Below are 57,671 nucleotides of genomic sequence, written 5' to 3'. Positions count from 1 at the left end.
TTAATTCTTACTGTAATTTCATTTTCCGTATTTGCCCAGGATACTATCTATATGGATAATAATTACCAGGAATTGGATAAGAAAGAAAATGCTAAATATTTTAAAATTGTTACTCCTACTCCAGACAAAGACTATGAATTTTTAAGAACCACCTATTTCGTGGATGGAGCAAAAAAAGCTGAGCAATCTTATGATCTAAAAGATGAAAAGAAAATCTATGAAGGATTACATAAACATTATTATGAATCTGGAGAATTGTTTCATTCGATAGAATTTAAGAACGGAAAAATGCACGGAGAATTAGTTGCCTACTGGAAAAATGGGATCAAAAGGAGACATGATTATTTCAAACGAAATAAACTAAAAAAAGGTACGGTTTGGAATAAGGCTGGTGAAGAAATTGAATATTTCCACTTTGAGATTCCACCTGAATTTCCTGGAGGACAAAAAGCTCTACAAAAGTATCTAATAGAAAATATTAAAATACCTACTTATCATAATTCTATGCAGCGAGTAGTAATAAGATTTACTATTAATTGCGAAGGAAATACGACTGACATTAAAATAGTTGAAGAAGCCCCCGCTGAATATATGGTGGAAGCTTATAGAGTTGTAAAAGAAATGCCAAAATGGAAACCAGGGAAGCAATTTGGAGAGGTGGTAAATGTAAGTTATAGTCTTCCTCTCGTATTTCAGAAATAACTATCTGCTTACCAAAGCTACTTTTTCAGCAATAACATCAGCCACCGGTCTGTTTTCTATTTTACTCTCGAGCCAGGAAAGGATATCCAGGTATAAAAATGCCCTACGCTCATAGGGATGATCTTCAAAATCTTTTAATTTGGTATGCAGTTTCCTAAATTCATCTTTAATTTCAAGCGGAGAAACTTCTGGTAAATTTCTAAGAAAACGTATCATTTCTTTCTGCACCTCGTGCAAATCGTTCATTTTAATTAAAAATTTATAGGTAGATTTTACAAGGCGATCTAAGTGATAGTCCAGCCCGGCTTCGTAATGAGCCACCAAACTCAAGATACGGGCAAAACACATAAGGTCTTCCCGCATTTCAAGCGATTTATTATTAATAATCTTATTAAGAAATTCTATACATTTTTTATTGTTTCCATCTCCAAAATATAGACAGGCAATCTTATAGTAGAACACCATAATGTGATGCTCATCAATTCGGTCCTTATATTTTTTAATTCGTTTCTGGATTTTCTCTACCAATTCATCGCCATTCGCAAAGTTCCCCTGCATAAAACGTAAATTCAGCTTATTGGAGTATAGATAAAGAAAAGCCAGGGCTTTTATATTATCATCGTCAGGGATTTTGGCATCTTTCAGCATCCCTTCAAGATTCCTAAGGGTTTTCTCGAATAAATTGGTGTGATTCAGGTAAAATAACGATTCCAATAAATAGTGATTCCCTTTTAAATAGGAAACCGGGTGAATAGGCACCAAATGTTTGTGTTCGTTAAAAAGATCTATCCATTTCATAGAATAGCGGTAGCAAGCCAGAAAATCCTGGGTGATAAAACTAAACCATAAATGAGCTTTATATAGCCACAATTTTTCCCTGAAACCTATATTCTTGATTTGATATTCAGGAAGATTTTGATAAAAATAATTTCTAATACTTTCAGCCTCTTCTTGGGTTCTGGCATATCCCATTTTTAGAAAAATAGCATATAACTGTAATGACAAATTTGAAAGTTTACTGGAAATTAAATTCAGATCACTCAAATCCCTGGTTTGCTGAATAAGGCTTTCGGCACGGTTTTCTATACTTCGGGTAATATATTGCGATTCTATTATTTTCTCCAGCTCCAGAATTTCATAAGCCAGATTTTTCTCTTCATATTCCAGCGCCTGGCCTTTAATTTTATCGAGCAATTTCAAACTTTGTTTGTAAAGACCTTTTCTATAAAGGATATAAGCAAAATCAAACTGTTCCCTAATTTGCACCGGTATGCTTTGATGAGCAGGATTCAGTCTAAGACTAATAAGGATTTGTTTATATAAATGTGCTTTTACATTAGATAATTGTTGCTTACTTATTTTAGTTTTTAGAAGAATTTCTTTCTCATTGTATTTTTTCATTTTGGTCATCACCTTAAATAAATTTAAAAATTTACTATCGGTATTCACACCAATTCTTCCAACATACAATGAAAATTGACGCTTTTCTGAAGGTGAAAGCGACTTAATCAAAGAAAATAAGTTATCAGTTAAATCATTAGTCATTGTAACAGAATAGTTCGTAATAAACTGATTTACAGTAGTATTACATTATATTTTTTAGTTTAATTATCGTAATGACCTTATAGGCAAAGGTCTTGAGTGTATAGATTAACAATACTTTAGTTAAAGATAAAGTAAAAAAAATCTCTTATGAGCACAGAAAAGGTAGAAATTTTTGACACGACGTTACGAGACGGAGAGCAAGTTCCAGGTTGTAAATTAAATACGGCCCAAAAACTTAAAATTGCTGCGCGCCTTGATGAGCTGGGAGTAGATGTTATTGAAGCAGGTTTTCCTGTTTCGAGTCCCGGCGATTTTCAATCGGTTTACGAAATCTCTAAGCTGGCAAAGAATGCCGCCGTTTGTGGACTCACCCGTGCTGTTAAAAAAGATATCGAAGTTGCTGCTGAAGCTTTAAAATATGCTAAAAAACCGCGTATTCATACCGGTATTGGAACATCAGATTCACATATTAAATATAAATTCAACTCTACCAGAGAAGAAATTATTGTGCGTGGTGTAGCCGCGGTTAAACACGCAAAGAATTTTGTAGACGATGTTGAATTTTATGCTGAAGATGCCGGAAGAACAGATAATGAATTTCTTGCCCGCGTTTGTACCGAAATGATCAAAGCCGGAGCAACTGTTCTTAATATCCCTGATACTACCGGATATTGCCTTCCTGATGAATACGGAAGAAAAATAAAATATTTAAAAGACAATGTAAAGGACATCGATAAAGTTAGAATTTCCTGCCATTGCCACAACGATTTAGGCCTTGCTACGGCAAATGCTATTGCAGGTGTGCAAAATGGAGCACGCCAAATAGAGTGCACTATTAACGGGATTGGTGAGCGTGCGGGGAATACCGCTTTAGAAGAGGTCGTCATGATCTTAAGACAACACCCAACTTTAAATTTAAATACAAATATAGACCCCAAATTCCTTTTTGATACTAGTTGTATGGTTTCCCGTGAAATGGGAATGTTTGTACAGCCAAACAAAGCGATTGTAGGTGCAAATGCCTTTGCACATAGCTCTGGAATTCACCAGGACGGGGTAATTAAAAACCGTGAAACTTACGAAATTATAGATCCTGCAGAAGTTGGAGTTACTGAATCTGCAATTGTTCTTACCGCCAGAAGCGGAAGAGCAGCTTTAGCTTACAAAGCCAAGAAAATGGGCTACAATTTAACCAAGCTTCAGTTAGATGAGGTTTATGCAGAATTCCTGAATTATGCTGATGCCAGAAGATGCGTGGAAGACCATGATATTCACGAAATTATGGAAATTTCAGAAAGAAAAATAAGAGCAATAGCTTAATAATCCAACAAAAAGTTTAATACAACAAGGATTGAATTTATAAAAATGAAGAAAACTTTATTCGATAAAATTTGGGATGCACACGTGGTAGAATCTATACCCGATGGTCCCGATATTTTGTATATCGATAAACATTTAATACACGAAGTTACAAGTCCACAGGCTTTTAACGAGCTGAAAGAAAGAGATATTTCGGTATTTCGTCCAGATCAAATTGTTGCGACGGCAGATCATAATACCCCGACTCAAAATCAGCATTTACCGGTTAAAGACTTATTGTCTAGAAAACAACTTAAAGAATTAACCCAAAATTGCGAAGAAAATAATATTACGCTTTATGGGCTTGGCCATCCTTACAACGGAATTGTTCACGTAATGGCTCCTGAACTTGGGATTACCCAACCGGGAATGACGATGGTTTGTGGAGACAGCCATACCTCTACCCACGGCGCATTTGGTACTATTGCCTTTGGAATTGGAACCAGCCAGGTTTCCCAGGTTTTTGCCAGCCAGTGTGTTTTGGTTCAAAAACCTAAGAAATTACGTGTAAATGTAAACGGAAAACTCAAAAAAGGGGTTTTACCTAAAGATGTGATCCTTTATATAATAAGCAAACTTGGGACAAATTCTGGTACAGGATATTTTTGTGAATATGCCGGAAATGTATTCGAAGAAATGTCTATGGAAGGCCGAATGACGGTTTGTAATATGAGTATTGAAATGGGAGCACGAGGAGGATTAATAGCTCCGGATGAAACTACATTTGAATATGTAAAAGGAAAAGAATTTGCACCGGAAGGTGAAGATTTTCAAGCTGCCCAAGCTTATTGGGAAACTTTAAAAACTGATGAAGACGCTGAGTTTGACCAGGAATATTCATTTGATGCAGAAGATATTGAACCGATGATCACCTACGGTACAAATCCAGGGATGGGCATAAAAATCACAGGTGCAATCCCGATGGAAGGTGGAAAAAGCGATGCTAAAGCTTTGGCCTATATGGGCTTTAAACCTGGAGAATCTTTATTAGATAAACCTATAAATTGGATTTTTATTGGTAGCTGTACTAACTCTAGAATTGAAGATTTTAGACAGGCAGCAGCGTATATAAAAGGTAAACAAAAAGCTGGAAATGTAAACGCTTTAATTGTACCGGGTTCACGACAGGTAGCAGCTCAAATTGAAGCGGAAGGTTTACGAGAAGTATTTGAAAATGCAGGTTTCAAATTACGACAACCGGGATGTTCGGCTTGTTTAGCAATGAATGATGATAAAATTCCCGCAGGCGAATACTGTGTATCTACCAGTAACCGGAATTTTGAAGGAAGACAGGGACAGGGTTCCAGAACTATATTAGCAAGTCCGTTAACTGCGGCTGCAACTGCAGTTTCAGGAAAATTAACCGACTTTACAAAACACTTAAATTAAATGGAAAAGTTTATCACATTAACAGATACGGCGGTTCCTTTAGAAGTAGAAAACGTAGATACCGACCAGATTATTCCTGCAAGGTTCCTGAAAGCAACCGATAAAGCGGGGTTTGGAGAAAATCTTTTTCGGGATTGGCGTTTTGATAAAAATGATGAACCTAATCCGGAATTTGCTTTAAATAAATCTGAATATAAAGGTTCAATTTTAGTCGCCGGGGATAATTTTGGGTGCGGTTCCAGCCGGGAACACGCCGCCTGGGCTCTTAAAGCTTACGGCTTCATTGTAGTAGTCTCCAGCTATTTTGCCGATATTTTTAAAGGAAATGCACTTAATAACGGATTGCTTCCGGTTCAGGTAAGTCCGGAATTTTTGGACCAACTTTTTGCTGAAATCACCAAAGATCCTTCCGTAGAAATTATAGTTGACCTGGAAGCCCAAAGGATTAGAATTCCGAAGAAAGATATTTCAGAAAATTTTGAAATAGATCCTTATAAAAAAACCTGTATGATCAATGGGTTTGACGATATAGATTTTCTGGTAAGTAAACTGGATGCAATAAAAGAATATGAACAAAAAAGAACACAAAAATTACAAGGGACCACAGCCTTGTAGATTTGAATATGAGTAGATATCTGGAATTAAGGTCATCCTGAACTTGTTTCAGTATCTAAATTGATTAAACATATTAGAAGCTGAAACAAGTTCAGCTTGACAAGAGTTATAATTCTTAGACGGTTTAGGATTAAAAATTAACCACACATAAAGAAGAAAAATGAAATTAAAAATAGCAGTCTTGCCCGGAGACGGGATAGGCCCCGAAATTACACAGCAATCAGTTAAAGTTTTAAAAGCTGTAGCAGATCGATTCGATCACCACTTTCAATTTGAAGACGCCTTGGTAGGTGCGGCAGCAATAGATTTGCTGGACAATCCGTTACCTGAAGCTACGCTGGAATTGTGCAAGAAATCTGATGCTGTGTTATTTGGGGCAATAGGACATCCAAAATACGACAATAATCCAGATGCAAAAGTTAGACCTGAGCAAGGACTCTTGCAACTAAGAAAAGGCCTGGGACTTTTTGCCAATATTAGACCGGTAAAAGCTTACGATAAACTTATAGAACAATCACCCTTAAAAGCTGACCGCATTGCAGGCGCCGATATGGTAATTTACCGAGAACTTACCGGCGGAATTTATTTTGGTGATAAATTTACAACAGAAGATGGCCAAAGCGCTACCGATGTTTGTACCTATTCGGTAGAAGAAATTTCCAGGATGGCTCACCTGGCTTTTAAAGCGGCTGAGAAACGTTCCAAAAAATTAACTCTGGTAGACAAAGCCAATGTATTGGAAACTTCAAGATTATGGCGAAAAACTGTAACTGCAATTGGTAAAGAATATCCTGAAGTAGAACTGGATTTTCTATTTGTAGACAATGCCGCAATGCAAATGATCCTGAACCCAACCCAGTTTGATGTTATCCTTACGGAAAATATGTTTGGTGATATCCTTTCAGATGAGGCCAGCGTAATTGGTGGTAGTATTGGGTTATTAGCATCAGCATCTGTAGGAAAAGAAAATGCGATGTTTGAACCTATTCATGGTTCCTATCCGCAGGCAACTGGAAAAGGTATTGCCAACCCGGTGGCTTCCATTTTATCGGCGGCGATGCTTTTAGAGCATTTCGGTTTGGTAGAAGAAGCTGAAGCAGTAAAAAAGGCTGTAGAACTTAGTATTAAACTAAATGTTTGCACCATAGACATTAACAAAGACAACCATTATACCACAGAAAAAGTGGGTGATTTCCTTGAGGGGCTTATTAGTGAAGTTGATAATATTAGTATCAACAACGAAAACCTGAACCTTGGGCAAATGACTATTATTTAAGATTATTTTTTCTTCATTTATGTTTTGAACCCTTCGCATTTCGTGTGGTTTTGCGGGGGGTTTTTTAGTGATACCCACTTTGCAGGAGTTTAATTAAGCTTCTGAAAAGTGCTGGTAGAACTATCCCGACTTCAGTCGGGATCTTATTAATCTATAATCACATAAAAATTCAAAACTCCTAAACCTCATCCTTTTTTCTCCTAATTTCGGCTAAAGCAAGATTATCCTTACTTCCTAAATGCGAATGCCTTTTACCTTCAGCAGCTTCATAAGTTCCTTCCTGAACCTGATCCCCAATTATTTGATAAGCCTCTCTAAATGATTTCCCCTGCATCACCAAATCGTTAATGCTATCTACTGTAAAGAGGTATTTATATTTTTCATCCTTAAAATTGATATCTTTCACCTTAATTAAAGCGATAGAGTGAATAAAAATATCAAGGATCTCTTTAATATTTTCAACTGCATAAATACTGTTTTCTTTAATTAATTGATAATCCCTGTGATAACCGCTCGGTAAATTATTGGTAATTAAAATCATCTCGTTGGCTATGCTCTGTAGTTTATTGCATTTACCCCTAATCAACTCGAAAACATCGGGATTCTTTTTATGAGGCATAATGCTGGAACCGGTGGTGAGTTCATCGGGGAAAGTGATAAAATCAAAATTCTGACTCATATACAAACAAATATCCATAGAAAAACGAGCCAACGTATTTGCTACAGACGAAATATTAGAAGTCACTGTTCGTTCGCATTTTCCTCGTCCCAATTGCGCTGCCACCACATTATATTTCAAGGTTGAAAAACCTAATTCTTTAGTGGTAAATTCACGGTCTATAGGAAAAGAAGATCCATAACCTGCAGCAGAACCTAACGGATTTTGATCTACAACTTTCAACCCAGCTTCCAGCAAATAAAGATCGTCGATAAGCAATTCGGCATAAGCCGAAAACCATAAACCAAAGCTTGATGGCATTGCTACCTGTAGATGAGTATATCCAGGGAGTAGTTTTTCCTGATGTTTCTCTGCAAGACCCAAAAGAACATCTATTAGTTGTTTGGTTTTACCTGAAATTTCCTTCAAATTTTCTTTAAAATACAATTGCATCGCCACCAAAATCTGGTCGTTTCTGGAGCGAGCGGTATGTATTTTTTTTCCGGTATCGCCTAAAGTTTGAGTAAGTTCAAATTCAATTTTAGAATGTACATCTTCAAAATCTTCTTCAATCTGAAAAGTTCCATTTTCAAGCTGCTGGTGAAGTTTTGCCAGTTCATCTTCAATATTTTTCACTTCTTCAGAAGTCAAAATATCCACTTTCCCAAGCATTCTAGCATGTGCTTTTGAAGCTTTTAAATCGTATTCAGCGATATGCATATCTAACTCCCGGTCGTTTCCAACCGTAAAGTTTTCAATCTTTTTATCTATAGCTAATCCTTTATCCCAGAGTTTCATAGTGTTTATTTTAAGCTGAAAATTAATTATAAACGTCATTCTGAATTTATTTCAGAATCTAAGTTGTTCTATACCCGCAACACATTAGAAGCTGAAACAATCCCGAAGCTTCGGGACAGCCTGACGCAAATATTTTCTATCAGTCTACTTATAGTTTTTTATATTTTTAAAGCTTTAGCAAGCAATTTTATATACTTTTCAATCCCTTCTTCAATTTCCTTTACATAAATAAATTCATCTGCCGAATGCGACCTGGTGGAATCTCCCGGACCTAATTTTAGGGAAGGACAATTTAGCATTGCCTGGTCGGAAAGTGTAGGTGAACCATAGGTTTCCATTCCCAAGGAAATTCCGGCTTTTATCAACTCGTGATCTGAAGGGATAGAAGAAGAATTCAATCGAAGCGAACGGGCTTTGATCTCATCTACCGGCGCATTTTCCTGCAAAATTTGCTCAATTTCAGTATTAGAATACGCATCATTCACCCGAACATCAATTACCATATCTACATGTCCTGGCACTACGTTATGCTGACTGCCGGCATTGATTTGTGTTACCGTAAGTTTTACTTTTCCCAATGCGTCCGAGTCCTTCGGAAAATCAAATTTCTCAAACCATTTTAAAACTTCTGCGGTTTTGTAGATCGCATTATTATCATTGGGATGTGCCGCGTGAGAAGGTGTTCCTTTTACCTTCGCATCAAAAACCACGAGGCCTTTTTCAGCAATTGCTAATTGCATTAAAGTAGGTTCTCCAACAATTGCCACATCAATTTTCGGCATTTTTGATAGCATACAGGCAATCCCATTTTTCCCGTTTATTTCTTCTTCGGCAGTTCCCGCAAAAATCAGGTTATATTCCAGGTCTTTGGATTCATAAAACCAGGTAAAAGTTGCGAGTAAGGAAACCAGGCAACCTCCGGCATCATTACTACCCAATCCATATAATTTCCCGTCTTCAATTTCGGCTTTAAAAGGGTCACGGGTATAAGCTGAATTTGGCTTTACGGTATCATGATGTGAATTTAGGAGCAAGCTAGGCTTGTCTGGATCAAAATATTTGTTGGTGGCCCAAACATTATTTAAATGCCGATAAAAGGTCATTTCTTTAGTTCGAAACCAGTCTTCCAACAAGTCGGCTGTTTTATCCTCTTCCTTTGAAAATGATTGTGTTTTAATAAGATTTTTTAGTAATTCTAAAGCATCCTTTTGTAATTCGAGCTTCATTGGTTACTGATTTTAGTATAAACAGATTCATTTTTTAATAGCCTGAAATCTCCCAGAAATATATTTTCTACACCACTTTCCAACGCCTGAAAACAATTATGTAGTTTTGGCAACATCCCGTCACTAATTACTTTTTCTTCCAGTAATTCCTGATATTTTTCCCTGTCGATTTTTTTAATTACCGAGTCATCATTTTCCGCATCGGCCAGGACGCCTTTTTTCTCAAAACAGAAATAAAGTTCTGTTATATAAATTGAACTCATCGCTTTGGCAATTTCTGCAGCAACAGAATCGCCATTAGTATTTAAAAGTAATCCTTCTGTGGTACAGGAAATTGCCGAAAAAACGGGGGTGATATTTTGTTCTAAAAGTGAAGTTATAAATTCTGAATTAACCTTCTCCACATCTCCTACAAAACCAAAATCGACTTCCTTCACCGGGCGTTTCTTGGAAACGATACTCATACCGTCTGCACCACTTAAACCTATGGCGTTGTTTTGAAGTGCCTGAAGTTTGGCCACAATATTTTTATTTATGAAACCTCCATAAACCATAGTGATCACCTTAATTGAATCGGCATCGGTGATTCTTCGTCCTTCGAACATTTGGGTTTTATAACCGAGCTTTCCTGCAATTTCGGTAGCGAGGTTTCCTCCACCGTGAACCAGGATTTTGGGATCATCTAAAGCAACAAAATCGTCCAGGAATGCTGAAAACTTAGTTTCATTTTCAATAAGCTTCCCTCCTATTTTTATAACTTTTAAAACTTCGTTTTTCATAATTCCTTAATTCCGTCAATTCAAGTTAGATCAAACTACGCAATGGTTAAGCATTTTTACCTAATTCGGTTTGCTTTACCTTCTCTTCTAAAATCCTTTTTAAAACAGCTTGTGCAGCAAAAGTTCTATTTCCCGCCTGTTGAATCACTACCGAGTTTTCTGAATCAAGAACCTCATCAGCAATCACCATATTTCTTCTTACCGGCAAACAATGCATCACTTTTGCATTATTGGTTTGCATTAATCTTTCCGCGGAAAAAGTCCAGGTTTTATCCTCGGTTAATTTTCTCCCATATGTTTCATAACTGCTCCAATTTTTCACATACACAAAATCGGCATCTTTTAAAGCTTCATCCTGGTTGTGAATTACAGGAGTATTTTTAGTAATTTCAGGATTCAAATCATAGCCTTCAGGATTCGTTATCACAAAATCAACATCCATTTTTTGCATAATTTCAGCAAAAGAATTGGGTACGCTTTGCGGTAAAGTTTTTGGGTGCGGAGCCCAGCTAAGCACAACTTTAGGCCGATCTTTTTTATTTAATTCATATATGGTAATCGCATCTGTAAGTGCCTGTAATGGATGGCCCGTAGCACTTTCAAGATTCACCACGGGTACAGAAGCGTATTTTTTAAAACTATTTAAAACTGTTTCAGCTTCATCTTTTTCTTTGTTCTGTAAATCTGGAAACGCCCGTACCGCGATGATATCACAATACTGTGATAAAACCGCAGCCGCTTCTTTGATATGTTCAGCTTTATCTGAGTTCATAACCGCGCCGTCTTCAAATTCCAGTTTCCAACTATCACTACCGGCATTCATTACCATCACTTCCATTCCCAATAATTTTGCCGCTTTTTCAGTACTTAAACGCGTACGTAAACTGGGATTAAAAAATAGCATTCCAAGGGTTTTTCCTTTCCCGATTTCCAAAGTAGGAGTGCCTCTCTTTAGTTCCAGCGCTTCAGTAATTAATTGCTGTAAATCTTCTATATCTGATAATTCTGTGTAATTCTTCATTTTATTTTCTTCTTTTAAAGCGATCTAAAAGTTTTCAATCTCGTCAAGCTGTCCCGGGCAGCTTGACGATTTTTTTAGAAAGCGCTTCTTGTGCTTTTTCAGTCTAAAACAATCTTCAAAGCTTTAAATAACTCATCAAAATGTTCTTTTTTAATATTTAAGGGTGGTAAGATCCGTAGTAGTTTTTTATTTGCAGAAGCACCGGTGAAAATTTGATGTTTAAACAAAAGCTCTTTTCTAATTTGTGCGATCTCAAAATCGAATTCCAGGCCAATCATTAACCCCCGGCCTTTGATTTTTTTAATCTGGGGAATTTCAGCCGCTTTTTCTTTTACATATTCAAATAATTCAGCCGCATTCTTCAATAAATTTTCTTTCTCAATAACTTCCAAAACCGATATTCCTGCGGCACAGGCTAGATGGTTTCCACCAAAAGTGGTTCCCAACATTCCCGATTTTGCTTCAATAGTATTATCTATCAAAACACCACCAATTGGGAAACCGTTCCCCATCCCTTTGGCAATAGAAATAATATCAGGACGAATATTATGTTTTTGAAAGGCGAAAAAATCCCCTGTTCTGCCGTAACCTGATTGTACCTCGTCTGCAATCAAAACTGAATTATATTCTTTACATAATTCAGCTGTTTTTTGATAAAATTCTGAAGAAGCCTCGTCCAGACCACCAACACCCTGGATCACTTCAAAAATAACCGCGGCAACATCGCCTTTTTTTAATTCAGCTTCTACAGCTTCAGAATCTTCAAAAGCTATTTTCGTAGCCTTATGGTTTTGATTAAACGGAGCTTTAATATTTTCATTATCAGTAACTGCCACTACTCCGGAAGTTCTACCGTGAAAAGCATTTTCGAAATATATAATTCTGTCTTTTCCGGTGTGAAAAGAAGCAACTTTTAAAGCATTTTCATTTGCCTCAGCTCCCGAATTACACAAAAACAGGTTATAATCTTTTACGCCAGAAATTTTTTCCAGATTATCTGCAAGTTGCTCTTGTAATGGATTTTTAACCGAATTGGAATAAAAACCCAGTTTGCTTACTTGTTTGGAAATTGCATTTACATAAGCGGGGTGAGAATGGCCAATAGAAATTACTGCGTGACCACCATAAAGATCTAAATATTTATTTCCGTCTTTATCTAAAACATAGGTGCCCTCGCCTTTCATCGGCGTGATATCGTAAAGTGGATACACATCAAATAAGTCCATAGTTATTCGGTTGTAATTGTGTTTATTTTTTTAAATGAAGACTGGATTCCTTTTATTAAAGAAGAACTAAGGCCGTTATGCTCCATTTCGTTTAGTCCTTCAATGGTACAACCACGGGGTGTGGTCACCTTATCAATTTCTTCTTCGGGGTGTTTACCAGACTCTATAAGCAAGCTGGAAGCTCCCAAACAGGTTTGCATAGCCAGTTGCTGTGCATCCTTAGCATCAAAACCAAGTTGTACCGCTCCCTGGGTGGTAGCGCGTATAAGCCGCATCCAGAAAGCGATCCCGCTGGCACAAATTACCGTAGCGGCCTGCATTTTATTTTCGGCAATAATAATACTTGTTCCCAAACGATTAAAAATAGCCTCGGCAATAGCGATGCGTTTCTTCCCTTTTTCGTTACTGCAAAGACAGGTCATAGATTTCCCCACAGCAATAGCCGTGTTGGGCATTGAACGTACAATAAACTGTTCTTCCCCAACTATAGCTTCAATAGCCGCAATTTTAAATCCGGTAATCGTAGATATTAAGACGTGCTTTTCATGCAGATCATCTTTAATTTCTTCCAGAATTCGCTGCATTTGCGTGGGTTGTACTGCAAAAATTAGGATATCGGAATTTTTAACTGCCTCACGATTATCACTGGTGACCTTAACTTTGGCATATTCCTCGTATTCCTGAATTTCTTCAGTTTTTCTTTTGGTAAGGTACAAGGTGGTAAACGCATTGTTTACAATAAGACCTTTCGCAATGGAAAGTCCCAGGTTTCCGGCTCCTATAATAGCTATTTTCATTTTTTTTGTTTTAGTTGGTTAGGCTTACCACGAATTCACTAAAAATTTTTGTCAAACCTCACAGGTTTTAATTCCCGGTCCTAAGTGAATTAGATCCTGAAACAAGTTCAGGATGACGGCAATTTTATAATTAAAAATAACTCGCTTTTAATTTTAATCCTGAAGTCTCTTCAAAACCAAACATTAAGTTCATATTTTGAACTGCCTGCCCAGAAGCGCCTTTCAGTAAATTATCAATAATACTGGTAATCAAAATTTTATCGCCAAATTTCTGTATTTTCAGCAGACATTTATTAGTGTTTACCACTTGTTTTAAATGCAAATCTTCTTCAATAACAAACGTAAAAGCGGAATTCTTATAAGCTTCAGTATAGATTGCTTTCGCTTCCTCCAAACTGCCTTCAAATTTCGTGTAAGCCGTGGCGTGAATTCCTCTTGAAAAATTACCTCTATTCGGAATAAAATTAATTTCTGGGAGCTTATTATTCTGAAGTAGTTTTAGGCTCTGCCCTATTTCATTTAAATGCTGATGTTCAAAAGCTTTGTAACTGGAAAAATTATTGTCCCTCCAGGTAAAATGGGTAGTTGCAGAAAGTGAAGTTCCCGCTCCGGTTGCGCCGGTTACTGCATTTACATGCACTTCATCCTGCAACAATCCGGCTTTTGCAAGTGGCAAAATTGCTAAACTTATGGCCGTGGCAAAACAACCGGGATTAGCGATAAAACTTGCTTTTTTAATTTTTTCTTTATTGAATTCCGGCAGGCCGTAAATAAAAGAGTGTTCACCACTCATTCTATAATCGGTGCTTAAATCAACAATTCTAGTGTTTTCAGAAAACTGGTTTTCCGAAAGGAATTTCACCGAATTTCCGTGTCCAAGACATAGAAATACCACATCTACTTTTTTATTGATTTCTCCGCTGAACTGGAGATCGATTTCTCCCAGTAAATCCTGGTGTATTCCTGCTACAGGTTTCCCCGGTTGCGAGGTACTGTACACAAAATCCAGTTCAACTTCCGGGTGATTTATTAGTATTCTAATAAGTTCACCGGCCGTATACCCGGCACCACCAATTATTCCTGCTGTTATCATTTCTCTTCTTTTACGTGTTGGTATATCTTCCCAGCGTTTGATAGGATTTTTATAAATCCTTTGGCATCATTTGCTGTCCAGGCTTTATTTTCTTCACCATAATTTCCAAAACTGGAATTCATTAAATCGTTGTCAGATTTAATTCCGTCCAGTGTAAATCGGTATGGATGCAAGGTGACGAAAACTTCTCCGCTTACCTGCTGTTGTGAACTTTCTAAAAAAGCTTCCAAATCCCTCATTACGGGCTCCAAATACTGACCTTCGTGTAAATGTGTCCCGTACCAATTGGCCAAATAATCTTTATGCTGTAATTGCCATTTACTTAGCGTATGCTTTTCCAGTAAATGGTGAGCTTTAATAGTGATTAAGGCTGCGGAAGCTTCAAAACCAACCCTGCCTTTTATTCCTATAATCGTATCACCAACATGAATATCTCTTCCAATCGCATATTTTGAGGCGATATCTTCCAGAATTTCGATATTCTTCTCAGGGGAATTTTCTTTTCCATTAACCGCGGAAAGTTCTCCTTTTTTAAAAGTTAAACTGATTTGTTTCGCTTCTTTTTCCTGAAGTTGGGAAGGATAAGCACTTTCAGGTAAAGGTTTTTCTGAAGTAAGCGTTTCTGCTCCACCAACACTCGTGCCCCAAAGACCTTTATTCACCGAATATTTTGACTTTTCCCAATTCATTTCCACGCCATTCTGTTTCAGGTATTCAATCTCTTCATGCCGGCTGAGTTGCTTATCTCTAATTGGGGTGATAATTTCAATTTCGGGAGCCATAATTTGAAAGATCATATCAAATCTTACCTGGTCGTTTCCTGCGCCCGTACTACCGTGCGCAATATATTTAGCATCAATACTTTTTGCGTAATTCACAATCTCTATGGCCTGTACAATTCGTTCTGCACTTACCGAAAGGGGATAGGTATTGTTCTTTAGCACATTTCCGAAAATTAAATATTTTACCACTTTTTGGTAAAATGAAGAAACTGCATCAATGTTTTTGTAGGTCTTAGCCCCAATTTTTTGTGCATTTTCTCCAATTTTCTTTACCTCTTCTTCTGAAAATCCGCCGGTATTTACACTCACGGCATGGACTTCAAAATTTTCTTCTTTAGATAAATATTTTGCGCAGTAAGAAGTGTCTAAACCTCCACTGTATGCTATTACTACTTTTTTCATTTGACTTATTTATTGTTACGTCATCCTGAACTTGTTTCAGGATCTAAGTAGTTTAGAAGCTGAAACAATCCCGAAGCTTCGGGACAGCTTGACGATAATTTTAATTTCTAATTTCCGTTTTTCTCTTTTTTATAAAACAAGGTCTGTTTTATATTTTTCAACCTTTTAAAAGCTTTATCATTCAAGCTTTCCTTTTTATCTCCTTTTTTTGCATCCTTCTTTCTTTCAGGATCATACATCATTCCTGTGCAAAGGCACATATTACGCTCGGTCCTGGTTAAGATATCGTAATTCTTACAGGTTTGACAGCCTTTCCAAAAGGCATCATCATCGGTAAGTTCAGAAAAGGTTACGGGTTGATATCCAAGCTCGTAATTTATTTTCATCACGGCCAAACCGGTAGTGATCCCGAAGATTTTAGCATTGGGATACATTTTCCTGGAATGGTTAAAAACCACTTCTTTAATATCTTTGGCCAATCCCTGGTTTCTGAAATCTGGGTGTACAATTAAGCCTGAGTTTGCCACATATCTTTCGTGGCTCCAGGTTTCGATATAGCAGAAACCGGCAAATTTTTCGCCGTCTAAGGCAATGACAGCATTACCCTTTTCCATTTTACCAATGATATATTCAGGGGTTCTGCGGGCAATACCCGTGCCTCTAACCTTTGCAGATTCTTCTATAGTTGTACAAATAATCTCAGCATATTGAGCGTGAGATTTATTAGCAATGACAATCTTCATTTGCTAAGAAATTAGTGAGAAAATAAATTTGATTTGTTCTTTTTGAAAGGGGAACCGGACTCACCTAAGTTCCATTAAATTATACACGCACCAAGGTGCGACGCGGGAAGCGGCGGCGTATAGGTGTAATCTCAGAAGTGATTCTGAAATTTAAATTGGACGGTATATTTTGTGGATCTTTCAAGTTATAATTAAAATCAAATAATATTAAAAAAAGAATAATGCGATTTACTTCTTACCTGCGGCGGCGCGGGAAGAAGCGAAAAACGGGAAATATTATTTGTCTCATTGAAAGCATAGTGTAAAAGTACATAATTATTTTAACCAACAAAATATTTATACCAAATATTGAAACAAATTAGGCTTATCGTTAAGATATTCCCCGTAAAAATTCTTCGCTTTCATCCTGGCTACCAGTGGCTCAAAATCGGCAGGATCGTTTAATTCTATCCCAACTACCGCCGGGGCATTTTCACGATGATGCTTTTTTGAATATTCAAAATGGGTGATATCGTCTTTAGGTCCTAAAACTTTTTCCAGAAAATCTTTTAAAGCTCCGGCTCGCTGTGGAAAACTAATCACAAAATAATGTTTAAGTCCCGCGTACAACAAAGCTCTTTCTTTGATCTCGGCAGTTCGGGTGATATCGTTATTGCTTCCGCTTACAATACACACCACGTTTTTTCCCTTTATTTCTTCAGCAAAAAAATCAAGGGCACTTATGGCCATCGCCCCGGCAGGTTCCACAACAATAGCATCCTGATTATAAAGATCCAGGATACTTTGGCAAATTTTCCCTTCAGGAACCGTGATCATTTTATCAAGATTTTGCTTACAAATTTCAAAATTTCGGCTCCCGACTTTCTGCACCGCGGCACCATCTACAAAACGCTCAATGGATTTTAATTCTACCAGTTTTCCTTCTTTTAAAGAGGAAGTCATAGAAGGTGCACCTTCCGGCTCTACCCCAATAATCTTAGTATTTGGCGAAAGTTCTTTGAACATTGATGACAATCCTGCTAAGAGTCCACCACCACCAAGGGGTGCAAAAACATAATCTATAGGTTCCTTAGCTTGCTCCAGGATTTCCAAACCAATAGTGGCCTGGCCTTCAATCACCTTTTCATCATCGAAAGGGTGAATAAAAACCAAACCAAATTTATCGGCATGTTTCATAGAACTTTTAAACGAATCGTCAAAAGTATCACCTTTTAAAACTACCTCAACCCACTCGCCACCAAACATTTTTGTCTGCTCTACTTTTTGTCTTGGGGTAGTAATTGGCATATAGATCACACCCTTAACCTGCAGTTTATTACAGGCAAAAGCTACACCCTGGGCGTGATTCCCTGCGCTGGCACAAATAACCCCTTTATCCAGTTGTTCTTGCGGCAGGCTCGAAATCTTATTATAAGCTCCCCGAATTTTATACGAACGTACCTGTTGCAAGTCTTCCCTTTTCAACATAACATTTGCTGAAAATTTCTTGCTATAGGTAAAAGATTGCATCAAAGGGGTTTTTACCACCACTTTAGAGATGCGCTCCGCCGCTTCTTTTACAGCTTCTAACTGAGGTTTATATATTTTTTTATCTGCCAGCAAAGTATCCATTTTATTCCTGTATTTTTTTCATTGCAGTCATCGCTTTTCTAAGCCTTCCACCTACTTTTTCAACCGGGTGTTGCCTAATTTCATCATTCACGGCTATTAACTGCTGATTATCTACTCCGGTATAATCAGTTCCAAAGGAATGACCAATAACCTCTTTTGGTAAGCCATTTACATAATCCTTAATAAGCGGTTTTGCTGAATGATCAAATAAATAACAACCGTATTCTGCCGTATCAGAAATAATCCTGTTCATCTCAAACAATTTCTTCCTGGCAATGGTATTCGCGATTAGCGGAGTTTCGTGTAAAGATTCATAATAAGCCGAATCTGCAACAATCCCGGCTTCTACCATAGTTTCAAAAGCCAGCTCTACACCAGATTTTACAAAGGCTACCAATAAAACACCTTTATCAAAATATTCCTGTTCTTTTATTTCTTCAGAAGTTGCTTCAGATTTTTCAAAAGCGGTTTCCCCGGTTGCTGCACGCCATTCTAATAATTCCTTATCATTATTTTCCCAGTCGCGCATCATTCGGCTACTAAATTCACCTGAAATAATATCGTCCATATGCTTTTGAAAAAGCGGACGCATTATTTGTTTTAATTCTTCGGAAATCTCATCGGCTTTGATCTTGGCCGGATTTGAAAGCCTGTCCATCATATTGGTAATTCCACCATGCTTTAAAGCTTCAGTAATAGTTTCCCAACCATATTGAATTAGCTTTGAGGCGTAAGAAGGTTCTACGCCTTCAGCAACCATCTTATCAAAACTCAAAATAGAACCCGTTTGTAGCAATCCGCATAAAATGGTTTGTTCTCCCATTAAATCAGATTTTACTTCAGCCACAAAAGAAGACTCTAAAACCCCGGCTTTATCTCCACCGGTAGCAACGGCATAAGCTTTGGCCCATTCAAAACCAATTCCCTGAGGATCGTTCTCCGGATGTACCGCAATAAGTGTAGGCACTCCAAATCCTCTTTTGTATTCTTCTCTAACTTCACTTCCGGGGCATTTTGGCGCCACCATAATCACAGTAATATCTTCCCGAATCTTCATTCCTTCTTCTACGATATTAAAGCCGTGGGAATAAGAAAGCACCGCGTCTTTTTTAATATGCGGCTGAATGGCTTTTATAACCGAAGTATGTTGCTTATCTGGCGTTAGGTTAATTACCAGGTCGGCGGTAGGAATCAATTCTTCATAGGTTCCCACCTTAAAATTATTTTCTGAAGCATTTTTAAATGACTGTCGTTTTTCTTTAATAGCACCTTCACGAAGCGCATAAGAAATATCCAGGCCGCTGTCTCGCATATTCAAACCCTGGTTAAGGCCTTGAGCGCCGCAGCCCACAATCACTATCTTTTTTCCTTTTAAAGCAGCCACTCCGTCGCTGAATTCATCACTACCCATAAACCTACAGGTTCCTAATTGGGCTAATTGTTCACGTAAAGAAAGACTGTTAAAATAATTCGTCATCACTTTTATTTAATTGGTTGTATCAAATTGTTCTAAAATGTTCGAGATTGGCATTTCGTTCTTGGTTACGGCAATAGTGCCTGAACGTACAAACTGCATCAATCCATAAGGTTTTAATTTTTCGTAAAGGCTATCGGTTTCGTGGCGTTTTCCGGTTTTTTCAATTACAAAAAACTTTGGCGTAACCGTCACGATACGTGCATTAGATTCTTTTATAAAATCCTGGATATTAAGATCATCAACAAACTCGGCTGAATTTATTTTGTAAAGTGCAGTTTCCTGGTAGATCATTTCCTCATCGGTATGATAAAAAGCTTTAATTACTTCAATTTGCTTTTCTATTTGACCAACTATTTTCTTAACCTGATCTTCGGTAACCTGCACCACGATTATAAAGCGCATCACTCCGTTCACCTCACTTCTGGAGGCTGTAATACTCTCTATATTAATATGCCTTTTTTGAAAAATAGCAGCAATTCGGCTCAACAAACCTATGTTGTTTTCGGTATAAACCGAAACCGTAAAATTTTTCTTTTCCATTACTCTAATCTTATATCAGAAACTGAAGCCCCGGTAGGAACCATAGGGAAAACATTTTCTTCCTGTTCAACTTTTACCTCTAGGAAATAAGCCTCTTTAGATTGCATCATCTCCGTAACCGCTTCTTTTAAATTTTCTCTTTTACTAACCTGTTTGGCCTTAATATGATAACCTTTGGCAATTGTTATAAAATCGGGATTAATCATTTCGGTAGAAGCATATCGTTTCTCAAAAAACAATTGCTGCCACTGCCGCACCATTCCAAGAAAATCATTATTTAAAACCACAATTTTTACGGGAACTTTTGTCTGAAAAATAGTTCCTAATTCTTGGATAGTCATTTGATAACCACCATCTCCAATTACTGCAACCACATCGCGCTCTGGTGCGCCCATTTTTGCGCCAATTGCAGCCGGAAGCGCAAACCCCATTGTTCCAAGTCCACCGGAAGTTACATTGCTTCTGGTTTGGTTGAATTTTGAATAGCGACAGGCCACCATTTGATGCTGGCCAACATCTGAAACAATTACCGCGTTTCCTTGAGAGCATTTATTAATCTCATCAATAACCTCGGCCATTCCAATTTTTCCGCGTTCGGCATTTAGATCATTTTTAATAATTTTATCAAATTCAATTTTATAATGCTCCTTGAACTTTTGATGCCAGGCTTCGTGCTTATTTGGTTTTAAAAGTTCTAATAAAACTTTAAGCGTTTCGTTTACATTCCCTAAAACCGGAATATCAGCGTGTACGTTTTTGTTAATTTCAGCCGGATCTATTTCAAAATGGATCACTTTAGCTTGTTTGGCATATTTCTCCAAATTTCCGGTTACCCTGTCGTCAAAACGCATTCCTATAGCGATAAGCACATCACATTCATTTGTTAAAACATTAGGGCCGTAATTGCCATGCATTCCTACCATTCCCACATTAAGCGGATGATCGGTTGGCATAGCCGAAAGACCTAAAATAGTCCACGCCGCCGGAATACCCGACTTCTCTACTACTTTTTCGAATATTTCTTCAGCACCACCTAAGATCACACCCTGGCCAAAAACAATCATTGGTTTTTTAGCATTATTCATTGCTTCCGCGGCTCTTTCTACTTCCTTTAAATTAACTTCAGGCTTAGGTTTATAACTTCTAATGCCGGAACATTTTTTATACGAAAAATCAAGGGTAGCAAACTGCGCATCTTTGGTAATATCAATCAATACAGGCCCCGGTCTTCCAGAGCGGGCGATAAAAAATGCTTTTGCCAGAATTTCCGGAATTTCTTCTGCTTTTGTAATTTGATAATTCCACTTGGTAATAGGCGTAGAAATTCCAATAATATCGGTTTCCTGAAAAGCATCACTTCCCAGTAAATGCGAACCTACCTGCCCGGTGATACACACCATTGGCGTAGAATCTATTTGTGCATCGGCAATTCCTGTGACCAAATTCGTGGCTCCAGGACCAGACGTAGCCATCGCTACTCCTACTTTTCCACTTACTCTTGCATAACCCTGTGCCGCGTGTGTTGCGCCTTGTTCGTGGCGCGTGAGGACGTGGTGAATTTGGGTTTGGTATTTATACAATTCATCATAAACGGGCATAATTGCTCCGCCGGGATAGCCGTAAAGCGTATCCACCCCTTCCTCTAGCAAACATTTTATCACCGCCTCAGCTCCTGAAACCGTGGTTGCTTTTGGGGAAGCCGTTTTTTCGAAACTAGCTGTTTTAACTTCCATAATTCACCTTATTAAAATTCGTCGGTAACACAACCTTGAGAGGCCGAAGAAACCGTTCTTGCATATTTGTAAAGCACACCCTTATTAAATTTTAAAGCGGGTGCTTTCCAGTTTTCTTTTCTTTTCTCTATTTCTTCTGCTGAAAGCGCAACTTCAATTTTATTGGTTTCAGCGTTTATGGTAATTTGGTCTCCATCTTTCAAGAATGCCAGCAAACCACCTTCCTGGGCTTCCGGGGTAATGTGCCCGACGACAAAACCGTGGGTTCCCCCAGAAAATCTTCCGTCAGTAATTAAAGCCACATCTTTACCGAGTTTTGCACCCATTATTGCTGAAGTAGGTTTCAACATTTCCGGCATTCCAGGACCGCCTTTTGGCCCTTCATACCGAATGACGACGACATCCCCCTTTTTTACTTTTCCTTCTGAAATTCCATCGTTAGCATCATATTCACTATTAAAAACTTTAGCCGTTCCGGTAAATTGCAAACCTTCTTTTCCGGTAATTTTCGCTACCGATCCGCCTTCAGCTAGATTTCCGTAAAGAATTCTAATATGACCTGTTTTCTTGATCGGGTTATCTAAAGGTCTAAATACATCCTGACCTTCTTCCATATCTGGAACATCGGCAAGGTTTTCGGCAAGAGTTTTTCCAGTTACCGTCAAACAATCGCCGTGAAGCATATCGTTCTTCAACATATATTTTAGAACCGCTGGAATTCCGCCAATTCTATGCACATCTTCCATCGCATACTTTCCGCTTGGCTTTAGATCGGCTAAAAACGGAGTGCTATCACATATTTTTTCAAAATCTGTTAAACTAAAATCAACTTCGGCCGATTTCGCAATAGCCAAAAAGTGTAATACCGCATTGGTAGATCCACCTAGAACCGTAAGTAAACGAATCGCGTTTTCCAACGATTTACGATTCACAATATCACGAGGCTTAATATCTTTTTCAATTAGCAGGCGCACCGCTTTCCCGGCTTCCTCACTTTCAGTTTTCTTTTCTTCTCCTACCGCAGGGTTTGAGGAATTATAAGGCAGGGCCATTCCCAAAGCTTCAATTGCAGAAGCCATAGTGTTCGCGGTGTACATTCCGCCGCAGGCACCTGCACCAGGGCAGGCTTTCTCAATTATACTATCGTACTCCTCTTTGTCTATATCCCCGGCAGTTTTTGCTCCCCAGGCTTCAAAAGCAGAAACCACATCCAGTTTTTTACCATTATGACATCCTGAAGCAATTGTACCACCATACACTAAAATCGCAGGACGGTTAATTCGCAGCATTGCCATAAGCGCACCGGGCATATTTTTATCGCATCCTACCACGGTGATTAACGCATCATAAGACATCGCGTGGATTACCGTTTCCATAGAATCGGCAATAATATCACGGGATGGCAGCGAATAACGCATTCCCGGGGTTCCCATAGAAATCCCGTCGCTTACGCCAATAGTATTAAAAATTAAACCAACAAGTTCGTTTTCATTTGCACCTTTCTTAACCAATTTTGCCAAATCGTTAAGATGCATATTACACGGATTACCCTCGTAACCGGTACTGGCAATACCCACAAATGGTTTTTTAAAATCTTCTTTGGTTAGACCTATAGCGTGCAACATTGCCTGTGATGCCGGTTGCGAATCGCTTTGTGTTAAAACTTTACTGAATTTATTGTGCATTACTTATTCTTCTTCGTGTGATTTAAAGATTAAAAGTAAGCCGATAAGAATTCAACAGGTAATTTGCAGTATAGAAAGCACTACTTTCGGAATAAAAACAATTAACTTAAATAACTGTTTTACAGGGTTTTAATCGTGTTTTAATTACGATAGCTGAAAAGGTATTTTCAAGAAGAAAAATTACAGTAAGAAAAAGCCCGAAATTCGTTGGATTTCGGGCTTTTGAAAAATTCTTAATTTATTGAATTATTTTTTGTGTTTTAAATGTTTTAAGCTGAATTTCTAATAATTTGATAATTATACCAGATTCTGAAAATAATTTACATTTTTAGAAAAGATTGTCACGGCCGCTGGCCTCGCAATGACGGTTAATAAGTTAATTTAAATATCTAATACTTCCTACTGAAAACTGATAAGTCAGAACTGAGACTGCTTACTGAGAACTACTTTTTCTTCTTCAAAGAATATAAATCCTTCCTGCGGTCTTTCATATTTCTTACACTACCAAAGGCGTGAAGTTCTTTTAAGAGGTCTAAATCAACATCTACCAATAAGGTACTCTCGGTATTAGGAGTAGCTTCGGCTTTTATTCCGTTTACGGGAAATGCGAAATCTGATGGCGTTAATACCGCGCTTTGAGCATATTGAATATCCATATTATTTACTTTAGGTAAATTTCCTACAGATCCTGCAATAGCAACATAACATTCATTTTCTACCGCCCGGGCCTGTGCGCATATTTTTACACGAGAATATCCATTTTGGGTATCAGTCATAAACGGAACAAAAAGAATATTCATTCCTTCTTCGGCTAAAATTCGCCCGACTTCAGGGAACTCAATATCATAACAAATTAATACCCCAATTTTTCCACAGTCGGTATCAAAGGTTTGGAGTTTGCTACCGCCCTTCATTCCCCAGGCCGATTCTTCAGCCGGAGTGATATGTAATTTTTCATAACGCTCATAACTTCCGTCACGGCGGCATAAGAAACCAACATTATACATGTGTTCACCAATTACCATTGGCATACTTCCGGTAATGATATTTATATTGTAATTCACCGCAAATTCCTGGAAAGTTTCCAGCAAACGTTCGGTATAGGTAGAAAGTCCGCGGATGGCTTCAGGTTCCGTAAGCTCATTGAATTCGGCCATAAGTGGCGCATTGAACAATTCAGGAAAAAGGATAAAATCACTCTGGTAATCACTTACCGCATCCACAAAGAATTCAATTTGTGAAACCAGCGCATCATAATCCTTAAAAAGTCGCATTTGCCATTGTACCAAACCAAGACGAACCACGGTTTTAGGCGTATCTATCAATTTGGTGGTTTTGGTGTAGTAAATATTATTCCACTCCATCAAAACCGCGTATTCTTTACTTTCGGCGTCGCCCGGCAAATAACCTTTAATCACTTTCTTTACGTGAAAATCGTTGGAAAGCTGAAAAGATAAAACAGGATCATGAATTTCCTGCAGTTTTACTTTTTCAATATATTTTTTTGGGGTTAGTTCTTTAGAGTATGTCGCGTAATTAGGAATACGACCACCAAACACAATAGATTTGAGATTAAGCTGCTCGCAAACCTCTTTTCGGGCTTCGTATAAACGTCTTCCCAGGCGCATTCCGCGGTAATCTGGATGAATAAAAACATCTATTCCGTATAAAATATCACCGTTTTTAGTATGTGTAGAAAAATTTTCACCACCAATTATTTCATCGTAAGTATGATCTTCATCAAACTTTTTAGAATCTATAATGATAGAAAGTGCGCAACCAGCAATTTTATTGTCTATAATAATGCAAAACTGTCCTTCGGGAAACTTATTGACCAGATTCCTAATTTCATCTTTACTCCAGTATTCCTCTGGCATTTTCTGGTAGCTCTTTATCATAGAAACCTTGAGTTCCTGATAATCTTTAAGCTTTAAATTTCGAAGTTCAATTTTGGGAGTTTCGTTCACGACATTATTTTTTTGAGATTGCGAAGATACAGCAGAAAGTTATCTATTAAAAATGGGAAAGGGATTTGACTTGAATTCGCGAATAGTTATTTTGACCTATGACCTTTTAAAATCAGTTTGACGTCACCCTGAACTCGTTTCAGGGTCTAAGTAGAGCTTAACTACTTTTCAACCTAGATGCTGAAACAAGTTCAGCATGACGTTAAAATGGAGATAAAAAAAGCTTACAACAGCAAAATTCTATGCTTAATAGCATAAAGCACCAAACCGGTACGGCTTCTTACGTTTAGTTTCTGAAACAAACTTTCGCGATATCCGTCTATAGTCTTCGGACTAAGATTCATTTCGTTTGCCACTTCTTTATAGGTCATTTCAGAACAGGCCAGGCTAAGAAATTCCAGTTCGCGTTTGGTAAGGTTAACGAGTTTATTTTCTTTATCCTTATTTTTAATGGCTTCAGAAACCGCATCGCTATAGAAAAAGCCTTCTTTTATCACTTCATCCAGCGCAAATTTAAACTCATCTGGATCTATATCTTTTAGTAGATAACCGCGACAACCCAATTTCACCATAAAAGTCACGGTTTCCTCATCGTCTTCCATAGTAAGCGCCAAAACTTTTTGGTCGGGATAATTCTCTTTGAGCCAGGCCATCGTTTCAGGACCATCCATTATAGGCATTCTAATATCCAGCAATACCAAATCGGGTTTAGGCTGGTTGGCTTTAAATTGAGTCACCAGTTCATGCCCGTTTTTATGCACGCCATTAACCTCGTAATTTTCAAAAGAATTCACCAGGTTTTTTAAAGATTGTGAAAATAAAGTGTGATCGTCTACAATTGCTACTGTATTATTCATCTTGTTGCCCCATTAAAGAATAACGTAAAGATAAGGAAGTTCCCGCGCCTATAGAAGTTTCCATCTCAAACTTTGCCTGTATCAGCGCTGCCCTGCTTTCCATGTTGAATAACCCTGAATTCTTCTTTACCCCTTCCATATCAAATCCCATCCCGTTATCTTTTGCAGTAATGATGATTTCTTCGGAAGTAAAATTAATATGAACATCTAATGCTGAAGCCTTTGCGTGTTTGATCACGTTAGAAAAGAATTCCTGAAGTATTCTGAATAAAATAATGCTGTGTTGCTGCGGAATTTCCTGTTTTTCTCCGGTTACTTTCAATTCCGTTTCAATAACGTCCATACGCTGAAACCTTTCCAGTTCATTTTCTACAGAAACCACCAAACCGGCATAACCAATCACCTGGTTGTTTAAGGATTTTGAGAGCGAACGCACTTCCTGAAGTGAATTCGCCACGGTTTCTTTAATTTCTAAAGCTGAGTTTTTTTCGGCTTCAGGTAGGCTTCTTGAAAAAATATTCAACTGCATATTAGCAACAGAAAGTAACTGACCAATATTATCGTGCAATTCCCAACCCACATTTTTTAAGGTTTGTTCCTGCATTTCCAAACGCGATTGGGAAATTTCCCGCTCAAAACGCTGTTTAGCCTCAAATTGCTCTAGCAGCATTTTATTTTTACGCCTTTGGTACACCACAAAAAAAACGATTACAAAAGCCGTTAACAGTAGGATAACTACCACAAAATAGATGATAAGTAAAATTTCTTCTTTAGAAAGCATTTGTTATATTCTTAGAAGTTGGTTTTCTCTTGTTGGCCAGAGATAAAAAGGCAATGCTATAGGAACTATACATGAAAATACTCAAACCAATTAAAACAGATCTACTTAGCTTAATAAATTCCGGACTCTGAGTAGTATAATATTTATAATAAATCAAAATAGGTGTAGTAGTTAAAAAAAACAGAAGTGCAGGAATGGAAATATAGAAACTGATCTCTCTTTTGATGTTTAGAATTTTAGAACTCAGTAAAATTTCAAAATAATAATAGAAAATCACTCCTAACAGCAAAAAATTTCCTAAAATGTAGGTCACTACAGAATGACTTTTAAAAAATACATCTGAAAAAATCAGATTGATAACACAGATAATAGTGTAGAAGATCAAGCTCGTATTAACAACATGTCTTATTTTTCTATTTGATATATTCCAGGTGAAATATAGAATATAAACTACGAAACTAATAATAAGGTAAGGATTATAAAGCCAGAAATTGCTATACAAAAAAGTATTTTTCAGAAAATGTAAAGGTTCATTCCAATAAATTATTGCAGGTATTGTAGCTAGTACTTCTACAAAAAAAGTAAGCAATAAAAAATAAGAAAAAAAACCGACCGCTTTATCAGTCGGTTTTTTTTGATAGTAATATAATCCGGAAATAGCAGCAAAACCTTCAAGTAGAATTACTAGAAAACCAAGTTCTTCCATTAATAATTACGAGGCGGATGACCGCCTTGGATTATATTCATTGGCTCAATTTCATAATTATTAGGGTCAGAATCTTCCCCGGCAGTTGCTGCATCTCCCACAGCTTCTTTGGTAGGGGACAGGAACATGGTGGTATAGCTTTTTTTCTCCTTAGTTTTAGGATAAGCGCCTAAATAAAACCGAATCCCCGGTTTTTCTACACCCTGTTCTTTAGATTTCTCCTTTACGTAATCCAGGTATTCCTGTAGTTCGTCCACACTATACCAGAATTCGCGGGTATCTTCATAACCCTCGGCTTCCCTAATATCTTTCCCACGAGTCTTCACCCATTCGTCCTGTTCCCTGCGCGCTTCGTCAACGCTAATGCATTTTTTCGGTTTTTTCATTTTAAGTTGGTTGGTTAAAAACTTAATTTTTTGTTAAGGTAAATTTAGGAGAATTTTTCATTTTGGCAAATCTTTGATTTTCAATTATCGGTTGTTGGTTGTGGGTTGTGAGTTTTCGATTCTCGGTTCTCAGTTATGGGTTCTCAGTTTTTGGTCGAACTAGATTACAAGTTGCCACGAATACACGAATGTTTTTTTAAATCACTGTGCGTAGGAGCTCCATAGTCCCCATAGAGGGAGTTTTTATTTATCCCATTATCTTCTTCTTGAAAACAGTTCGTCACCCTGAACTTGTTTCAGAGCCTGCTTCGAATTTCATTCGGAGGTCTAACATGTTAGATGCTGAAATAAATTCAGCATAACGTTTAGAAGAAAGGGGATTTTTCCCCTTGTGACGAGCGTACTTATCTTCTACTTTTGACATAGTCATTTTAGTTAGCTAAAGTGTTTTGGGGCAAAAAAGTGTCGTCAACGGTGAGGAGTTTGATTGGTAGGGTAATCAAGCTTCTCGTAACCAGGGCGGCACTTTTTTATTTTAGTGAGCCTATGTTTTAAAAAGGCCTCTGGCCGCATTTAAAATATTAGAGCGAACTAATCCCGATTTCACATCGGGATCTTCTCAAACTTAATGCTGTTCCAACCGATACACTGAATTTATTTCAAGGTCTTGTTCTCAGGGAATTCAAAACCACTTAAAACCCAAAAGATAGTTCAGCTTGCCACGAATACACTAATATTTGTTATCAAATTCATTATCAGGACTGCGATAGCGGGATGTGGCAATCTCTTGTTGATTAGTTTTCGGTTTCAAACCAACTTAGATGCTGAAATAAATTCAGCATGATGTAAGTATAAAGAAAAATATAACCCTACTTTTTCAGGATAATGCTTCTCCCCCCTTTTGGGGTTGGGGCGTTTAACATATTAGATTCTGAAACAAGTTCAGAATGACGTAAAAAAATTAAGATTTAAACAAAAACCTAACCTTATCCCCTGCCTTTTTCTGCGCCATCATATTAATTCCTTTTTCACTTAGTTGCAAAACCCTAGGATAGCCACCCGTGGTTTGACAATCGCGCATAAGAACGATTAATTTTCCGCCGGGAGTGAGTTGAACGGTTCCGGGAAGTACGGGGCAGGTAATAATAGGCTGCAGTTCGTTCTCTAAGAGCTCACTTAGCTGAATAGCCATTCTATTATTATTTTTATCAATACTAAACTTACTCTGTCTTAAATGACTTTTTAAAGTTTCTGGCAGTTTTTCAAATTCAGGGCCGGGAAAAACTTCTATTCCTTCAGAATTAAGATATTCATTATCAAACTTTATGGCAGCGTGAGTCTCATATTTTTCCTCCTCAGAAGCTTCGTATTGAAGCTTCATTCCTTTTTCGAACTTTTCGTGGCTGGTAATATCTTCGTACCAACTACGGCTTCCCAGGACTTTTTCGGTTTTAAATCCGTCAAGGATTGCTAAATAGGAACGCATTCCGTATTCCGGCCTTCCGAAAGATAAAATATCACCTTCGTGAATTTTCACCACTTCATTATTGTCAATTTCAGTATCATTTAGTTTTGGAGAAAGATGTGCTCCGCTAATGGCGATTTTTGTAGCTGCTGAAAATTTAAGTTTGGGACCCATTTGTGTAATTTCCATCACTGCGGCATCGGCCTGATTTTGCAAAATAAGGTTGGCGGTTTTTAAAGCGATCCTATCCATCACTCCACTTAAAGGAACTCCATATTTTTGAAATCCGCGACGACCAAAATCCTGAATTGTTGAAAATAATCCCGGATGTAAAATTTCAACTTCAGCCTTCATAATTTTCTTTTTTTAGTTGAAAAGTTCCTTCGGAAATTTGCTCTGAAATTTCTTCAAATTCTTCTTTGGAAACCGAATAAAATTTCACTTTATCGCCAGCCAAAATTTCACAAGGCGGATCGTTATTTTTATCAAAAAATTGAACTGGACAATTGCCCAAAATTTGCCATCCGCCGGGACTGGATTTCGGGTAAATCCCGGTCTGGTTTTCTCCTATTCCAACAGCCCCTTTTTCGATCTTCATTCGGGGTTCATTTCTACGCGAAATTTGAAGCTTTTTATCAAGGCCTCCCAGATATAAAAATCCGGGTAAAAATCCTGTGAAAAACACCGTATAAAATGGTTTGGTATGCAGCTGGATAATTACTTTTTTTGAGAGTTTTTTTTCTTTGGAAATGTATTCCAGGTCCCAACCGAATTCCTCCTCATAGCAAACCGGTAAGTGGAAAATTTGCTGGTTATTTATTTTTCCTATCTTAGCCTCTCCAAACAGCTCTTTAATCGCTGAAACCTCATTATAGACGTTTTCTATACTGAACATATAACTAATTAACAACGAGTTATATGTATTGATTACCTCAACATTTACTTCATCATAAAACTCTTCCAGTTTATTTTTGTAAAAAAGAAGCTTTCTGAGAAGTCTTTCACTGATTTCAGGCTCAAATTCTATCAGAATTCCCCGCTCCCCCATCGGTGTTATTTTAGGAAAATCATTCATTTTGCATTCTTAATTTTAATATTGTGTTCAGCAAATTTCTGCTGTAAAAAGTTTATAATTTCAACTGAATTTGGCGTGTCACTATGCAGGCAAAAAGTAGTGGCGACGCAACTTATTTTAGCACCATTTTCACAGGTAATTTTTCCTTCAGAAAACATAGAAAAAAGATGTTCAAAAACGGCTTCTTTTTCGCTTATTAAAGCATTGGATTTTGAACGCGAAACCAAGCTGTAATCTGGGTTATAATTTCGGTCGGCAAAAGCTTCAAAAACGATTGGAATTTTCCCTTTCGCAAGTTTAGAAATCACAGAATTTACTGGACAAAAAAGCGCTAAATTTTGATCGAATTCCAGTAAAGAATCTATGATAATTTGAGCTGTTTTTTCGTCTTTTGCAGCTTCATTATAAAGTGCTCCATGAGGTTTTACATAGGTAAGTTTTACCCCTTCTGCTTCGGCCAATTGTTTTAAACTTAAAATTTGCGCAACAATAGAACGCTGCAATTCTTCCGCAGAAATCTTCATAGTTTTTCTTCCAAAATTCTCCTTGTCGGGATAAGAAGGGTGCGCCCCTATTTCTACTCCATGCTTCACGGCAAGTTTAATAGTTTGCTGCATGGTTTCAAGAGTTCCTGCGTGACCACCGCAAGCAATATTGCAGGCAGAAATATGCGGCATTAGATCTGCATCAAAGTCGCCGCCTTCACCTAAATCGCAGTTTATATGGATTTTTTTCATCTTTTTATATTAAGTTATGCAACTTTCTACTAATTAAATTTCTATACAATATCAGGAACTTTATACCTACAAGGTTTTAGAAACCTTGCAGGAAAATAAAATAGATATATTAAAAACCTTGTAAAACGCTTAGAATCGCTTTAATTCCTAAAAATACAGAAAGCGCAATAACAAGTATTCCTAATACATTTTGAAGCTTAGAATTGCGGTGTTTACCCAAAACCGAGGCTTTATTGACTACCCAAAATAAGAAAATAGCAATTACCGGCAAGAGGATTCCGTTAGCGATTTGGGCAAAGCGTATAATCTCAATAGGATTAATTTGCAGGGAAGAGAAGAACACACCCAAAATAAGAACCAAGGCCCAGACTGATTTAAATTTCGCTGACTTCATCCCGCCTTTCCAACCAAAGCAGCCTTTTACTACATAAGCGGCGGCTAAAGGAGCGGTAATAGAAGAAGTGATCCCGGCAGCCAAAAGTCCCAAGGACATAAACCAGGTAGCAAATTTCCCGAATAGCGGCTCGAGGCTTACCGCCATATCAGCTGCAGAATTCACATTAGTTAAGCCTGAAGAAGCGGCGCTAATTAGAATTGCCATAGAAACCGTACCGCCAAGGATTATAGAAACTATGAGTTCTTTCCTTGCAGTTGGCAAATAAGAAGCTTCTTTCCACTTTTCACTAACGAGAGAAGCGTGTAGAAATAAGTTGTAAGGAACCACGGTAGTACCTACAATAGCCATCACCGTAAGCAATCCGGCAGCATTACTTGTAGGCATAAGTCCGCTTAAAATTTCTAAAATATCAGGTTTGGTAAGAATAGCAGTAAGCACAAAACTTATACTCATTAGTAAAACCAGGCCAATAAAGATCTTTTCGAGGGTTTTATAACTTCCGGTGAATAAAAGTATAAACGCGACTGCGCCAATAAAAATACTCCATAAGTTGAGCTTAAAATCGCCAATTTGCAGATTCTGAATTCCGAAGATAGCTTCAGCTCCAAGAACAGCGCCGGTAATATTACCTGCTTGGTAAGCAGCATTCCCGATAACTATAGCTGAAAAAATAAGGATAATTGCTAAAACTCTGAAGATCGGTTTTTTTATCTCCTCCCGAATAACATCACTTAAACCCTTTTGAGAAACCACGCCAAGCCTGGCTGCCATTTCCTGTAAAATTATACAGGAAAATATAGAAAGCACTAAAGCCCAAAGCAGGCTATAACCAAATTCAACCCCGGCGAGCGTACAAACTGTAACCGTTCCCGGCCCAATAAACGCAGCCGAAACAAGGATTCCCGGCCCAAGGTTTTTCAAAAAATTTCGCACTACATACCTTTAGATTCCTGAAGGGCGTAAATAGCGAAAGATCCTAACCAATGACCGCCTTCATAAGAATCTCCTACCAGGTTAGGAAAAGAATAAGCCACGTGCCTATCAGCGATTTCCTGTAAATGCGAGAATTTATCGGGATATTGATTTATAAGTCCGTAGAAAACCCAGGCACGGCTAAAGTTCAGTCCGTCAAGATGCACCAGTTTTCCATCGGTTCTATCAGAAACTTCTCCAACTTCCATTTCAAAATCTTCAGATTTTAACTGCGGAAGAAAATCTTCCAACCACATTTCAAAGGCATTTTTTGGTAAAACACGGCGCATTATATTAACTTCTTCCAAACAAGGTGAAAGAAAGTCAAATCCGCCCGGTTCCCAGGTAATTGGGCAATTATCGTCCTTCAAATAAAAATCCCTGGCCCTATTTGAGATCAATTGCTTAAATTCGGTATTTTCGGTAGCTACGGCATAATCGTAAGCAAAACTAAGTCCGAAAGCTGTATTAGCGTGTTCCCCTACTCTAATTGGGTAATTTAATTTCGGAAGAAACTCTAAGTATTTATTCACAATAAGATTGGTAAGCGGATCTAAATTCTCTTTTAATTCTTTGGCCAGGGGATCGTTCCAGGTTTCAATTTCTTCGGCGAGCTTCAGTAGCCAGGCCCATCCATAGGTACGCTCAAAAGAATCGCTTTGTTCTCTGTTAAAATAAGCCACCTCGCCCTGAATATTTTCTTCAGAAAGAGATTCCTTTAATTTCTCTCTAATGGTTTCAGCTTTCTCCAAATCTGGAAATTGCTTAAGTAAACTAACCATAGACCAATGCGCATGCACCGATGAATGCCAATCAAAACAACCGTAAAATGCAGGGTGTAATTCAGAAGGTTCCCCTATAGCCTCTATATTTTCCAGGGTTTGATTAAGTTTATTAGGATATTCGGTATTAATACAATTTAGCGGAAGTTCGGCTAATCTATTGGCTTCCTCCCTGGTAAATTCTACACGATTTTCACCTAATAGGTCGCTGGTTAAAGAATTTTCTTCTTTAATAGTATCTCGCTCCATTTCTGAAACTTCTTTAACTTCGGGTTCCCCTTTACACGCGAATATTAAAATGGCAATAAGCAACAATAAACTTTTTTTCATAGTATCGTGGTCTTAGCTAATAAATTACCCCTAAACCAATTTGTGGGACTTTAATCAATTTTTATAGCAAGTAAATATAAATTTAAAAGTTGACATATTTCATGGCTTCTTTTTTTCAAAAAAATCAAAATTAACTTAAAAGAAGATTTTAGCCAAGCCAGCCATCTCGATCCAGACTTCTATACTGAATAGCTTCGCTAATATGGTTCCCTTTAATATTTTCTGAATTTTCTAAATCAGCGATAGTTCTTGAAACTTTAAGAATACGATCGTAGGCGCGAGCAGAAAGATTTAAACGCTCCATTGCGGTTTTAAGCAAAGCTTTTGAAGCATCATCTAGAGCACAAAACTTTCGAATTTGGCGTACACTCATTTGCGCATTGTAATGCACTGAATCAGATTCTCTAAAACGTTCGGTTTGAAATTGGCGTGCCTGAGTTACTCTTTTCCTAATTTCAACGCTGCTTTCCCCATGGCGTTCTTCACTTAATTTTTCAAATGGAACGGGAGTCACTTCAATATGAATATCTATTCTGTCTAATAAAGGGCCGCTAATCTTACTTAAATAGCGTTGCATTTCTGCCGGGGAAGAAGTTGCAGGCGCATCGGAATCGTTAAAATATCCGCTTGGACTGGGATTCATACTCGCCACCAGTATAAAGCTAGAAGGATAAGTTACCGTAAATTTAGCTCTGGAAATCGTTACTTTGCGATCTTCCAACGGTTGACGCATTACTTCTAAAACGCCGCGTTTAAATTCTGGTAATTCATCTAAAAATAAGACGCCATTATGTGATAAAGAAATTTCTCCTGGTTGCGGATACGCCCGACGCCGACTAAAGCGACGTCTGAAATTGTATGGTGTGGACTTCTAAATGGCCTTTGAGACATTAAACCCACGTGTTCTTTAACACGACCAACCACACTATGAATTTTAGTAGTTTCCAGGGCTTCGTGTAAAGTCATTGGTGGTAAAATACTGGGCAGGCGTTTTGCCAGCATCGTTTTCCGGATCCCGGCGGACCAATTAAAATAATATTGTGACCTCCCGCTGCGGCAATTTCCATACAACGTTTTATAGATTCCTGGCCTTTAACATCGGCAAAATAGTGTTCGGGATGATCCAGGTTTTTGTAGAATTCTTCGCGGGTATTAATTATGGTTCGCTCTAAAGCTTCATCTTTATCAAAAAAGTTAATTACTTCTGTGATATTTTCCACGCCATAAACTTCAAGCCCGCTAACAATGGCGGCTTCTTTGGCATTTTGATTCGGAAGGATAAATCCTTTAAAACCTTCTTCTTTGGTTTTAATAGCAATGGGCAAGGCGCCCTTTATGGGTTGCAAGCTTCCGTCTAGCGAAAGCTCACCCATAATTATATATTCTGAAATATTTTCTGCTTTAATTTGGCCCGAAGCGGCCAGAATTCCAAGGTTTAAACTAAGATCGTAAGCCGAACCTTCTTTTCTAAAGTCGGCTGGCGCCATATTGACGATGATCTTTTTACCCGGAAACTTATAGCCGTTATTTTGTAGCGCGGCTGCAATTCTAAAACTGCTTTCCCTAACCGCATTATCTGGAAGACCAACTAAATGATATCCAATACCGGTTGCTACGTTTACCTCTATAGTAATTGTAGTTGCCTCTACCCCAAAGACGGCACTTCCATAAACTTTTATAAGCATTTAAGTGTAAATTTCTTAAATGTAATAAAATTTATGAAAAACTGTAATTAATTAGGAGCAAGCACTTCTTTTCTATAGTATTCTATTAATGCATCAATAGGTCTACGTACAATATTCCCAATTTCTATTCCATAAGGTTGCGCTACTGCACGAATAATATCTTCACTAAAGTAAGCGATGGTACCAATAAAATGCACAGGCGTATTTTGGGCTTGTTTGTAGCACATTACACGGGAATGCATAAAATCTGTAATTCCTTCGTGTACTAATTTGTAGAAATAACCATTACGTTCGTTAGAAAAAATAAATTCAGCAAAAGAAGCGAGGTAAGTATTTGGATTCTCTCTGCGATAGAGGTTTTTCTTAATCTCATCTGACTCCATATTGTATAACTTACCAAATTCTTCAGCAAGTTCTGGAGGCATTCTTTTATAATAATAATCTCTAATTAGTCTTTTTCCGAAGTAATTTCCACTGGCTTCATCCATAAGAATATAACCAAGAGAGTGCACGGCCTGGTGAATATCCTTGCCGTCAAAGTAACAACTATTAGAACCTGTACCAAGTATACATACAATTCCTGGCTCTGTAGTGGCGGCGTAAACCGCAGCTACCATATCTTCCAGGATTATAACTTCTTCTACATTGGTAAAGAAATTGGTAAAAATTCCTTCCAATAATTTTTTAGGCGTTTCGGTACCACAACCGGCGCCATAAAAATGCACGCGTTCTACTTTATCTTTTACTTCTTTTAATTCGGCATTTTCTTCAATACGTTGTTCCAGTACTCCCTCGGGAAATACTGCCGGATTTAATCCTTTGGTGCGGGTTCTAAGTAATTCTTCTCCCGTTGCACTAAGTAAAATCCAATCACATTTTGTAGAGCCACCGTCCGCTATTAATATCATGTGTGTGAATATGGTTTAATTAAAAAGCCTGAGGAAAGGGCTAAAGATTAAAAATAACCTAAGCGTAGCTTTCTTCAGGCTCTAAAATAAAATATTAAATTGAATTAACGTGTGCCGCTAAATCCAAAAGTTTGGCAGAATAACCATATTCGTTATCATACCATGCGATTAATTTGAAAAAATTATCGTTAAGTGCGATTCCTGCATCGGCATCAAAGTTACAAGTATGTGCGTCTGATACGTAATCCTGAGAAACCACAGCATCGTCAGTATAAGAAATCACTCCTTTGTAAGCTCCTTCAGAAGCTTTTTTGAATGCAGCTTTTACATCTTCGTAGCTCACAGACTTGTCTGTCTTAACCGTAAGGTCTACTACAGAAACATCTGCGGTTGGTACTCTAAAAGCCATCCCTGTAAGTTTCCCATCTAGTTTAGGAATTACTTTCCCTACAGCAACTGCTGCACCTGTTGAAGATGGAATAATATTCATAAGAGCACTTCTACCACCTCTAAAATCTTTTGCTGATGGTCCATCTACAGTTAACTGTGTAGCTGTAGTTGCGTGAACTGTTGTCATTAAACCTTCTACAAGACCAAACTCATCGTCTATTACTTTTGCAAGTGGAGCAAGACAGTTTGTAGTACAGGAAGCGTTAGAAACAATTGTATCTTCCGGTTTAACATCTTTATGGTTAACACCCATTACAAACATAGGTGCGGTTTTAGATGGTGCAGAAATAACTACTTTCTTAGCACCGGCATCAATATGCGCCTGTGCAGAGTCTTTTTCTTTAAAGATACCTGTACAGTCAATCACAACATCTACCCCTACATCGTTCCATTTAAGGTCTGCCGGATTTTTTTCTGCTGTAATACGAATGGTATTTCCATTAACAACCAGATTTCCGTCTTTAACAGAAACATCTCCTTTAAATCTACCGTGAACAGAATCATATTTTAGCAAGTAAGCTAAATGATCTACATCAAGTAAATCGTTGATTGCAACAACTTCTACATTATCTTTTTCAGCCGCAATTCTAAACGCGATACGTCCTATTCGGCCAAAACCATTAATTCCAATTTTTGTACTCATAATTTAAATTTTAAAAATTTACACTGAAGTGATGTTTGCCACCCTTCTTAATTCCTGATCAAATTCCCTGTCTTCTTTTAAAGCAGTTTCCAAAGGCACGTGAACCACTTTTTGGTGGTGCACGCCTAACATGATATTGGTTTTACCATCGGTTAATGCTTCAACCGCACCAACACCAAGCTTACTGGCCAGAACACGATCAAAACAACTTGGAGAACCTCCTCTTTGAATATGACCCAATACAGAGACTTTAATGTCATATTCTTCGTGGCTTTGCGAAATAAATTCAGCTAACTGAAAAATATTCTTTCCGCTCTTTTCACCTTCAGCCACCACGATAATGCTGGAAGTCTTTCCGGATTTTTTACTTTTTTCCAAAGAATCCATCATTCGTTGAATTCCCTGGTCTTCTTCCGGCAATAATATTTCTTCGGCTCCTGCACCAATACCACTATTTAAAGCAATATCACCTGCATCCCGACCCATAACTTCAATTAAGAATAATCGGTTATGAGAACTCGCGGTATCCCGAATTTTATCTATGGCTTCCACTACCGTATTTAAAGCGGTGTCGTAACCAAGTGTATAATCGGTACCGTTAATATCGTTATCTATAGTTGCGGGAATTCCCACAATTGGAAAATTAAACTCGTTGCTAAAATAAAGGCCTCCGGTAAAAGTTCCATCTCCACCAATCGCAACCAAAGCATCTATACCGGCATCGGTAAGATTTTTATGAGCTTTTGCCCTTCCTTCTTTAGTTTTAAATTCTTCAGATCGGGAAGATTTTAAAAATGTACCTCCTTTATTAATGATGTTTCTAACAGATCTTGCGTTAAGTGGTTCAAAATCTGCTTCTATAAGTCCCTGAAACCCGCGGTAAACACCCACACATTCCAGGTTATAGTATGAACAGGATCTAACAACCGCCCTTATAGCGGCGTTCATTCCGGGTGCATCACCCCCAGAAGTTAAGACTGCAATTTTATTAATTTTTTTCGCCATTAGGCCAAATCTATTTTAATTCTACAATATAACCTAATTTCCTAAAAAACTAAAACGTTTTCGGTTAATAACTAACAAAAACAGCCCTTTCGAGAGGGCTGTTTTTAGTTTTTTAGTAAATTTATTACTTATTTATTAAGATAAAGTACTGCCAGGGTTCCAAATCTATATTTTTATCTTCTGAAATCTCTAAGCTTTCTCCAGATAAATAATCTTCAAAACTTCCGTTTAACTGAATGCTGAAGCTAGTATTTTTATCGCTCATATTGGCAATATAAAATAACTTAGCTCCATCTTTTTCCCTTTTAAAAGCTAAAACTTTTTCTTCTTCTGAAGTTTCTATATTTTCATAAGAAGCAGCTTCCTTTGCACCGTGCAGGGCTTTGTTTTCGTTTTTCAATTTTCCAAGTTTTTCCAGTAAAGGCCAAACTTTTCCTTTTTCCTTCGGAATAGTATCTTTTTCAAAAAATAAAAGTCTTTTATCCATATCATATTCCTGCCCACTGTATATTAATGGCATTCCAGGTAAAGTATAAGTAAGTGCCATCATAGCTTCTGAAGCATCTCCCATTCTCTCTTTCACGGTTCCGTTCCAGGAATTCTCATCGTGGTTGGTAACAAAATTCATCAAATAATCATCTTCCTGGTAAGTGGAATCTATTTTCTGCATATAAGCATCCCAGTCTTTGGCAGTTTTCTTACCCTGTGCCATTTCATTCATAATATGGTGACCTTCCCAGTTGTAACCCATATCAAAAGCATTTTCAAAAAGATCCTTGTCCTCTGACTCTGCTAGCATGAAAATCGGCTTAATTTCCTCTAATTGCGGAACAATGCTTTCCCAGAATTCAGTTGGTACTTCCCCGGCTACATCGGCTCTAAAACCATCAATATTATATTCTTCTACCCAAAACCTCATTTCTTCCCCCATAGCTTTATGAAGCTCTTTGTTCTCAAAATTTAAATGAGCAACATCTGTCCAGCCCCAGGATTCCCCTGTTGCAGGATTTATAGGATCGGTAACTTCACCTTTATCATTTTTATGATAAAATTCAGGTTTTTCCTCTATCCATTTATGATCCCAACCGGTGTGGTTAGCCACCCAATCCAGAATTACATACATATCGTTTTCGTGAGCGGTTTCTACCAGTTTTTCAAAATCTTCAAAGCTCCCGAATTCAGGGTTTACATCGGTGTAATCTGAAATCGCATAATAGCTTCCAAGATACTTCTCTCTTTCTTCCGGATCCTCAATATCTTCTACTGAAAGATCTCCGGTTGCCTTTCTATTTTTCATAGAAATAGGATAAACAGGCATTAACCAAATCACTTTCACACCCAGTTCCTTTAGCTGCGGAATATCTTCAGTAAAGGCATTAAAGGTTCCTTCCGGTGAATACTGGCGAATATTTGCCTCATAAATCACCGCAGATTCCATCGCCTCATTAGAAATGGGAGCTATCGCTTTTTGTTCTTCTTTTTGCTCTGGCTGCTCTTGTTTTTCATTTTCCTTACAGGAAAATAAGGCCGTAAAAGCCAGCAGCATTATTAATGTTTTTTTCATTATTCTTTATTTAGTTGATATTATATTTTTACTCTATTTTATTATTGACGTCATGCTGTCCCGAAACTTCGGGATGTTTCAACTTCTAATGTGATATTAAATTCAAACATGTTAGATCCTGAAACAAGTTCAGGATGACGTGCCCTATACTTTTTCTCCTGCAAGGTTTCTAAAACCTTGTAGGTTTTCCTTTTTGTATACCTACGAGGTTTTAAAAACCTCGTAGGAAATTCACTACTCCATTTTCGTAGTAAAGAAATAAACTCCTTCTTCCGATAATTCCAATGAGTCTTCCCACTGAAATATTTCTTCGGAAATAATATTTTTAAAAGTTTTTCCTTCTAAATTTAATTCACTGAAACGTTCCAAGTCTAAAGTAATTGCTTCTTCATTTTTATTCAAAATTAGCACTAGAACCTCATCGCCCGCCTTTCTTGTAATTAGGTAAGTACCGTCTTCCGGAGCAAAATGTTTGGTTACTCCTGAATGAATTGCCTCGCTGTTTTTGCGGTAATTCATCACTTTTCTAACGAATTCCTGCATATCAGCCTTTTCTTCCGACAGTCCTTCACCAGTAAAAGCATTCACTTCGCTATCATCCCAACCACCGGGAAATTCGGTTCTAATTAAACCGTGATCGCCTGGATTTTCGGTATCATCCATTAGAATTTCGGTACCGTAGTACATTTGGAAAATTCTCGGCAAAACAGCCATATAAGCTACGGTCATTTTGGTTTTGGCTACATCTTCTCCAAGTTGGGTATAGATTCGACTTTTATCGTGATTATCGGGGAAAATCATAATATTTTCAGGATGGGCATACGCGAAATCGTTGGCTAAGCCCTCGTAAATTTCCACCAGGCCGGTGCCCCAGGTTTCTTCAGCTTTTAAGCCGGTTACAATTCTTTCTTGCATTGCGAAATCCATCGTAGATTTTAGGTTAGAATCATAACCATTATCCACACCATCCTGCCAGTAACGAATAAGCAACGGATTCAAGCTCCACTCTTCGCCTACAATATTAAAGTTTGGATATTCGGTCATAATTGCGCCAGCCCAATCACTCATAAATGCTTTATCGGGATAAGGATAAGTATCCTGGCGAATCCCACCTAAACCAAGAGTTTCAATCCACCAAATACTATTCTGAATAAGGTATTTGGCCATAAACGGATTTTCCTGATTTAGATCGGGCATGGTTTCTACAAACCAACCTTCAGTCATTCCTTTTTTATCGGTTTCTGAAGTATATAGATCCTGGTTGGTCGTTCTACGGTGATTGGAATAAACCAAATCTTCGCCATTTTCAAATTTCTCCTGGAAGTTGATCCAATTGTCAAATGGCAGATCGTCCATCCACCAATGCTCAACGCCGGCGTGATTAGCTACCTGGTCCATAACCAGTTTTATTCCACGAACGGTAGCTTTATCTGCTAATTCTCTGTATTCTTCTAAAGTTCCAAACCGCGGATCTACCTTATAAAAATCAGTCATCGCATAACCGTGATAAGAACCCGATTTCATATCGTTAATCACCAAAGGCGAAGGCCAAATAGCGGTAAAACCCATTTCATCTATATAATCTAAATGATTGATGATTCCGCGGATATCTCCCCCGTGGCGACCATAATCATCTTCGCGGTTTTTCGTTTTTTCGTTTAGAAAATTAAAACTATCATTAGATGTATCTCCATTCGCAAATCGGTCTGGTGTGATTAGATAAATCGCATCGGTATTATCAAAACCTACATATTCTGATGCAGCTTTTTCCCGACTTTTCAATTCATATTCATATACTTCTTCTGAGCCGTCCTCAAGCTCAAAAGTGAGCTCAAAAGTTCCCGGTTTTGCTTCCCCGATTTCCAAATCGATAAACAGGTAATTAGGGCTATCGGCTTTTTCAACATTTTCAATGCTTACTCCGGGATAATCGATGTTGGGAGTGGCATTTCCAATATTTTCGCCGTAAACCATTAACTGGAGTTCGGTTTCTTCAAAACCCGTCCACCAGTTTGGCGGCTCTACACGCTCTATTTGCGCAAACCCGGTTAAACCGGTGAGGAGCATTAAAGTGATTAGTATTTTTTTCATGATTTTTTGTTTTAAGTAATTGTTCTGCTAATTATCGTCAACCTGAACTTATTTCAGTCTTTATCCCGAATTTGCATCGGGATTCTAACATCTTAGATCCTGAAATATCCCGAAGCTTCGGGACAGGATGACGTATTAAACCTCTAATTCCTGATTTGGCTGCAATTCAACAGCTTTTCCGTTTACATTAATTTCAATCGCGTTATCTCCTTCCAGGTAGAAAACCGTTTTATCTGCAGAGACTTTCACTTTTAATATCTGGTCTCTAAAATTCACTTTAAAAGAATAGGTTTTCCAGTCTTCAGGAATTGTGGGATTAAAAGAAAGTTGATCATCTTTAACCCGCATTCCGCCGAAACCTTCTACAATACTCATCCAGGTTCCGGCCATACTTGTAATATGACACCCCTGCTCTACTTCTTTATTATAATCATCTAAATCCAGCCTTGAAGTTCTTAAATAGAACTCGTAAGCCTGCTTTGTTCTTCCCAGAAGTGCAGCCTGAATGCTATGCACGCAAGGAGAAAGCGAGGATTCGTGAACGGTGATAGGTTCGTAATAGTCAAAATGTTTTTCAAGTTCTTTTTTGCTAAAATGATCTTCAAAAAAGTAGAAGCCTTGCAAAACATCAGCTTGTTTAATATAGCAGGAACGTAAAATCCTGTCCCAACTCCATTTTTGGTTAATGGGACGTTGAGATTTGTCCAAATCGGCTATTGGAACGATCTCTTTATCTAAAAATCCGTCCTGCTGAAGGAAAACCTCGTGCTTTTCGGAATATGGGAAATACATATTTTCAGCAACTTCTCTCCATTTCGCCATTTCGCCTTCATTGAGCCTGGTTTTACCCATTACACGCTTATAATCTTCGGCATAAGCCTCCTTCACCTTTTCAATGGTTTCCAGGCAATATTCAATACACCATTTCGCAAGATAATTGGTGTACCAGTTATTGTGAACATTATTTTCATATTCGTTTGGCCCGGTTACACCCAGCATTACATATTTATTTCTGTGTTCGCTGAAATTGACTCTTTGCTGCCAGAATCTTGCAATTGCGATCATTACTTCCAGGCCTTTTTCCGGAATATAATCGAAATCGCCCGTGTAGCGTACATAATTATAAATGGCATAAACCATTGCGCCATTTCTATGAATTTCCTCGAAAGTAATTTCCCATTCATTATGGCTTTCTTCGCCATTCATCGTAACCATTGGATAAAGCGCCGCGCCATTGGTAAAACCAAGTTTTTCGGCATTCTCTATGGCTTTGTCTAAATGATTATAACGATAGGTCAATAAATTCCTGGCTACCTGCTGATCTTTGGTTGCCATATAAAAAGGAATACAATAGGCTTCGGTATCCCAATAAGTACTTCCGCCGTATTTCTCGCCGGTAAAGCCTTTTGGACCAATATTTAGACGCTCGTCTTTTCCTAAATAAGTTTGATTGAGCTGAAAAATATTAAAGCGAATTCCCTGTTGGGCTTTTACATCACCTTCAATAGTGATATCTGCCATTTCCCAAATTTTCTCCCAGGCTTCTTTTTGATCCTGAAGCAATTTGGAAAATCCGGCTTTAGTGGCATAATCTAATACTTTACTAGCCGCTTCCACGAGATCTGAACGCTTATGGTTCATATCGGTTACGTAGCCGGCATATTTTCTAAGACTTACTTTTTGTCCTTTTTCAGCTTTAACTGAATAGGAAAAAGTGAGTGAATCTGCAGTTTTGGTTTCAGTAAAATCGACATCTTGTTTTTGCCCGTTCAGCAAAACTTCAGATTGCATATAGGTGTTTACGTGGAACTCAGTTTTTAAAGTTTTAGAAAGCACAAAACCTTTGTTGCCTTCAGATTTCACTTCTAAAGTCTTCCAAAAACGTTCTTCCCAGTTGGCATCGGTATTCGTGATTCCGCCATCTAGATACGGCTCAAAACGAACCTCAGCATCGCTGTTCAAAACTTCAATTTCAAAATCTATCGCGCCAAGTTCATCTTCAACAATAGAAAGAAAACGGGTGGCTTTTACCGAAATTTCGATTTCGTTTGGAAGCGTAGCTATAAAACTGCGGCGGTGAAAACCTTCTTTCATATTAAGTTCACGCTTAAAATCTTCAACTTTTTTACAGGTAAAAAGGTCTAAGGCCTCATCGTTTATAAACACGTTTACCCCAATCCAGTTGGGTGCGTTAAGTACTTTTGCAAAATATTCTGGATAGCCGTTTTTCCACCAGCCAACTTTGGTTTTATCAGGATAGTAAACCCCACCAATGTAGCTTCCCTGGAAACTGGGCCCTGAATAGTTTTCTTCAAAATTGGCTCGCTGCCCCATAACGCCGTTACCTATACTAAAAAGGCTTTCAGACGATTTTACGCGTTCTACATCAAATCCTTCTTCCAGAATGGACCACTCGTTAGGTTGTATATAATCTTGGTTCATTGCTTTATTTCTGTCTAATTTCTAATTGATAAACCCGGGACAAACCCATAGGTTTAAGTTGTATTATTGAAAGAAATTATCTCAATTACTGAGTAATTTCTTTATAAAATCTATATCTATTTCGGTGAAATCGTTGAATACATAATCGGCTTCACCCAATATTTCTTTTTCGCCAATTCCAATGCTCATCATATTTGCATTATTTGCAGCCTGCACTCCGGCTACAGAATCTTCAAAAACGATACTGTTTTCTGGATTAATATTTATCTTTTCTGCAGCGATAAGAAATACCTCAGGATCGGGCTTTGCTTTGTTAACATCATTGCCATCAACAATGGCGTCAAATTTTTCCAGCAAATTGATCTTTTTTAAGATATTACGTGCGTTTTTACTTGCGGAACCCAAAGCGAAAGGAATATTATTTTCAATTAAATAATCTATCACCTTTTGAACTCCCGGAAGAATTTCGTCATCGTCCATTTTAGCAACATAAGAGAGATAATTTTCGTTTTTAAGCGCCATTTGGCGTTTAAATTCTGTTTTAGAAAGTTCCAATTCTCCCCATTCCAGTATTTTTTTAAGAGATTCTACCCTGCTAACACCTTTAAGTTGTTCGTTTTGGGCTTTGGTAAAATCGAAACCCAAATCGTTAGCCAGTTTTCTCCAGGCCAAAAAATGAAATTTTGCGGTATCTACAATTACGCCGTCTAAATCGAATATTACTCCTTTTGTTGTCTTCATTATCTTAAATTATCTCTTTTAATTATCATTTCAGCATTTCTTTATCGATGCAGTTCTCGAGACGTTTTGAGCCCACTAAGTTTCATCAAATCTACTCGAACTGATATTGTTATGCTTTAACGGGTTCGTCCACATCGTCTATTCTAAAAGTAAGTATAGCGGCGATTAGAAAAGCAATTCCGCTGGTAACTAAGGCGTAGATTGGGTTTCCGTCGTAAAGATATTTTACCATTAATCCTCCAATAAGTGCATTTACAATTTGTGGGATCACAATAAAAAAGTTGAAGATCCCCATATACACCCCCATTTTTTTCGGTGGAATTGATCCGGCAAGAATTGCATAAGGCATTGCCAAAATACTGGCCCAACCAATACCAATAGCGAACATAGAAAGCAATAGCCAATATTCATTCGGCATTATATAAATGGACAGCATTCCCAGGGCGCCAATAAATAGCGACATAATATGCGTGCTTTTTCTTCCAATTTTTAAGGCAATAGCCGGAAGAAAAAATGCAAAAACCGCTGAAACAGCATTGTAAACCCCGAAAAGCACACCAACCCAGTCGCCGGCATCCTGATAGGTTTCACTGCTACTATCTGAAAGTGGTAAGCCATAAATATGATGGGCAATTGCGGGAGTTGAGAAAACCCACATTCCAAAAAGCCCAAACCATGAAAAGAACTGAACCCAGCTAAGCTGCCGCATAGTATGAGGCATTTTAGCAAAATCTGAAAAGATATCCAGCAAACTGGATTTTTCATTTTCATCGACCGGTTCTTCAACGTGGTCATCCATTTTTTCCAGTTCCTCGGGAGAATATTCTTTGGTAGTAATTACCGTTACCAGAATACTCCCGACTAAAATAGCCGCTCCAATTACAAATGAAAGCAGCAGGTTTAGCGGAACTTCTCCCACCACCGCTCTATTGCTAATATCAAACCAGTTGGTCAAAACATAAGGCAACCAGGAACCAATTACGGCCCCAATTCCTATTAAAACGGTTTGCACACTAAAGCCAAGGGTTCTTTGATCTGAAGGTAACTTATCGGCCACCAGGGCGCGAAAAGGTTCCATCGCTACATTAAAGGAAGCATCCATAATAAAGAGCATCCCGGCACCTACCCAAAGGGAAGGCAAAATAGCGATAAACCAATCGGCGTTAGGCATTAAAATAAGGCCTATTGCCGCTAAAATTGCTCCAGTTAGAAAGAATGGTCGCCTGCGACCAAGGCTGGTCCAGGTTCTATCGCTATAGTAGCCTATAATAGGCTGAACGATTAAACCGGTAACCGGCGCCACTAACCAAAACCACGAAAGCTCGTGAATATCGGCTCCAAAGATTTGTAAAATTCTACTTGCGTTGGCATTTTGGAGTGCAAACCCCATCTGGATTCCAAGAAAACCAAAACTCATGTTCCAGATCTCCCAGAAACTTAATCTACGTTTTTGCATATCGTACAATTAACGTTTACGATAAGCATAAGGCTTATCAAAACTTATTTTAGGTAGGAAGTAAAAATATAAGTTCTGATAAATTAACTAAGCTGGGGTAAATATATATAAAATTTTAAAGATGGTAATCGAAAATTACTCGAGAATCGAGAATTAAATACTCCAGACAGTATTTAAAATTCAAAAATAGCTCTCCACGGCTGGATTAAAAGTAGTTTACAATTTGGTAGAATTTCTTTCTATCAAATTGGTTTCTACAATTACTGTTCTATAAGATTCTTCTTCCTCTGGTTTTCTTTCCAGTTTATCTATTAAAAGCCTGGCAGCTTCAGCTCCCATACGTTCGCCGTGTTGACTTACAGTGGTAAGGCTGGGAATAAATCTTTTTGAAAGCTCCCCATCTGTAAAACCAATTACAGAGACATCTTCTGGAACTTTTAAACCTTTTTCCTGAATGGCTTTTATCGCGTAAATGGCAAAATGCTCGTTCACTGCGAAAACTGCATCGACTTCATTTTTATCAATAAAGTCTTTAATTTCAGTTTCACTATTATCCATATCCTCTATTTTAAGGATAAGCTTATCATCAATTTCTACATTATTTTCTCTTAAAACTTCAAGATAACCACGGGTTCTTAATTTCCCTACGCTCACATAATCTACCGTAGAAACCAGTCCGATTTTTTTCGATCCTTTATCAAGCAAATATTGAACAGCTTTTTTGGCACCAATAACATCATCAATAATCACTTTATCGCAATGTATTTCATCTACTACCCTATCAAATAAAACTACGGGCATTCCTTGGTTGGTAACTTCAGTAAGGTGATGGTAATCTTCCTTTTGCATGGTTTCTTTTGCCAAAGAAAGGATAAAACCATCGGTACTGCCATTTGCCAGCATTTCAAGGTTTAGTACTTCTTTATCAAAAGAATTGTTGGAAAGACATACAATTACGTTATACCCCATTTCGTTGGCAACCTGCTCTACCCCACTAATTACTGTAGTAAAGAAATAATGAACAATTTCAGGAATAATAATTCCTATAGTTTTTGTTTTTCGGTTTTTAAGACTGAGTGCGATATTATTAGGCCGGTAGTTATATAATTTTGCAAAAGCCTTGATTTTTTTACGGGTTTCTTCCCCAATTTCTGAACTGTCTCTTAGGGCTTTTGAAACAGTAGAAATTGATACGTCTAATTCTCTTGCAATTTGTTTTAGGGTCAATTTTGGCTTCATAAAAATCTATTATTTAAAAATAACTCAGGGATAATTTTTAAGATGTCGTAAAAATACCATAAAAATTACGCTATACCCGCAAAAATCAAAAGTTTTCAACACTCAAACGTTTGCGCAAAATACTGGTAAGGGAATGCCTATTTCTTTACATTCTGTTTACATACTTTTAACCTCAGGAAGTAAAAATATAAGCATAATTTTTAGTAAAAATCAATAAAATAATTTATGAAAACACTATTTAAAAGCACGTTGATGTTGCTCTTAATGCTACCAATGAGCTTTTTTGCGCAGGAGACTGTGAGTGGCGTTGTTAGCGAAAGCGCAACCGGCCTTCCAATTCCCGGCGCAAACGTTATTGTAAAAGGAACAACTAATGGTGCAGTCACAGATTTTGATGGTAATTATACCATTCAAAACGTAAGTGAAGACGATATTCTTGTCTTTTCTTTTCTTGGTTTTGCCAGTCAGGAAATTCCTTATGAAGGACAGGCAACTTTAGATGTTCAGTTAGACGAAGATCAGGCTACTTTAGAAGAGGTAGTTCTTATTGGATACGGTAGCACATCTGAACAGGATGCAACAGGATCTGTAGAAAAGATTTCTGCTGAAAGCTTTAACCAGGGAGCAGTAGTTTCACCAGAACAATTAATATCAGGTAAATCGGCCGGGGTTAGAATTACTCCCGGAAGCGGTGAACCAGGTGGTGGTTCTGAAATTAGAATTCGTGGTGGTTCTTCCTTATCGGGTAACAACTCCCCACTTATTGTAGTAGATGGTGTGCCATTAGACCAAAGAGGAGTTCAGGGTGTTAGAAACCAGTTAAACTCCATTAACCCAAATGAAATTGAAGATTTTGTAATTTTAAAAGATGCTGCTGCAACTTCTATTTATGGTTCCAGGGCTTCTAACGGGGTAATCTTAATCACCACCAAAACTGGTAAAAAAGAATCTCCGTTGGCTTTATCTTACGATCTTAAAGTATCTGCCGGAAGGATTATAGATAAGGTAGATGTATTGAATGCCGATCAATTTCGTACTTTAATAAACGAAACCCCGGGAACAGACCCTTCTTTATTGGGAGATGCTAATACCGATTGGCAGGATCAAATTTACCAAACCGCTGTAGGAGCTATTCACAACTTTACGGCAACACAGGGATTTGAAAATTTCACTTACCGTATAAATTACAACCACACTTCACAAACAGGAGTTTTAAAAACCGATGTTTATGAAAGAAACGCTCTTAATATTGCGCTTAACCAGGATTTATTTGATAATCACCTAAAATTATCCTTAACTTCTAAAGGAATTGTAGATGAAAACCGTTTTGCAGATCAGGGTGCTATTGGCTCAGCCGTAGGCTTTGACCCTACCCAACCGGTTTATAATGAGGGAAGTTACTTTGATGGATATTATGAGCACACACTTTCACCTCAACAACAACAAATCCAGGCTACACGTAACCCATTAGCACTTTTAGAGCAATTAGATGGCCGTGGAGTTACTAAAAGAAATATCACCAACCTGAATGCAGAATATAAATTCCATTTCCTTCCGGAATTGAAATTTAATGTAAATGCAGGTTTTGATTATTCAGAGAATGATGGTTATAATAGAAGACCATTAACTTCTGCTGCAAACAACCAGGATATTCCTTATTTTGAAGATTATGGTGGTTTCAACAGAAATACACTTCTGGATTTCTATTTCAATTATAAAAATGATATAGATTTTCTGGATACTGAAATTGATTTAACTGCAGGACATTCTTACCAGGAATTCTTTATTACCAGCCAAACAACTGAAACAGTTTCTAACGATATTCAGGATTTCCCAAGAGATATTAATCGAAATGCATTGGAATCTTACTTTGGTCGTGCCAGTTTTGATATTGCCAATAAATATTTGGTTTCTGGTAGCGTGCGTAGAGATGGTTCTTCAAGATTTGGAGGAGACAATAAATGGAGTATTTTCCCTGCATTATCTGTAGGTTGGAAATTACATAACGAAAACTTCCTTGCAGATTCTAATGTATTGAACCAATTAAAACTTCGTGCAGGATACGGGGTAACCGGTAACCAGGAAATTGGACCTAATTATGGTTACTTCGGAACTTATAACCCAAGTGTAGGTGGAGCGCGATACCAGTTTGGTAATCAGTTCTACAATACCTTACGTCCTGAAGCTTACGATTCTGAACTTAAATGGGAAGAATTAAAAACTTATAATGTTGGTATAGATTATGGTTTCTTTAATAACAGGATCTCTGGTACCATAGAAGCTTATTACCGTGAAACTGAAGATCTTTTAGCAACAGTACCGGTACCGGCAGGTGCTAACCTTACCGACCTTTTAGTTACCAACGTAGGTAGCACGGTAAGTAAAGGACTTGAATTTGGAATTAATGGTGCTATTATTCAGCAAGAAGATTTCAACTGGGATTTAAATTACAATTTAACCTTCCAGGATTTAGAAATCACCAATTTAACCCTGGGTGACAACCCGAATTTCCAAATTCCACAAGGAGAAATTAGCGGTGGTGTTGGTAACAACATCCAGCTATGGAAAGAAGGCTTTGACCCTACTACCTTTAATGTTTTCCGCCAGGTTTATAATGAAAATGGGCAACCAATAGAAGGTGCTTATGTAGATGTGAACGGGGATAACGAAATTACAGAAGAAGACAGGGTTGCTTATAAAAAAGCCACACCAGATTACTTTATGGGATTAACAAATACTATGAGGTATAAAAACCTTGATTTCAGCTTTACCTTTAGAGGTAACTTCGGAAATTACATGTACAACAACACCCAGTCAAGTAACGGATTTGTAGGCGCAGGTACAGTTACCCCGCAGCCTTACTATTCAAACTTTAATAGCAATGTTTTAGAAAGCAACTTTAACAATAACCAGTTCTTTTCAGACTATTATATTCAAAAGGCTGATTTTGTGAAGCTAGACAACATTTCTGTAGGATATTTATTCCCGGGAGAAGACCTTGATATTAGAACTTCACTAACCGCAACCAATGTATGGACTATAACCGATTATGAAGGTTTAGATCCAGAAATTGCTAACGGTATAGACAACAATTTTTATCCAAGATCTACCACCATTGTACTTGGTTTAAATCTTTCATTTTAAGAAAAAATATATAATAAATTAGTTATGTTAAAAACACTAAAACCATTCTTAATCTTATTTATAAGTGCCGGTTTCCTCTGGTCTTGTGAAGACGATTTAGATTTGCAGCCTGAAGATAACAGGCTCACGGCCGAAACTACATTTGAAGATCCAGCATCTTACAAACAGTTTTTGGCTAAACTTTATGCCGGTCTTGCGGTTAGTGGCCAGGAAGGTCCAGCCGGAGATCCAGACCTTATTGGTCTTGACGAAGGTTTCTCTCAGTATCTTAGATTATACTGGTCTATGCAGGAACTTACTACAGATGAAGCTGTAATTGGCTGGAACGATGGTACAATCCAGGACTTGCACGCCCAAAACTGGACTGCAGGAAACGAGTTTATTAGAACTATGTACTCAAGGATTTTGTACCAGGTTTCTCTTACTAATGAATTTTTAAGACAAAGCACTCCAGAACTTTTAGAGTCTAGAGGCATTGCAGCTGAAGAAAGAGAAAATATAGCCATTTACCGTGCTGAAGCAAGGTTCCTAAGAGCACTTCATTATTATCACGCTTTAGATTTATTTGGTAATGTTCCTTTTGTGACCGAAGAAGACCCTGTAGGAGCTTTTCTTCCGCAGCAAATTCAAAGACCAGAATTATACGATTTTGTAGAAAGTGAACTTTTAGCCATAGAAAGCGAAATTGTAAGCGCTAATTCTAATGAATACGGGCGTGCCGATCAGGCTGCAGTTTGGATGCTGCTTTCTAAACTTTATCTAAATGCTGAAATTTATACCGGTGAGGCTCATTATACTGAAGCTTTAGATTATTCGGAAAGAGTAATTAACGCAAACTATAGTTTAGCAGATGATTACCAAAAATTATTCCTGGCAGATAATGATTCCAATGGAGCACAATCTGAAGTGATCTTCCCTATTACTTTTGATGGGCAGCAAACCAGGTCTTATGGCGGTATGGCATTTATTATTCACGCTGCTGTAGGTGGCGATATGGATCCTGCAGACTTTGGAGTAAGTAGTGGTTGGGCCGGTTTAAGAACCACCGCTGCCCTGGTAGATAAATTTCCAAATGGAGCAGATTCTGAAGATGAAAGAGCACTTTTCTTTACAGAAGGACAAACTAAAGAGATAGATGAAATTTCCAGCTTTAATGATGGCTTTGCCATTACCAAGTTCAAAAATGTTACCGTAGATGGCGAATGGGGATCTGATGATACCGGGGAATTCCCTGATACAGATTTCCCAATGTTTAGACTTGCAGATGCATATTTAATGTATGCTGAAGCCCACCTTAGAGGCGGTGGTGGTAGCCAGGCGGCTGCTTTAGATTATGTAAACGAATTGAGGGAACGAGTTGATGCAGACCAGGTTGGCGCATCAGATCTAAGCTTAAATTTTATATTAGATGAGCGCGCCCGTGAATTATACTGGGAAGCACACAGAAGAACAGATCTTATAAGGTTTAACCAATTTACTGAAAATGGAATTTGGCCATGGAAAGGAGATGTTCCACAGGGAGCAACTACACAAGGTTACAGAAACCTAATGCCTATACCAGCTTCAGACTTAGGAGTTAACACCAATTTAGAACAGAGTCCAGGATATTAATTTTATAAAAGAATTAAAATGAAGAAATTTTCAATTTTATTTTTAGCATTTATCGCGCTACTAAGCTTTAGCGCGTGTACACAAGACGATGATATTGTATTCGTTGCGCAACCAGACCCGGAAGGAATTCAGTTTAGCAATTCATTTCAAAACACCTATGTGTTACCATCGGGAAATCCAGACAATCTTGCCGAAAGATTTGTTTGGAACGAAGTAGATTTTGATGCACCTACTACTATTACCTATGAGCTTCAGGGCTCTGCAGATGAAGCTTTTGGAGACTTTATGGTAATAGGAAGTACAGATAATAATAATCTTGGTGTAAGCATTGGCCAAATGAGAGATCTTGCTGAAGATGCAGGTCTTGATAACGATCCTGAAACCGAAGCGCCAAATACTGGCAGCGTTTACTTTAAAGTACGTGCATTTGCCGGTGACGGTGAAGGAAATGCTTTAGAAGAATTTTCTGAAACTATTGGCCTTAATGTAGAGCTACCAGAAGCCGAAGAAGAAGGTGAAGCACCTAAAATGGAACTTTATCTTGTAGGAGATGCCACCGCAGCCGGTTGGGATCCTGCAAACAACAACACTCCTTTGTTTAGAGATGGTGAAAATGAAAATATCTATTACTTCGAAGGAAGATTTGCCGGAGGAGGAGATATAGAAGGTTTCAAATTTTTACAAACTACAGCGTGGCAACCACAATGGGGACTTTCTAATGGTGAACTTACTAACAGTGATATCTTAGGTAATGATCCTAATGCATTCCCGGTAGAAGATGATGCCTATTATTCTCTAATGGTGAATGTTGATGAAATGACTTACACCTGGGAAGAAATAGATGAAAGTGCAGTCGAAGTTGAAACAAACATCGGGATAATTGGCGATGCCACTCCTGGTGCGTGGGATGATGATACTGATATGACTCAGTCTGAATTCAACCCTCATATCTGGTATATCGAAGGAATTGAATTAACTGATGGTGAAGCGAAGTTTAGAGCAGATGACGCATGGGATCTAGATTGGGGTGGAGCAACTCCAGTTAGCGGGGAAACTACAGTAGCTGGACCAAATATTCCAGTGAGCGCAGGAACTTACGATGTGTGGTTTAACACACTGGATGGTCGATATATCTTTATCCCACAAGGGGAAGAGTAAAAGACTCAATTAACTAAAAGGGCTGCCGCGTGCAGCCCTTTTTAATTCTTATTAATTATGAAAAAAACTAAATTTTTATTCCCTTTTCTTTTCAGCTTGCTTTTAGTGGTATCTGGCTGTTCTAAAGACGACGATGAAGTTGTTGATGAAACAGATGATATTACCGGTGGCGAAGAACCGGAAGAAACCCCTAATGATCCTGAAGCCTTAGACCTTTCCCAATATTCCAGCGGGCAAAAAGTAATGATGCAAACTTTTTACTGGGATGTAGAACCACGCTTTGAATGGTGGAATAACCTTTCAGATAAAGTTGAAGGCTGGGCAGATGCCGGGATAGATAGAATATGGCTTCCCGTAGCTACCAAAGGTCAGTCTGGCGGTTACTCTATGGGCTATGACCCTTCAGATTATTTCGATTTTGGAGAATACGATCAACACGGGACTGTTCCTACACGTTTTGGGACTCGCGAAGAGCTGGAAAATCTTATCTCTAAATCTCATGAGCTGGGCTTAGAGGTGATTGCAGATATCGTTTTAAACCATAATTCGGGCGGCGGCCTGGAATACAATCCATATCGCGAAAAGGATACCTATACCCTATTCAACGAAGAAAATGGAAACGCTTCAGGGATGTTCAATAGAAACTACGAACATTTTCATCCAAACGATGTAAGCCAAAGTGATGAGGGAGATCTTTTCTTTTCTGAACAGGATGTAGATCACGATGTTCCTTATGTACAGGACTGGTTTTGGAAGAATGAAAATTCTGTCGCAAAATATTACAAAAATGAAATGGGTTTTGACGGCTGGCGATTTGATTACGTAAAAGGTTTTGGAACCTGGGTGATTGAAGGTTGGATGAACGAAGTTGGCGGATTTGCTGTTGGAGAGAATTTTGACGGAAATGCAGATGTTCTGGTAGACTGGGTTGACGCCACTGGAGTTTCAGCTTTCGATTTTGCTGCCTTCTATAAAATGGAAGAAGCTTTTGATCGTTTTGACGACCTAAATTATTTAGACGGAAATACACTTCGTAAGGTTAATCCTGACAAAGCTGTGACTTTTGTAGCGAATCATGACACCGAAAAAGACGAAAATGAAGACAATCGCATCGCTACAGAGAATAAAATGAAAGCTTATGCCTATATTTTAACACACGACGGATATCCTACAATTTTCTACTCAGATTACGAAAATGAAGCTTTCAACGAAGAAATTAAGCAGTTAATCGAGATTCATAATAGTCTGGCACTTGGTGATGTAGAAGTACTTCATGTAGATAATAACGAATATGTAATGAAAAGGGAAGGGAATGCTGAAAACCCCGGATTAATTCTATATATTAGCACCGGAAATTCTACAAAACGTAGAAACGTTCAAACTAATTGGAATAACGTTACCTTATTAGATTATAGTGGTAACACAACATACACCCCTACCTCCGATGAAAACGGAATGGCAATAATTGAAGCTCCGGCGAATGGATATTCAATATACTCCATCACGAAATAGGTTTTATTTTGAATTTTCATAGGTGTTAATTCAAAGACTGGCTGGTTGTTAATTCAACCAGCCTCTTTTTTTTTCGAGACATTCGGCTTTTATTTTCTTTTCACTATTCATTTAATCAATTTCTCTTCCCGGTTTTCTCCTAAATTTATCTATTAACCAAATCAATTACCCTGTCCCAAAAATCAGCCTATCTATTAATTAAGATTATCGCATATTCCGAAACCTACCAGGGTAAGATTCATTATTTAGAAGAAAACAATTACCCTTCAGTTCGTTATGCTGTAATAACCCAATTTTAATTCAACCAGTCCTATTTTTATTTTCGTTTTGAAAATAATTTTGTCTTATTATTTATAATTTATATAATTTTTTTATAATTATAATATCTTTATAAAAATTTATTTATAGTACTTAATCCTAATAAGGACCTATGCCGAATTACAGAGTTTTCCTTTGTTCACTAGTCTTAGCAACAACTTTATTTTCTTGTAAAAACGAAGAAGAGAAAAAAGAGTTACGCCAGGACAAACGTCCTAATATTGTCTTTATGATGTCTGATGACCATGCATACCAGGCAATAAGTGCGTATAATGATAAACTTATCAATACACCAAATATTGACAGGCTGGCCAGTGAAGGGGTTCTTTTTAACAATGCCTCGGTAACCAATTCTATTTGCGCCCCATCGCGAGCTGTTATTTTAACTGGTAAGCACAGTCATTTAAATGGGAAAATTGACAACCTTAGTAAGTTTGATACTACTAATATAACTTTCCCGCAAATCTTACAGGATGCCGGTTACCAAACCGCAATGTTTGGAAAATTACACTTTGGAAACAATCCAAAAGGTTTTGATGAATTTAAAATCTTACCCGGCCAGGGAAGTTATTATAACCCACGCTTTATAACCAAAGACGGAGATACCGTAATAGATGGTTATGTTACCGATATAATTACAGATCTCACCATAAACTGGTTGGAAGAAGAACGCGATAAAGAAAAACCGTTCTTATTGATGTATTTACACAAAGCTCCACACCGCGCCTGGTTACCAGCGGAAAGACATTACAAAGAATTCACGAAAAAAAAATTCCCACTACCAGAAACCCTTTTTGATGACTATACTCGTATTCAGCCCGAAGATCTTAAATCAAGTTCTCCTGATTCGTCTAAGGAATACAATTTGGATGAGCCGAATACCCGCAAAAGTACAGCCGCAAAAACGGCTGAAATGAATATTCTTACCCATATGCTACTTACCAACGATAATAAGTTAAAGGATACTACAATCAAAAAACTGGGAATAAAAGAACGTTACCTGGGAGATCCTACCAAAAGGATGAATAAAGAGCAAAAAGCTGCCTGGGATAGGGTCTACGATCCAATAAATAAAGAGTTTGAAGAGAAATATCCAGATATGGATGATGAGGATTTAATGAAATGGAAGTACCAACGTTATATGCAGGATTACCTGGGAACTATTGCTTCAGTAGATGAAAACGTAGGTCGCGTATTAGACTATCTAGATAATAATAACTTATCTGACAACACCATAGTGGTTTATACTTCAGACCAGGGTTTCTATTTAGGAGAGCACGGTTGGTTCGATAAAAGATTTATGTATGAAGAATCTTTTAGAACTCCTTTACTTATAAAATGGCCAAACAAAATAAAAGCAGGTATTACCGAAGGGGAAATGGTGCAAAACCTGGATTTTGCACAAACATTCTTAGATGCTGCCGGGCTAAATGCTCCAGATGAAATGCAAGGTAAGAGTTTATTACCATTGTTAACAGGAGAAAAAGAGGCCTGGGATAGAGATGCTGTTTACTATCATTATTATGAATATCCTGCCGAGCATGCTGTAAAAAGGCATTACGGTATTGCTACTAAAGATTATAAGATCATCCACTTTTATTATGATGTAGATGAATGGGAACTTTACGACCGTAAAAACGATCCGCAGGAATTGCATAATGTATTTTACGATCCAGATTATTCGGAAGTAAGGGAAATGATGATGAAAAAATTACGAGAAACTAGAAAAAAGTATAAAGATTCAGAAGAGCTGGATAAGCAATTTATTAAGGTTTACGAGGATAAATAAGCA

The 57,671-nt window shown here is 37.8% G+C and carries 44 protein-coding genes and 1 pseudogene (1 of these 45 running past the window's edge); 10 read left to right on the top strand and 35 right to left on the bottom strand.

What is annotated here, in order from left to right:
* Window positions 1-702, top strand: partial view of an energy transducer TonB gene (locus B4F31_RS13275; RefSeq protein WP_075326441.1) — the 3' portion only. The gene continues 21 nt to the left of window position 1, outside the view; 702 of the gene's 723 nt are visible here — the last part of the coding sequence; the start codon falls outside the window, past its left edge; its stop codon occupies window positions 700-702.
* Here the strand turns inward: B4F31_RS13275 and B4F31_RS13270 are convergent, their stop codons facing one another.
* Complete coding sequence (locus B4F31_RS13270) at window positions 703-2,247, bottom strand: hypothetical protein (protein ID WP_075326439.1); 1,545 nt, start codon at window positions 2,245-2,247, stop codon at window positions 703-705.
* 147 nt (window positions 2,248-2,394) lie between these two features.
* Between B4F31_RS13270 and B4F31_RS13265 the strand changes: the two genes are divergently transcribed.
* The 4 genes from B4F31_RS13265 to leuB all read left to right on the top strand — a co-directional run bounded on the left by B4F31_RS13265 (window position 2,395) and on the right by leuB (window position 6,886).
* Entirely contained in the window at window positions 2,395-3,567 is a 1,173-nt protein-coding gene (locus B4F31_RS13265; RefSeq protein ID WP_075326437.1) for a 2-isopropylmalate synthase, read from the top strand.
* Between the two features lie 45 nt (window positions 3,568-3,612).
* The gene (leuC, locus tag B4F31_RS13260) at window positions 3,613-4,995 is read left to right on the top strand and encodes a 3-isopropylmalate dehydratase large subunit (RefSeq protein ID WP_286761478.1); all 1,383 of its coding nucleotides are present in this window, start codon (window positions 3,613-3,615) and stop codon (window positions 4,993-4,995) included.
* Window positions 4,996-5,610 (top strand): 3-isopropylmalate dehydratase small subunit, encoded by a 615-nt coding sequence (gene leuD, locus B4F31_RS13255; RefSeq protein ID WP_286761477.1) that lies wholly within the window; start codon window positions 4,996-4,998, stop codon window positions 5,608-5,610.
* 160 nt (window positions 5,611-5,770) lie between these two features.
* Complete coding sequence (gene leuB / locus B4F31_RS13250) at window positions 5,771-6,886, top strand: 3-isopropylmalate dehydrogenase (RefSeq protein ID WP_075326432.1); 1,116 nt, start codon at window positions 5,771-5,773, stop codon at window positions 6,884-6,886.
* Between the two features lie 178 nt (window positions 6,887-7,064).
* Here the strand turns inward: leuB and argH are convergent, their stop codons facing one another.
* The 34 genes and pseudogenes from argH to B4F31_RS13075 all read right to left on the bottom strand — a co-directional run bounded on the left by argH (window position 7,065) and on the right by B4F31_RS13075 (window position 48,136).
* A complete protein-coding gene (gene argH, locus B4F31_RS13245) occupies window positions 7,065-8,342 on the bottom strand; it encodes an argininosuccinate lyase (protein WP_075326431.1) in 1,278 nt (425 codons plus the stop codon).
* A gap of 158 nt (window positions 8,343-8,500) precedes the next feature.
* Window positions 8,501-9,568, bottom strand: a complete 1,068-nt coding sequence (locus tag B4F31_RS13240; protein ID WP_286761476.1) for a M20 family metallo-hydrolase — start codon at window positions 9,566-9,568, stop codon at window positions 8,501-8,503.
* Window positions 9,565-10,347, bottom strand: a complete 783-nt coding sequence (argB, locus tag B4F31_RS13235; protein ID WP_075326429.1) for an acetylglutamate kinase — start codon at window positions 10,345-10,347, stop codon at window positions 9,565-9,567. Before argB ends, B4F31_RS13240 begins: the two co-directional genes overlap by 4 nt.
* Before the next feature lie 46 nt (window positions 10,348-10,393).
* Entirely contained in the window at window positions 10,394-11,368 is a 975-nt protein-coding gene (locus B4F31_RS13230) for an N-acetylornithine carbamoyltransferase (RefSeq protein ID WP_075326427.1), read from the bottom strand.
* Window positions 11,369-11,466: 98 nt separating this feature from the next.
* Window positions 11,467-12,594 (bottom strand): aspartate aminotransferase family protein, encoded by a 1,128-nt coding sequence (locus B4F31_RS13225; RefSeq protein ID WP_286761475.1) that lies wholly within the window; start codon window positions 12,592-12,594, stop codon window positions 11,467-11,469.
* A 2-nt stretch (window positions 12,595-12,596) separates the two neighbouring features.
* Window positions 12,597-13,391, bottom strand: a complete 795-nt coding sequence (gene proC / locus B4F31_RS13220) for a pyrroline-5-carboxylate reductase (RefSeq protein WP_093302180.1) — start codon at window positions 13,389-13,391, stop codon at window positions 12,597-12,599.
* Between the two features lie 130 nt (window positions 13,392-13,521).
* Window positions 13,522-14,484: an N-acetyl-gamma-glutamyl-phosphate reductase gene (gene argC / locus B4F31_RS13215; RefSeq protein ID WP_075326421.1), complete on the bottom strand. Its 963-nt coding sequence runs from the start codon at window positions 14,482-14,484 to the stop codon at window positions 13,522-13,524.
* On the bottom strand, window positions 14,481-15,668 hold the full coding sequence (locus B4F31_RS13210; RefSeq protein ID WP_075326419.1) for an argininosuccinate synthase: 1,188 nt from the start codon (window positions 15,666-15,668) through the stop codon (window positions 14,481-14,483). The genes argC and B4F31_RS13210 overlap by 4 nt, the downstream gene beginning before the upstream one ends.
* Before the next feature lie 107 nt (window positions 15,669-15,775).
* On the bottom strand, window positions 15,776-16,411 hold the full coding sequence (locus tag B4F31_RS13205; protein WP_075326417.1) for a GNAT family N-acetyltransferase: 636 nt from the start codon (window positions 16,409-16,411) through the stop codon (window positions 15,776-15,778).
* A 336-nt stretch (window positions 16,412-16,747) separates the two neighbouring features.
* Complete coding sequence (gene ilvA / locus B4F31_RS13200) at window positions 16,748-18,022, bottom strand: threonine ammonia-lyase IlvA (protein WP_075326415.1); 1,275 nt, start codon at window positions 18,020-18,022, stop codon at window positions 16,748-16,750.
* Window position 18,023: 1 nt separating this feature from the next.
* Window positions 18,024-19,499, bottom strand: coding sequence for a ketol-acid reductoisomerase (gene ilvC / locus B4F31_RS13195; protein ID WP_286761474.1), 1,476 nt, complete (start codon window positions 19,497-19,499; stop codon window positions 18,024-18,026).
* A gap of 9 nt (window positions 19,500-19,508) precedes the next feature.
* Window positions 19,509-20,039, bottom strand: coding sequence for an acetolactate synthase small subunit (gene ilvN, locus B4F31_RS13190; protein WP_075326411.1), 531 nt, complete (start codon window positions 20,037-20,039; stop codon window positions 19,509-19,511).
* Window positions 20,039-21,772 carry a biosynthetic-type acetolactate synthase large subunit gene (gene ilvB / locus B4F31_RS13185; protein WP_075326409.1) on the bottom strand — a complete coding sequence of 578 codons (1,734 nt, stop codon included), beginning with the start codon at window positions 21,770-21,772 and terminating at the stop codon, window positions 20,039-20,041. The genes ilvN and ilvB overlap by 1 nt, the downstream gene beginning before the upstream one ends.
* Window positions 21,773-21,783: 11 nt before the next feature.
* Window positions 21,784-23,457, bottom strand: coding sequence for a dihydroxy-acid dehydratase (ilvD, locus tag B4F31_RS13180; RefSeq protein ID WP_075326407.1), 1,674 nt, complete (start codon window positions 23,455-23,457; stop codon window positions 21,784-21,786).
* Between the two features lie 443 nt (window positions 23,458-23,900).
* The gene (locus B4F31_RS13175) at window positions 23,901-25,424 is read right to left on the bottom strand and encodes a bifunctional GNAT family N-acetyltransferase/carbon-nitrogen hydrolase family protein (protein ID WP_037320845.1); all 1,524 of its coding nucleotides are present in this window, start codon (window positions 25,422-25,424) and stop codon (window positions 23,901-23,903) included.
* Window positions 25,425-25,648: 224 nt separating this feature from the next.
* Window positions 25,649-26,281 (bottom strand): response regulator, encoded by a 633-nt coding sequence (locus B4F31_RS13170; RefSeq protein WP_286761473.1) that lies wholly within the window; start codon window positions 26,279-26,281, stop codon window positions 25,649-25,651.
* Window positions 26,274-27,062 carry a sensor histidine kinase gene (locus tag B4F31_RS13165; protein ID WP_286761472.1) on the bottom strand — a complete coding sequence of 263 codons (789 nt, stop codon included), beginning with the start codon at window positions 27,060-27,062 and terminating at the stop codon, window positions 26,274-26,276. The genes B4F31_RS13170 and B4F31_RS13165 overlap by 8 nt, the downstream gene beginning before the upstream one ends.
* Window positions 27,063-27,767: 705 nt before the next feature.
* A complete protein-coding gene (locus tag B4F31_RS13160) occupies window positions 27,768-28,154 on the bottom strand; it encodes a hypothetical protein (protein WP_075326397.1) in 387 nt (128 codons plus the stop codon).
* A 961-nt stretch (window positions 28,155-29,115) separates the two neighbouring features.
* The gene (locus B4F31_RS13155; RefSeq protein ID WP_286761471.1) at window positions 29,116-29,973 is read right to left on the bottom strand and encodes a biotin-dependent carboxyltransferase family protein; all 858 of its coding nucleotides are present in this window, start codon (window positions 29,971-29,973) and stop codon (window positions 29,116-29,118) included.
* Window positions 29,963-30,667, bottom strand: a complete 705-nt coding sequence (gene pxpB, locus B4F31_RS13150) for a 5-oxoprolinase subunit PxpB (RefSeq protein ID WP_286761470.1) — start codon at window positions 30,665-30,667, stop codon at window positions 29,963-29,965. The genes B4F31_RS13155 and pxpB overlap by 11 nt, the downstream gene beginning before the upstream one ends.
* A gap of 23 nt (window positions 30,668-30,690) precedes the next feature.
* Complete coding sequence (gene pxpA, locus B4F31_RS13145) at window positions 30,691-31,431, bottom strand: 5-oxoprolinase subunit PxpA (RefSeq protein WP_093302160.1); 741 nt, start codon at window positions 31,429-31,431, stop codon at window positions 30,691-30,693.
* 109 nt (window positions 31,432-31,540) lie between these two features.
* Window positions 31,541-32,761 carry an Nramp family divalent metal transporter gene (locus tag B4F31_RS13140; RefSeq protein WP_286761469.1) on the bottom strand — a complete coding sequence of 407 codons (1,221 nt, stop codon included), beginning with the start codon at window positions 32,759-32,761 and terminating at the stop codon, window positions 31,541-31,543.
* Complete coding sequence (locus B4F31_RS13135; protein WP_286761468.1) at window positions 32,761-33,912, bottom strand: DUF2891 domain-containing protein; 1,152 nt, start codon at window positions 33,910-33,912, stop codon at window positions 32,761-32,763. The genes B4F31_RS13140 and B4F31_RS13135 overlap by 1 nt, the downstream gene beginning before the upstream one ends.
* Before the next feature lie 148 nt (window positions 33,913-34,060).
* Window positions 34,061-34,983, bottom strand: a pseudogene (locus B4F31_RS18085) (YifB family Mg chelatase-like AAA ATPase).
* Window positions 34,875-35,597, bottom strand: a complete 723-nt coding sequence (locus B4F31_RS13120) for a magnesium chelatase domain-containing protein (protein WP_286761467.1) — start codon at window positions 35,595-35,597, stop codon at window positions 34,875-34,877. The pseudogene B4F31_RS18085 and the gene B4F31_RS13120 overlap by 109 nt, the downstream one beginning before the upstream one ends.
* A 47-nt stretch (window positions 35,598-35,644) precedes the next feature.
* Complete coding sequence (locus tag B4F31_RS13115) at window positions 35,645-36,505, bottom strand: N-acetylglucosamine kinase (RefSeq protein WP_075326388.1); 861 nt, start codon at window positions 36,503-36,505, stop codon at window positions 35,645-35,647.
* A gap of 94 nt (window positions 36,506-36,599) precedes the next feature.
* Window positions 36,600-37,598 (bottom strand): type I glyceraldehyde-3-phosphate dehydrogenase, encoded by a 999-nt coding sequence (gene gap, locus B4F31_RS13110; protein WP_075326386.1) that lies wholly within the window; start codon window positions 37,596-37,598, stop codon window positions 36,600-36,602.
* 18 nt (window positions 37,599-37,616) lie between these two features.
* Window positions 37,617-38,603 carry a 6-phosphofructokinase gene (gene pfkA / locus B4F31_RS13105; protein ID WP_075326385.1) on the bottom strand — a complete coding sequence of 329 codons (987 nt, stop codon included), beginning with the start codon at window positions 38,601-38,603 and terminating at the stop codon, window positions 37,617-37,619.
* Window positions 38,604-38,727: 124 nt separating this feature from the next.
* A complete protein-coding gene (locus tag B4F31_RS13100) occupies window positions 38,728-40,167 on the bottom strand; it encodes an alpha-amylase family glycosyl hydrolase (protein ID WP_286761466.1) in 1,440 nt (479 codons plus the stop codon).
* A gap of 234 nt (window positions 40,168-40,401) precedes the next feature.
* Window positions 40,402-42,258 (bottom strand): glycoside hydrolase family 13 protein, encoded by a 1,857-nt coding sequence (locus B4F31_RS13095; protein WP_286761465.1) that lies wholly within the window; start codon window positions 42,256-42,258, stop codon window positions 40,402-40,404.
* Window positions 42,259-42,393: 135 nt separating this feature from the next.
* On the bottom strand, window positions 42,394-44,700 hold the full coding sequence (locus B4F31_RS13090) for a glycoside hydrolase family 65 protein (protein WP_286761464.1): 2,307 nt from the start codon (window positions 44,698-44,700) through the stop codon (window positions 42,394-42,396).
* A gap of 81 nt (window positions 44,701-44,781) precedes the next feature.
* Window positions 44,782-45,441, bottom strand: coding sequence for a beta-phosphoglucomutase (gene pgmB, locus B4F31_RS13085; protein WP_286761463.1), 660 nt, complete (start codon window positions 45,439-45,441; stop codon window positions 44,782-44,784).
* 109 nt (window positions 45,442-45,550) lie between these two features.
* Window positions 45,551-46,897, bottom strand: coding sequence for an MFS transporter (locus B4F31_RS13080; protein WP_075327946.1), 1,347 nt, complete (start codon window positions 46,895-46,897; stop codon window positions 45,551-45,553).
* 216 nt (window positions 46,898-47,113) lie between these two features.
* Window positions 47,114-48,136 carry a LacI family DNA-binding transcriptional regulator gene (locus tag B4F31_RS13075; RefSeq protein WP_075326377.1) on the bottom strand — a complete coding sequence of 341 codons (1,023 nt, stop codon included), beginning with the start codon at window positions 48,134-48,136 and terminating at the stop codon, window positions 47,114-47,116.
* 225 nt (window positions 48,137-48,361) lie between these two features.
* Between B4F31_RS13075 and B4F31_RS13070 the strand changes: the two genes are divergently transcribed.
* The 5 genes from B4F31_RS13070 to B4F31_RS13050 all read left to right on the top strand — a co-directional run bounded on the left by B4F31_RS13070 (window position 48,362) and on the right by B4F31_RS13050 (window position 57,668).
* Window positions 48,362-51,280 (top strand): SusC/RagA family TonB-linked outer membrane protein, encoded by a 2,919-nt coding sequence (locus B4F31_RS13070; RefSeq protein WP_286761462.1) that lies wholly within the window; start codon window positions 48,362-48,364, stop codon window positions 51,278-51,280.
* 24 nt (window positions 51,281-51,304) lie between these two features.
* Window positions 51,305-52,891, top strand: a complete 1,587-nt coding sequence (locus tag B4F31_RS13065) for a RagB/SusD family nutrient uptake outer membrane protein (RefSeq protein ID WP_286761461.1) — start codon at window positions 51,305-51,307, stop codon at window positions 52,889-52,891.
* Window positions 52,892-52,909: 18 nt separating this feature from the next.
* Window positions 52,910-54,049, top strand: a complete 1,140-nt coding sequence (locus B4F31_RS13060) for a SusF/SusE family outer membrane protein (RefSeq protein WP_286761460.1) — start codon at window positions 52,910-52,912, stop codon at window positions 54,047-54,049.
* A gap of 57 nt (window positions 54,050-54,106) precedes the next feature.
* Entirely contained in the window at window positions 54,107-55,561 is a 1,455-nt protein-coding gene (locus tag B4F31_RS13055) for an alpha-amylase (RefSeq protein WP_286761459.1), read from the top strand.
* Window positions 55,562-55,991: 430 nt separating this feature from the next.
* On the top strand, window positions 55,992-57,668 hold the full coding sequence (locus tag B4F31_RS13050) for a sulfatase family protein (RefSeq protein WP_286761458.1): 1,677 nt from the start codon (window positions 55,992-55,994) through the stop codon (window positions 57,666-57,668).
* Window positions 57,669-57,671: the final 3 nt, after the last annotated feature.

Source organism: Salegentibacter sp. UBA1130, from assembly GCF_002311535.1.
Classification (GTDB): domain Bacteria; phylum Bacteroidota; class Bacteroidia; order Flavobacteriales; family Flavobacteriaceae; genus Salegentibacter; species Salegentibacter agarivorans.
Note: the sequence above shows the minus strand (reverse complement) of the source record. Positions and strands in the feature narration are given on the sequence as shown.

Bases quoted from the DNA above. Each gene is read 5' to 3' on its own strand.
- ilvD (WP_075326407.1), bottom strand. From the start codon at position 23,457: ATGCACAATAAATTCAGTAAAGTTTTAACACAAAGCGATTCGCAACCG.
- leuD (WP_286761477.1), top strand. From the start codon at position 4,996: ATGGAAAAGTTTATCACATTAACAGATACGGCGGTTCCTTTAGAAGTA.
- B4F31_RS13265 (WP_075326437.1), top strand. From the start codon at position 2,395: ATGAGCACAGAAAAGGTAGAAATTTTTGACACGACGTTACGAGACGGA.
- B4F31_RS13075 (WP_075326377.1), bottom strand. From the start codon at position 48,136: ATGAAGCCAAAATTGACCCTAAAACAAATTGCAAGAGAATTAGACGTA.
- B4F31_RS13070 (WP_286761462.1), top strand. From the start codon at position 48,362: ATGAAAACACTATTTAAAAGCACGTTGATGTTGCTCTTAATGCTACCA.
- B4F31_RS13230 (WP_075326427.1), bottom strand. From the start codon at position 11,368: ATGAAGAATTACACAGAATTATCAGATATAGAAGATTTACAGCAATTA.
- leuC (WP_286761478.1), top strand. From the start codon at position 3,613: ATGAAGAAAACTTTATTCGATAAAATTTGGGATGCACACGTGGTAGAA.
- proC (WP_093302180.1), bottom strand. From the start codon at position 13,391: ATGAAAATAGCTATTATAGGAGCCGGAAACCTGGGACTTTCCATTGCG.
- B4F31_RS13205 (WP_075326417.1), bottom strand. From the start codon at position 16,411: ATGAAGATTGTCATTGCTAATAAATCTCACGCTCAATATGCTGAGATT.
- B4F31_RS13060 (WP_286761460.1), top strand. From the start codon at position 52,910: ATGAAGAAATTTTCAATTTTATTTTTAGCATTTATCGCGCTACTAAGC.
- B4F31_RS13225 (WP_286761475.1), bottom strand. From the start codon at position 12,594: ATGGACTTATTTGATGTGTATCCACTTTACGATATCACGCCGATGAAA.
- B4F31_RS13155 (WP_286761471.1), bottom strand. From the start codon at position 29,973: ATGAAGGCTGAAGTTGAAATTTTACATCCGGGATTATTTTCAACAATT.
- B4F31_RS13240 (WP_286761476.1), bottom strand. From the start codon at position 9,568: ATGAAGCTCGAATTACAAAAGGATGCTTTAGAATTACTAAAAAATCTT.
- B4F31_RS13160 (WP_075326397.1), bottom strand. From the start codon at position 28,154: ATGAAAAAACCGAAAAAATGCATTAGCGTTGACGAAGCGCGCAGGGAA.
- B4F31_RS13065 (WP_286761461.1), top strand. From the start codon at position 51,305: ATGTTAAAAACACTAAAACCATTCTTAATCTTATTTATAAGTGCCGGT.
- ilvN (WP_075326411.1), bottom strand. From the start codon at position 20,039: ATGGAAAAGAAAAATTTTACGGTTTCGGTTTATACCGAAAACAACATA.
- B4F31_RS13210 (WP_075326419.1), bottom strand. From the start codon at position 15,668: ATGAAAAAAGTAGTAATAGCATACAGTGGAGGTTTAGACACTTCTTAC.
- ilvA (WP_075326415.1), bottom strand. From the start codon at position 18,022: ATGGATACTTTGCTGGCAGATAAAAAAATATATAAACCTCAGTTAGAA.
- B4F31_RS13270 (WP_075326439.1), bottom strand. From the start codon at position 2,247: ATGACTAATGATTTAACTGATAACTTATTTTCTTTGATTAAGTCGCTT.
- B4F31_RS13165 (WP_286761472.1), bottom strand. From the start codon at position 27,062: ATGCTTTCTAAAGAAGAAATTTTACTTATCATCTATTTTGTGGTAGTT.
- argB (WP_075326429.1), bottom strand. From the start codon at position 10,347: ATGAAAAACGAAGTTTTAAAAGTTATAAAAATAGGAGGGAAGCTTATT.
- B4F31_RS13050 (WP_286761458.1), top strand. From the start codon at position 55,992: ATGCCGAATTACAGAGTTTTCCTTTGTTCACTAGTCTTAGCAACAACT.
- B4F31_RS13115 (WP_075326388.1), bottom strand. From the start codon at position 36,505: ATGATATTAATAGCGGACGGTGGCTCTACAAAATGTGATTGGATTTTA.
- pxpB (WP_286761470.1), bottom strand. From the start codon at position 30,667: ATGGGGGAGCGGGGAATTCTGATAGAATTTGAGCCTGAAATCAGTGAA.
- argH (WP_075326431.1), bottom strand. From the start codon at position 8,342: ATGAAACTCTGGGATAAAGGATTAGCTATAGATAAAAAGATTGAAAAC.
- B4F31_RS13120 (WP_286761467.1), bottom strand. From the start codon at position 35,597: ATGCTTATAAAAGTTTATGGAAGTGCCGTCTTTGGGGTAGAGGCAACT.
- pgmB (WP_286761463.1), bottom strand. From the start codon at position 45,441: ATGAAGACAACAAAAGGAGTAATATTCGATTTAGACGGCGTAATTGTA.
- ilvB (WP_075326409.1), bottom strand. From the start codon at position 21,772: ATGGAAGTTAAAACAGCTAGTTTCGAAAAAACGGCTTCCCCAAAAGCA.
- leuB (WP_075326432.1), top strand. From the start codon at position 5,771: ATGAAATTAAAAATAGCAGTCTTGCCCGGAGACGGGATAGGCCCCGAA.
- argC (WP_075326421.1), bottom strand. From the start codon at position 14,484: ATGATAACAGCAGGAATAATTGGTGGTGCCGGGTATACGGCCGGTGAA.
- B4F31_RS13170 (WP_286761473.1), bottom strand. From the start codon at position 26,281: ATGAATAATACAGTAGCAATTGTAGACGATCACACTTTATTTTCACAA.
- B4F31_RS13090 (WP_286761464.1), bottom strand. From the start codon at position 44,700: ATGAACCAAGATTATATACAACCTAACGAGTGGTCCATTCTGGAAGAA.
- B4F31_RS13080 (WP_075327946.1), bottom strand. From the start codon at position 46,897: ATGCAAAAACGTAGATTAAGTTTCTGGGAGATCTGGAACATGAGTTTT.
- B4F31_RS13100 (WP_286761466.1), bottom strand. From the start codon at position 40,167: ATGAAAAAAACATTAATAATGCTGCTGGCTTTTACGGCCTTATTTTCC.
- pxpA (WP_093302160.1), bottom strand. From the start codon at position 31,431: ATGAAAAAAATCCATATAAACTGCGATTTAGGTGAAGGCGGCGACTTT.
- B4F31_RS13135 (WP_286761468.1), bottom strand. From the start codon at position 33,912: ATGAAAAAAAGTTTATTGTTGCTTATTGCCATTTTAATATTCGCGTGT.
- pfkA (WP_075326385.1), bottom strand. From the start codon at position 38,603: ATGGCGAAAAAAATTAATAAAATTGCAGTCTTAACTTCTGGGGGTGAT.
- B4F31_RS13055 (WP_286761459.1), top strand. From the start codon at position 54,107: ATGAAAAAAACTAAATTTTTATTCCCTTTTCTTTTCAGCTTGCTTTTA.
- gap (WP_075326386.1), bottom strand. From the start codon at position 37,598: ATGAGTACAAAAATTGGAATTAATGGTTTTGGCCGAATAGGACGTATC.
- ilvC (WP_286761474.1), bottom strand. From the start codon at position 19,499: ATGACGAATTATTTTAACAGTCTTTCTTTACGTGAACAATTAGCCCAA.
- B4F31_RS13095 (WP_286761465.1), bottom strand. From the start codon at position 42,258: ATGAAAAAAATACTAATCACTTTAATGCTCCTCACCGGTTTAACCGGG.